The sequence below is a fragment of the Nostoc sp. UHCC 0302 genome, assembly GCF_038096175.1.
Lineage (GTDB): Bacteria > Cyanobacteriota > Cyanobacteriia > Cyanobacteriales > Nostocaceae > UHCC-0302.
Genome location: NZ_CP151099.1, coordinates 6,636,205 through 6,693,875, shown reverse-complemented (window position 1 = coordinate 6,693,875; position 57,671 = coordinate 6,636,205). Strand labels below are relative to the sequence as shown.

General features: G+C 41.9%; 46 protein-coding genes, 2 tRNA genes, 1 pseudogene and 1 other annotated feature (1 of these 50 running past the window's edge). Of the genes and pseudogenes, 30 read left to right on the top strand and 19 right to left on the bottom strand.

Annotated features, from left to right (window positions below; genetic code table 11):
- Positions 1-349 precede the first annotated feature (349 nt).
- Positions 350-1,885, top strand: a complete 1,536-nt coding sequence (locus WKK05_RS28890) for an efflux RND transporter periplasmic adaptor subunit (RefSeq protein ID WP_341526454.1) — start codon at positions 350-352, stop codon at positions 1,883-1,885.
- 31 nt (positions 1,886-1,916) lie between these two features.
- Positions 1,917-5,300, top strand: coding sequence for an efflux RND transporter permease subunit (locus WKK05_RS28885; RefSeq protein WP_341526453.1), 3,384 nt, complete (start codon positions 1,917-1,919; stop codon positions 5,298-5,300).
- 64 nt (positions 5,301-5,364) lie between these two features.
- Here WKK05_RS28885 and WKK05_RS28880 read toward each other — a convergent pair whose 3' ends face one another.
- Together WKK05_RS28880 and WKK05_RS28875 are read right to left on the bottom strand one after the other, a co-directional pair.
- The gene (locus WKK05_RS28880; RefSeq protein WP_341526452.1) at positions 5,365-6,420 is read right to left on the bottom strand and encodes a glycosyltransferase family 4 protein; all 1,056 of its coding nucleotides are present in this window, start codon (positions 6,418-6,420) and stop codon (positions 5,365-5,367) included.
- Between the two features lie 522 nt (positions 6,421-6,942).
- The gene (locus WKK05_RS28875; protein WP_341526451.1) at positions 6,943-7,887 is read right to left on the bottom strand and encodes a glycosyltransferase family 2 protein; all 945 of its coding nucleotides are present in this window, start codon (positions 7,885-7,887) and stop codon (positions 6,943-6,945) included.
- Positions 7,888-8,271: 384 nt separating this feature from the next.
- Between WKK05_RS28875 and rplS the strand changes: the two genes are divergently transcribed.
- The 9 genes from rplS (at position 8,272) to WKK05_RS28830 (ending at position 13,594) form a co-directional block, all read left to right on the top strand.
- Complete coding sequence (gene rplS / locus WKK05_RS28870) at positions 8,272-8,634, top strand: 50S ribosomal protein L19 (RefSeq protein WP_341526450.1); 363 nt, start codon at positions 8,272-8,274, stop codon at positions 8,632-8,634.
- Between the two features lie 149 nt (positions 8,635-8,783).
- Positions 8,784-8,856: transfer RNA gene (locus tag WKK05_RS28865), tRNA-Trp, on the top strand.
- A gap of 191 nt (positions 8,857-9,047) precedes the next feature.
- Positions 9,048-9,269 carry a preprotein translocase subunit SecE gene (gene secE, locus WKK05_RS28860; RefSeq protein ID WP_341526449.1) on the top strand — a complete coding sequence of 74 codons (222 nt, stop codon included), beginning with the start codon at positions 9,048-9,050 and terminating at the stop codon, positions 9,267-9,269.
- A complete protein-coding gene (gene nusG / locus WKK05_RS28855) occupies positions 9,269-9,910 on the top strand; it encodes a transcription termination/antitermination protein NusG (protein ID WP_341526448.1) in 642 nt (213 codons plus the stop codon). The genes secE and nusG overlap by 1 nt, the downstream gene beginning before the upstream one ends.
- A gap of 6 nt (positions 9,911-9,916) precedes the next feature.
- Positions 9,917-10,342, top strand: a complete 426-nt coding sequence (gene rplK, locus WKK05_RS28850; protein ID WP_341526447.1) for a 50S ribosomal protein L11 — start codon at positions 9,917-9,919, stop codon at positions 10,340-10,342.
- A gap of 111 nt (positions 10,343-10,453) precedes the next feature.
- The gene (gene rplA, locus WKK05_RS28845; protein WP_341526446.1) at positions 10,454-11,170 is read left to right on the top strand and encodes a 50S ribosomal protein L1; all 717 of its coding nucleotides are present in this window, start codon (positions 10,454-10,456) and stop codon (positions 11,168-11,170) included.
- 67 nt (positions 11,171-11,237) lie between these two features.
- Positions 11,238-11,402, top strand: a sequence feature (ribosomal protein L10 leader region).
- 55 nt (positions 11,403-11,457) lie between these two features.
- On the top strand, positions 11,458-12,015 hold the full coding sequence (gene rplJ, locus WKK05_RS28840; RefSeq protein ID WP_341526445.1) for a 50S ribosomal protein L10: 558 nt from the start codon (positions 11,458-11,460) through the stop codon (positions 12,013-12,015).
- A 67-nt stretch (positions 12,016-12,082) separates the two neighbouring features.
- Positions 12,083-12,472 carry a 50S ribosomal protein L7/L12 gene (gene rplL, locus WKK05_RS28835; protein WP_341526444.1) on the top strand — a complete coding sequence of 130 codons (390 nt, stop codon included), beginning with the start codon at positions 12,083-12,085 and terminating at the stop codon, positions 12,470-12,472.
- Positions 12,473-12,976: 504 nt separating this feature from the next.
- On the top strand, positions 12,977-13,594 hold the full coding sequence (locus WKK05_RS28830; RefSeq protein ID WP_341526443.1) for a TMEM165/GDT1 family protein: 618 nt from the start codon (positions 12,977-12,979) through the stop codon (positions 13,592-13,594).
- A gap of 122 nt (positions 13,595-13,716) precedes the next feature.
- Here the strand turns inward: WKK05_RS28830 and WKK05_RS28825 are convergent, their stop codons facing one another.
- Positions 13,717-14,607 (bottom strand): tetratricopeptide repeat protein, encoded by an 891-nt coding sequence (locus WKK05_RS28825; RefSeq protein ID WP_341526442.1) that lies wholly within the window; start codon positions 14,605-14,607, stop codon positions 13,717-13,719.
- Between the two features lie 386 nt (positions 14,608-14,993).
- Between WKK05_RS28825 and WKK05_RS28820 the strand changes: the two genes are divergently transcribed.
- Complete coding sequence (locus WKK05_RS28820; RefSeq protein WP_341526441.1) at positions 14,994-16,022, top strand: hypothetical protein; 1,029 nt, start codon at positions 14,994-14,996, stop codon at positions 16,020-16,022.
- A gap of 104 nt (positions 16,023-16,126) precedes the next feature.
- Here WKK05_RS28820 and WKK05_RS28815 read toward each other — a convergent pair whose 3' ends face one another.
- Positions 16,127-17,296: a homocysteine biosynthesis protein gene (locus WKK05_RS28815; RefSeq protein ID WP_341526440.1), complete on the bottom strand. Its 1,170-nt coding sequence runs from the start codon at positions 17,294-17,296 to the stop codon at positions 16,127-16,129.
- Between the two features lie 351 nt (positions 17,297-17,647).
- Complete coding sequence (locus WKK05_RS28810; RefSeq protein ID WP_341526439.1) at positions 17,648-17,932, bottom strand: DUF427 domain-containing protein; 285 nt, start codon at positions 17,930-17,932, stop codon at positions 17,648-17,650.
- A 229-nt stretch (positions 17,933-18,161) separates the two neighbouring features.
- Here WKK05_RS28810 and WKK05_RS28805 point away from each other — a divergent pair, with 229 nt between their 5' ends.
- Complete coding sequence (locus tag WKK05_RS28805; RefSeq protein ID WP_341526438.1) at positions 18,162-18,602, top strand: hypothetical protein; 441 nt, start codon at positions 18,162-18,164, stop codon at positions 18,600-18,602.
- A 72-nt stretch (positions 18,603-18,674) separates the two neighbouring features.
- Positions 18,675-19,856, top strand: coding sequence for an NACHT domain-containing protein (locus tag WKK05_RS28800; RefSeq protein ID WP_341526437.1), 1,182 nt, complete (start codon positions 18,675-18,677; stop codon positions 19,854-19,856).
- Between the two features lie 35 nt (positions 19,857-19,891).
- On the opposite strand, the gene WKK05_RS28795 is transcribed toward WKK05_RS28800, so the two are convergent.
- Positions 19,892-20,946, bottom strand: a protein-coding gene (locus WKK05_RS28795; protein ID WP_341525019.1) for an IS630 family transposase whose coding sequence is annotated in 2 segments (ribosomal slippage) — positions 19,892-20,551 and positions 20,554-20,946 — 1,053 coding nt in all. Because the reading frame shifts where the segments join, the coding sequence is not laid out codon by codon here.
- Between WKK05_RS28795 and WKK05_RS28790 the strand changes: the two genes are divergently transcribed.
- Positions 20,868-23,264 carry a HEAT repeat domain-containing protein gene (locus WKK05_RS28790; protein WP_341526436.1) on the top strand — a complete coding sequence of 799 codons (2,397 nt, stop codon included), beginning with the start codon at positions 20,868-20,870 and terminating at the stop codon, positions 23,262-23,264. The two genes, WKK05_RS28795 and WKK05_RS28790, sit on opposite strands and share 79 nt — an antisense overlap.
- A 643-nt stretch (positions 23,265-23,907) precedes the next feature.
- Here the strand turns inward: WKK05_RS28790 and WKK05_RS28785 are convergent.
- Together WKK05_RS28785 and WKK05_RS28780 are read right to left on the bottom strand one after the other, a co-directional pair.
- Positions 23,908-24,549 carry a Uma2 family endonuclease gene (locus tag WKK05_RS28785; RefSeq protein WP_341526435.1) on the bottom strand — a complete coding sequence of 214 codons (642 nt, stop codon included), beginning with the start codon at positions 24,547-24,549 and terminating at the stop codon, positions 23,908-23,910.
- 201 nt (positions 24,550-24,750) lie between these two features.
- A complete protein-coding gene (locus WKK05_RS28780) occupies positions 24,751-24,981 on the bottom strand; it encodes a DUF433 domain-containing protein (protein ID WP_341526434.1) in 231 nt (76 codons plus the stop codon).
- Between the two features lie 279 nt (positions 24,982-25,260).
- On the opposite strand from WKK05_RS28780, the gene WKK05_RS28775 reads away from it, so the two are divergent.
- The 5 genes from WKK05_RS28775 (at position 25,261) to recQ (ending at position 28,985) form a co-directional block, all read left to right on the top strand.
- On the top strand, positions 25,261-25,728 hold the full coding sequence (locus tag WKK05_RS28775) for a DUF29 domain-containing protein (protein ID WP_341526433.1): 468 nt from the start codon (positions 25,261-25,263) through the stop codon (positions 25,726-25,728).
- A gap of 400 nt (positions 25,729-26,128) precedes the next feature.
- The gene (locus WKK05_RS28770; protein WP_341526432.1) at positions 26,129-26,374 is read left to right on the top strand and encodes a hypothetical protein; all 246 of its coding nucleotides are present in this window, start codon (positions 26,129-26,131) and stop codon (positions 26,372-26,374) included.
- The gene (locus WKK05_RS28765; RefSeq protein WP_341526431.1) at positions 26,367-26,606 is read left to right on the top strand and encodes a type II toxin-antitoxin system mRNA interferase toxin, RelE/StbE family; all 240 of its coding nucleotides are present in this window, start codon (positions 26,367-26,369) and stop codon (positions 26,604-26,606) included. Before WKK05_RS28770 ends, WKK05_RS28765 begins: the two co-directional genes overlap by 8 nt.
- A gap of 34 nt (positions 26,607-26,640) precedes the next feature.
- Positions 26,641-26,775 carry a hypothetical protein gene (locus tag WKK05_RS28760; RefSeq protein ID WP_341526430.1) on the top strand — a complete coding sequence of 45 codons (135 nt, stop codon included), beginning with the start codon at positions 26,641-26,643 and terminating at the stop codon, positions 26,773-26,775.
- 56 nt (positions 26,776-26,831) lie between these two features.
- Positions 26,832-28,985, top strand: a complete 2,154-nt coding sequence (recQ, locus tag WKK05_RS28755; protein ID WP_341526429.1) for a DNA helicase RecQ — start codon at positions 26,832-26,834, stop codon at positions 28,983-28,985.
- Between the two features lie 580 nt (positions 28,986-29,565).
- Here the strand turns inward: recQ and WKK05_RS28750 are convergent.
- A complete protein-coding gene (locus WKK05_RS28750) occupies positions 29,566-29,745 on the bottom strand; it encodes a hypothetical protein (protein WP_341526428.1) in 180 nt (59 codons plus the stop codon).
- A 1,119-nt stretch (positions 29,746-30,864) separates the two neighbouring features.
- Between WKK05_RS28750 and WKK05_RS28745 the strand changes: the two genes are divergently transcribed.
- On the top strand, positions 30,865-32,883 hold the full coding sequence (locus WKK05_RS28745) for a long-chain fatty acid--CoA ligase (RefSeq protein ID WP_341526427.1): 2,019 nt from the start codon (positions 30,865-30,867) through the stop codon (positions 32,881-32,883).
- A gap of 38 nt (positions 32,884-32,921) precedes the next feature.
- The gene (locus tag WKK05_RS28740) at positions 32,922-33,371 is read left to right on the top strand and encodes a YlqD family protein (protein WP_341526426.1); all 450 of its coding nucleotides are present in this window, start codon (positions 32,922-32,924) and stop codon (positions 33,369-33,371) included.
- A 35-nt stretch (positions 33,372-33,406) separates the two neighbouring features.
- Here the strand turns inward: WKK05_RS28740 and WKK05_RS28735 are convergent, their stop codons facing one another.
- Positions 33,407-33,991: a hypothetical protein gene (locus WKK05_RS28735; protein WP_341526425.1), complete on the bottom strand. Its 585-nt coding sequence runs from the start codon at positions 33,989-33,991 to the stop codon at positions 33,407-33,409.
- A gap of 531 nt (positions 33,992-34,522) precedes the next feature.
- Here WKK05_RS28735 and WKK05_RS28730 point away from each other — a divergent pair.
- Positions 34,523-35,824, top strand: a complete 1,302-nt coding sequence (locus WKK05_RS28730) for a dihydrolipoamide acetyltransferase family protein (protein ID WP_341526424.1) — start codon at positions 34,523-34,525, stop codon at positions 35,822-35,824.
- A 459-nt stretch (positions 35,825-36,283) separates the two neighbouring features.
- Here WKK05_RS28730 and WKK05_RS28725 read toward each other — a convergent pair whose 3' ends face one another.
- From WKK05_RS28725 to WKK05_RS28715, 3 genes are all read right to left on the bottom strand, one after another.
- Positions 36,284-37,096 carry a class I SAM-dependent methyltransferase gene (locus WKK05_RS28725; protein ID WP_341526423.1) on the bottom strand — a complete coding sequence of 271 codons (813 nt, stop codon included), beginning with the start codon at positions 37,094-37,096 and terminating at the stop codon, positions 36,284-36,286.
- Positions 37,097-37,118: 22 nt separating this feature from the next.
- Positions 37,119-37,382, bottom strand: coding sequence for an ATP-grasp domain-containing protein (locus WKK05_RS28720; protein ID WP_341531218.1), 264 nt, complete (start codon positions 37,380-37,382; stop codon positions 37,119-37,121).
- 98 nt (positions 37,383-37,480) lie between these two features.
- A complete protein-coding gene (locus tag WKK05_RS28715; RefSeq protein WP_341526422.1) occupies positions 37,481-38,662 on the bottom strand; it encodes an RtcB family protein in 1,182 nt (393 codons plus the stop codon).
- A 347-nt stretch (positions 38,663-39,009) separates the two neighbouring features.
- Between WKK05_RS28715 and WKK05_RS28710 the strand changes: the two genes are divergently transcribed.
- The 3 genes from WKK05_RS28710 to WKK05_RS28700 all read left to right on the top strand — a co-directional run bounded on the left by WKK05_RS28710 (position 39,010) and on the right by WKK05_RS28700 (position 40,831).
- Positions 39,010-39,948, top strand: a complete 939-nt coding sequence (locus WKK05_RS28710) for a class I SAM-dependent methyltransferase (RefSeq protein ID WP_341526421.1) — start codon at positions 39,010-39,012, stop codon at positions 39,946-39,948.
- Positions 39,945-40,697: an HAD family phosphatase gene (locus WKK05_RS28705; protein ID WP_341526420.1), complete on the top strand. Its 753-nt coding sequence runs from the start codon at positions 39,945-39,947 to the stop codon at positions 40,695-40,697. Before WKK05_RS28710 ends, WKK05_RS28705 begins: the two co-directional genes overlap by 4 nt.
- Positions 40,698-40,758: 61 nt before the next feature.
- A tRNA-Ala gene (locus WKK05_RS28700) sits at positions 40,759-40,831 on the top strand.
- 137 nt (positions 40,832-40,968) lie between these two features.
- Here WKK05_RS28700 and WKK05_RS28695 read toward each other — a convergent pair.
- Entirely contained in the window at positions 40,969-45,192 is a 4,224-nt protein-coding gene (locus WKK05_RS28695) for a chemotaxis protein CheB (protein WP_341526419.1), read from the bottom strand.
- Positions 45,193-45,721: 529 nt separating this feature from the next.
- Entirely contained in the window at positions 45,722-46,660 is a 939-nt protein-coding gene (locus WKK05_RS28690) for a hypothetical protein (RefSeq protein ID WP_341526418.1), read from the bottom strand.
- 101 nt (positions 46,661-46,761) lie between these two features.
- Between WKK05_RS28690 and WKK05_RS28685 the strand changes: the two genes are divergently transcribed.
- The 3 genes and pseudogenes from WKK05_RS28685 (at position 46,762) to WKK05_RS28675 (ending at position 49,571) form a co-directional block, all read left to right on the top strand.
- A complete protein-coding gene (locus tag WKK05_RS28685; RefSeq protein WP_341526417.1) occupies positions 46,762-47,682 on the top strand; it encodes a metallophosphoesterase in 921 nt (306 codons plus the stop codon).
- A gap of 160 nt (positions 47,683-47,842) precedes the next feature.
- The gene (locus tag WKK05_RS28680; RefSeq protein ID WP_341526416.1) at positions 47,843-49,195 is read left to right on the top strand and encodes an MATE family efflux transporter; all 1,353 of its coding nucleotides are present in this window, start codon (positions 47,843-47,845) and stop codon (positions 49,193-49,195) included.
- Positions 49,196-49,276: 81 nt separating this feature from the next.
- Positions 49,277-49,571 (top strand): annotated as a pseudogene (locus WKK05_RS28675) (antibiotic biosynthesis monooxygenase).
- A gap of 62 nt (positions 49,572-49,633) precedes the next feature.
- On the opposite strand, the gene pcrA reads toward WKK05_RS28675, so the two are convergent.
- The 3 genes from pcrA to WKK05_RS28660 form a co-directional block, all read right to left on the bottom strand.
- Complete coding sequence (gene pcrA, locus WKK05_RS28670) at positions 49,634-51,955, bottom strand: DNA helicase PcrA (RefSeq protein ID WP_341526415.1); 2,322 nt, start codon at positions 51,953-51,955, stop codon at positions 49,634-49,636.
- A 196-nt stretch (positions 51,956-52,151) separates the two neighbouring features.
- A complete protein-coding gene (locus tag WKK05_RS28665) occupies positions 52,152-53,012 on the bottom strand; it encodes a hypothetical protein (protein WP_341526414.1) in 861 nt (286 codons plus the stop codon).
- 101 nt (positions 53,013-53,113) lie between these two features.
- On the bottom strand, positions 53,114-54,787 hold the full coding sequence (locus WKK05_RS28660; protein ID WP_341526413.1) for an ATP-binding protein: 1,674 nt from the start codon (positions 54,785-54,787) through the stop codon (positions 53,114-53,116).
- Positions 54,788-55,791: 1,004 nt separating this feature from the next.
- Here WKK05_RS28660 and WKK05_RS28655 point away from each other — a divergent pair.
- Positions 55,792-56,229 (top strand): CAAD domain-containing protein, encoded by a 438-nt coding sequence (locus WKK05_RS28655; RefSeq protein ID WP_341531217.1) that lies wholly within the window; start codon positions 55,792-55,794, stop codon positions 56,227-56,229.
- A 590-nt stretch (positions 56,230-56,819) separates the two neighbouring features.
- Here WKK05_RS28655 and WKK05_RS28650 read toward each other — a convergent pair.
- On the bottom strand, positions 56,820-57,671 hold the 3' portion of the coding sequence (locus WKK05_RS28650) for an S-layer homology domain-containing protein (protein WP_341526412.1). Its footprint extends 291 nt past the window's final position; the window shows 852 of its 1,143 coding nt (coding positions 292-1,143); its start codon lies beyond the right edge, outside the window; its stop codon occupies positions 56,820-56,822.

The following is a 57,671-nucleotide window of genomic DNA, read 5'->3' as shown; positions in this document are numbered from 1 at the left end:
ATCAAGTTAACTATTTGATACTGGCTTAAGTAAAATCTAAGACAGAAAAAACCCATATCTTTAAGAAATACAAGTTTTCTCCTATGGGTAGATGGTTGAAAATTCAAAAATATTTATACTAAAATTTATTAATTTGTAATTACATCTGCAAGAAGGCGCTTACTTTTGCGTAAGCAGTAGCGCGGTGAAAATTGTTTGTTTTTGTAGGAAAAATAGTAATTTTCAATACAGAAAATTATAGAGAGATAGGTTATTGTCTCTCGCCACCGCCTATTAGTCATATCTTTTAGGATTACTTGGTAATGCACGGCTTTTGAAACCCAAAACCTCCCAAATACCAAAAAAGCAAATGATTTTGGACGAAAATAAGCCGCATAAGCGGGCGAAAATCTTAACTTCCGCAGCCGCTAATCAGGTAATTAATACCCAGTTAGATACAGTTGTAAAAACTGACACGGCTGTTGCAGATGTAAGAAGTAATGTATCAACATTAACCAGGTTCCGGGGTTTTCGGACTCCAGTATCCTCTTTTGCATCCATCTTATTAATTCCCTGTTTGCTGCTATCAGTAAGTTGCGGCTCATTGCCGAAGGAAGCAGCTGATGCACAATCTCAGCGTCCTGGTAGTGGTGAAGGGCGTAGTCGTGTAACGCCTGTAGATGTAGCGATCGCCCGCACAGGCTTGCTAGAGACACAACCAGAATATACAGGTAATACAGTACCATTCCGGGTTGTATCGCTGCGATCGCAAGTTGAAGGACGGCTGTTGGCTTTAAATGTAGATGTAGGTGACACAGTAAAGCAAGGGCAGAACATCGGGCAGTTAGATGATGCCATTTTGTCTACAGAGTTAAAGCAAGCCGAAGCCGAACTAGCAGCCTTAAAATCAGAAGTAGCTAGGATCAGAAATCAGGTAAGTAATGCTCGTGCTGAAGTAGAACGGGTGCGGTTACAACTAGTGCAAGCGCAGTCAGACTCACAACGACAACAGAAACTGTTTCAATCGGGAGCGATCGCTGAACAAACAGCCCAACAAGCACGGACTCAAGCGCAAACAGCTGCCCAAGCACTGCGAGCAGCTCAAGAGCAAGTGCGTACAGAACAGCAAGCAGTCGCCGCCGCCCAAGGCAGAGTAGTAGCTCAACAAGCGGTAGTAGCCCAAGCCAAAGAGCGCAGATCCTACACTCGCCTCACATCCCCAATTAATGGGGTAGTCACAGGGAAGGTAACAGAACCTGGCAATTTACTGCAAGCAGGTGGCGAAGTCTTAAGTATCGGTGACTTTAACCGCGTCAAAGTCGCCCTTGCAGTTTCTGAATTAGAACTGGCACAAATTCAGCTTGGGCAAGCTGTACAAGTTCGGTTAGATGCCTTCCCAAATCAAACATTAGTCGGCAGAGTTATCCGCATTTCTCCAGCTGCGGATGCCACAGCTCGCTTGATACCAGTAGAAGTAGTAATTCCCAACAATGACGGCAAGATTGGTAGTGGGCTGCTGGCGCGAGTCAAGTTTGAAAATCAGACATCGCAACGAGTATTAGTACCGCAAGCAGCTATTCAGAAACAAGCCAGAGGCAATAAATCCAATGGCACAGGGGAAACGCAAACAAATGTCAAGCAGTCTTCTTCACCAGATATAGCCAGAACAAACTCCCAAGACCGAACTGGAACTATATTTGTCGTCACAGACGCAGAAGGCAAAGCCAAGGTAACTTCACGACCAGTCAACTTAGGGAAAACGGCTGATGGCAGAGTAGAAGTTTTATCTGGTTTACAACCGGGAGAGCGCTACGTTGTTAGAAGTGGTAAGCCGTTAAAAGATGGGGAAACTGTAAATCTTTCGGTTCTTTCGGAAACAGCAGACTCAGCCCCAAGAAGCAATTAAAAATTGTTGTTTTGAAATTTGAATTGAAAAGATGCAGCAGGCAAATAATAATGGCGGATTTAGCATCAGCGCGATCGCAATCCGTCAGCACATTGGCACACTCATGCTTACCGTGGCGGTAATTGTTGTAGGAATATTTTTTCTTACAACCATCCAAGTAGATTTACTACCAGCCATTACCTATCCCCGAATTGGCGTCCGGTTAGAAGCACCCGGTATTTCCCCAGAAGTAGCAGTAGATGAAATCACTAGACCCCTAGAAGAAGCTTTATCAGCAACCGAAAATGTAGTGCAGGTATTCTCACGTACCCGTGAAGGACAAGTTAGTCTCGATTTATACTTCCAACCTGGTGGCGACATTGATCAAGCGCTCAACGATGCGACAGCAGCCTTTAACCGAGGGCGAGGACAACTGCCAGAGACCATAGAGGAGCCGCGCTTATTTAAAGTCGATCCTTCGCAATTACCAGTTTATGAATTGGCACTGACATCTTCTTCCCTCCCAGGTAAAGATTTACGTGTATTTGCTGATGAAGAATTAACCCGTGAACTCAGCGTCGTGCCAGGAGTCGCCGCAGTTGATGTATCTGGTGGTGCTGAGGAAGAAGTACGAGTGCTTGTTGACTTAAACCGTTTGCAAGCTTTGGGTGTGGGGTTAAATAATGTACTCAATGAACTAACATCTCGTAACCAAGATACTTCTGGTGGTCGGATATTGGGGCAAAATTCCGAGCCATTAACTCGGACTGTAGGACGCTTCCGAGAAGCGAGGGAAATTGAAAACCTCTCCCTAGAAGTTTCCTCCCCTGCCTCCCCTGCTTCCCCCTCATCCCTTACCCGCCGCGTCTATATGCGAGACTTTGCTGAGGTAATCGACGATACAGAAGAACAACGAGTATTTGTCTACCTCAACCGTCAGCCTGCTGTGAAAGTGTCAATTCAAAAGCAACCAGAAGCCAACACAATTACAGTTGTAGATTTGGTGAAAAAGCGAATTGAGCAATTACAGCAATCAGGTTTGATTCCAGCGGACATGACTTTAAGTCCCACCACAGATGAATCAGTCTTCATCCGCAATTCTTTAAATGATGTCATCTTCTCTGGGATTTCTGGGGCATTGTTAGCAGCAGCAGCAGTATTGTTATTTCTGGGATCAATCAGGCAAACATTGATTATCAGTATCACAATACCGCTGTGTACGCTGGCAGCGATCGCTCTGATGAAAATCTTTGGCTTGACTTTGAACGTATTCAGTTTGGCAGGTCTGACATTGGGAGTTGGTCAAGCAATTGATACATCTGTTGTGATTTTGGAGAACATTTCCGAAAAAACAGGCATGACTCCCAATCAGAGAGAGATAGATAAAGGGAGAAGGGAAGAGGGGGAAAAAGTGAGAACCCCCAATAAAAAATTCTTTATTGACAGTGCGATTACTGCTTCGCAAGAAGTTGAATCTGCCTTAGTTGCTGCTACAGGAGCCAATTTAGTTTCTGTAGTACCATTCCTGTTAATTGGCGGCTTTATCGCACTGCTATTTAATGAACTGATTCTGACAATTAGCTTTGCAGTAGCAGCTTCCCTTGTCGTCGCAATTACAGTAGTACCGATGCTGAGTTCTCGGCTTTTGGGAATTAGCTGGTCTAGTCGAATCAGCGAATTTTGGTTACTTAAACAGTTTAATCACCGCTTTGAAGATGTGACGCGGGGATACGGCTACGTTTTAACCAAGATTTTACGCTATCGGCTTTTCGTAGTTACTGCTGCTTTGCTAATTCTCGGCGGCGGCAGCGTGTTTATGTTTGGTCAAATTCCCCAAGAAATTTTACCCCGGATTAGTACTGGCCAAGCCAACTTAAGAGCGCAATTTCCTCCTGGTACACCTTTGGCAACTTCTGAGAAAGTTATGCAAATTGTCGATGACATTTTGCTCAAACAACCAGAAACTGCCTCTACTTTCACAACTGTCGGGGGTAATCTGTTTGGCAACAATACTACAGAGAATCCTTTACGTGCCAGCAGCACCATCAATCTCAAACCAGGGACAGATGTCGAAGCTTTCGTTAAAAAAGTAACTCAGCAATTTAACAAACTCAACTTGGCAGGGATTCTACTACGCCTCAATCCTGGACAAGTGCGGGGTTTAATCTTGAGTAATTCCCCAGTGCAAGGGTCAGAAGTTGATGTCATCCTCCAAGGTGAGAATGAAGAAAACTTAACCCAAGCAGGGGCGCAAGTGCTGCAAGCTTTACAGGAAAGGGCAACACTAGCGACATTCCGACCAGACGCCGACCCCAGGCAACCGGAAATCCAAATTCGCCCAGACTGGGAACGGGTTTCGGCTTTAGGGCTGACTGCTCAGCAAATTGGTGCAACCATTCAAACAGCAATTGAAGGTTCAGTTCCCACGCAAATACAACGCGGTAACCGATTGGTTGATGTGCGGGTACAGCTAAATAAAGAAGCGATTCAGCGACCTTCTCAGTTAGAGCAATTACCCCTATTTACACAAAACAATCAACTGATTCGCCTTTCAGATGTTGCCCGCATTGAAGAAGGTCAAGCCCCTGGGGAGGTGCAGCGGATTAATCAGCGCCAAGCTTTTGTTGTAGCAGGCAACCTCAACGAGGGAGTTAGTCTGAGTGAAGCCATAGCAGAAGTCAATGAGGTACTCAAAAGCGTAGACTTACCTGATGGCGTTTCAATTGTGCCTAGTTCTGCCCAGGAAACTAATAATCAGCTTCAGGATGCTTTAAAAACTTTGGGAGCGTTAGCAACGTTTTTAATCTTCGTCGTGATGGCGGTACAATACAATTCGCTGATTGACCCGTTGGTAATTATGTTTACTGTGCCGCTAGCTTTAGCTGGAGGACTTTTTGGACTTTACATTACCCAAACGGCGATTGGTGCAACTGTAATTGTTGGCGTAGTGCTGCTAGTGGGAATTGTGGTGAACGCAGGGATTTTGATGGTGGAATTAGCGAACCAAATTCGCGAAGAAGAAGATTGTACTCGCCAAATTGCCATCATGAAAGCTGCTCCGCAACGCTTACGCCCGATTATCATGACTACAGTCACGACTATCTTGGGGCTGTTTCCTTTAGCGTTGGGGATTGGGGAAGGTTCAGAGTTTTTGCAGCCTTTGGGGATTGTCGTTTTCTTTGGAATGGCGATCGCTACATTCCTAACACTGTTTATCATCCCCTGTTTTTATATTCTGCTGCACGATGTTCTAGGTGGTAATTGGGGAAAACCAGTGGCAGCTGGGCTACGTGGATTGCAGAAAAGGTTTTATTACACCTTTGCTGGTATAAGAAAATCTAAGTTTTTGAAACGTAGACGCACAAGCGGCTTGCCGCAGGCTACCGCAAAGGACACAAAGGAAGAGAAAAGACAGGAAACAGGAGATAGGAGGTAAGAGGCAGAAAGCAGGAGTCAAGAGTTAATATCTATTCTTACCCTGCTCCCTATGCCCTATGCCCTCATCCTGCAATTAACTCACGATAAACTGCCAGCGTTTGCTGATGAACGCGGGCAACATTCAACCACTCTAAATTTTGATGCGATCGCTGTTTCCACTCGTGCAGCATCTCAGAATTACTCAGTAATTCCACTAAGACCTTGGCCAAACTATTACTATCTTTTGCTGGTACTAATAGTCCTGCTTGCCCATATTCCAAAGCTTCAGGAATGCCGTCTACTTGAGTACCAATGATTGCAGCTCCGGCTTCTCTAGCTTCGGAAAGTACCAATGGGCAAGGGTCACGGTGAGAAGCTAGCACAAATATGTCACAAGATTTTAAATAGCGTTGCGGTTCTGGTTGGAAGCCCTCGAAATGAATACGTTCTGCTACAGAAGTTGCTTGTGCTTGCGCTTCAAATAGCTCTCTGTCAGGCCCATTTCCTACCAAATAAAGATGCGCTTGGGGAAAATCTGGGGCTATTTGCTCAAAAGCGGCGATTAATTCAGCAATTCCCTTGCGTTTATACATTCCGGCTACAGTAGCGATCGCCGGACGCTGTAATGGTAAAGGTTGATAATCTTGTATTTGCCGAGTTCGTGGACTACCTAAAGTCCCATTGCAGACTACCCGTAACTTGCTTTCTGGGATACCCCGCTGTGCCATTGATGATTGCACAGCCTTGCTGACAGCAATTACTCTATCAGCTAAACCCATCAGCAGGCTAGCACGCTGAAATTCATTATGTACTGTGGAAACTAAAGCATAGTTAGATTTGAGAATACGTGCTAGTACTATTCCCGTCATCATATGAGCATGAACAATATCCGGCTGAAATTCTGCTGCGATCGCTCGATAACGAACGCCCGCTTTCATAATACTTATCGGTTGCCGGCTTTGGTCTAGTTGGTAGTGTTTGACGCCACAATCGGCTAGTAATGCTTCGTATTCTCCACCAGCAGATACTACCGCGACCTCATGACCCGTTTTTTCCTGTAGACAAGCCAGATCCACTGCGACATTTACAATACCATTACCTATCTCTTGAACATGGTTCAAAATATGTATTATTCGCATAATTTCTGAAAGGTATGTAAAAAAATAAGATAATTAATACCATTTTGATTTTGGAATTTACGGAAAGTTTGAGCCAAGCCTTTTCCGCTTAGGACATAGGAAGCTCAGAACTTTCCAAAACTCATTGTGAAAGAGTTATTGATAATCGCTGTGAGCGCTCCATCTATCGGAATCACTAATCAAATTGGTATAACTAGGTGTTAATAATCATAATCATCAGGGATATTTGTGAATACTCAAAAATAGCTAACAAGAAATGTACAACTGACCACTTACAGTTGTAACCAGCTACTTCGCTTTCTTCACTCCTTCATGATATACAGTCTTATTAATTTATTTTCTAATTACTAAATAATGTATTTCAATACATTTAATCCTGGCATATTTTACCAAAAATCCTCTGTTTCATTACTTTTCAGGTCATTACTGAAAACTATTTATCACTAACAAAATAAATATTACACAGGCATGGTGAAGATACTGTATCTGTGATAGCAAAAACTATTGCAAATCCTTAAATAATTAGGAATCAATTAACACAAATTTGCGAATCAGAGCATTTTCTCCTTGGGAGCGACGCGATAAGACAGCAGTTAACAAAAACTTCCAAGGTTGAGGAGAAAATACAGACGGATCTATAATTGACACAAAGCTCTTAATATTCTTTTGTTTCAGTGCTACTAGAAGCCAATGTAGTTTCAGATAATTTTTTATATCTTGAAGCAGAGGAATTTCTGAGCGGTGTTCTTTGTCCACCAAAGCGTAAATCTTCTCTTTCATCAAGATATTTGTAGTCAACCGTCGAGACAAAGAAAATTTTTGATTATACGCGCCGGGCCAGATAGTGCGATAAGCAAGACACTGATTCAGGAAAATGGCATGGCCAAACTGAGCAATGCGAATCCAAGAATCAATATCATCACAGTTAGCATCAAGTGTAGAATCCCAACCACCAGTTTGCAGAAAAGCTTCGCGGCTGCAAGCTACTTGTGCAGGCGTGCCAAAAGGTACAAGCTCTAAGAGCATACCGTAGTGAATATCGGCTTGAGGAATATAAAAAGCTAATCCAGGGCCAAGCTGCGGCGTGCGACTGAGTTCAACTTCATTACCATCGACTTGAGCCGCAACACAAGAGCAAATGACAGCATCAGGACAAAGTGCGATCGCTTTTACCATCTCTTCCAAACAATTGAGAGCTAAGTAGTCGTCATCATCCAAAAATTTAATCCAGTCGCCGCTAGCTTTTGCAACTCCAGCATTTACCGTTGCTGCATGACCTTGATTGACCTCATTTCGATAATAAACAACGCTATTACCTAAGCTTTTTACATAAGTTTCTGTGTCATCAGACGAACAATCGTCGGCAACTACTACCTCACACTTAATCGTTTGGTTAAGAGCAGAATTAATAGCTCTTTGTAATAGATTGAGGCGATTGTAAGTACTGATAACGACGCTAAATTTCATAAACTTTATACTGGTGGTCTAGTCTTTTGTAGCACTCTTTATTATTACAAGGCACTCATACCAGAAAAGTTTGGGGACTGGGAACTGGGTAATGGTTACTGAGTATTCGTGAAAGGGAAGAACCATCCCCTTGAATTTTTAACTTTTCTCCCTTCTCCCCCAGTCCCTAATACCTAATTCCCCAACGATGCACTGAGTTTCGACTACGCTCAACTACCGCCTGTCGTAAAGCCTGCGGCATAGCTGCGCTTAGAGCGCAGCCTCTCGTAGAGAAGTGTCCCCAATCCCCAGTCCCCAGTCACTTTGAATCTCAATGGTTAACTGGACTGCTAAGCGGTTAAGATTTATGATTGATGATCGTGAGTTTTTTTTAGTAAATAGACAATGAACGCTCAAGAGATTATCCGCTCTATCGAAGCGGAACAACTAAAAACTAATCTGCCCGAAATTTACGTCGGCGATACGGTTAAAGTCGGAGTAAAAATCAAGGAAGGCGAAAAATTCCGTGTCCAGCCCTATGAAGGGGTGGTGATCGCGAAACGCAATGGCGGTATTAACGAGACTATTACAGTCCGCAAGGTTTTTCAAGGTGTTGGCGTTGAGCGGGTATTTTTGTTGCATTCTCCCCGGATTGATAGCATCAAAGTATTGCGTCGCGGTAAGGTACGGCGTGCTAAACTGTATTATCTTCGCGGTCGCGTTGGCAAAGCAACCCGGATCAAACAACGCTTTGACCGTCCTTTGTAATTTGCCATTCTCGACTATGGGAGAAATACCTAACATGAGGCGGCTCCTGCCGCTGATTTGTTCCCTCGACAAAATTAAGATATAATAGTCAAATATTGCGTTAAACTGAAATTTAGTTCAGCGCAATGACTAAATCAAAAACAGCTTGTGCGCTCTTAGTTCAGTTGGTAGAACGCAGGTCTCCAAAACCTGATGTCGGGGGTTCAAGTCCTCCAGGGCGCGCTCAAGAACAAAAGATAAAGCCCGAAAAAATTACGCAACTGCTAACATAGCAGTTAGCGCTAATGATTTCGGGTATAACTTTTGTATTTACAGCTTTATTTTCCTCCAATGAATGGGATGAGATAAAAGCTGTGAGCCTGATTGAAAATTAGCAGGGTATAGCTGTATCAAAAACGGGGGGATAAACGGCCGTGGCCAAAAAAAATGAAGCAGAATTGCCAGAAACTACAAATGGGTTCAGCTTTGGCAACTTCGTACAAGGAACCAGAGAAGAACTTGAGAAAGTAGTTTGGCCCAGTCGCAAGCAGGTGGTAAGCGAATCAGCTGCCGTATTGTTAATGGTTATACTCTCCGCATCTTTGATATATTTGGTCGATGGATTGTTTGCTTGGGCAGCGAAACAGGTGTTCTGATGACTTCTGCAACAGACGAACCATATAACTCCACGTTGCAGTCGGAGGAAACAGGAGAAACCGCAGAAACAGCTTCAAACGAAGCACGCTGGTATGCGGTGCAAGTAGCCTCAGGCTGTGAAAAGCGTGTTAAAACTAACTTGGAGCAACGCATCCAAACTTTTGATGTGGCCGAAAAAATTGTCCAGGTAGAAATTCCACACACGCCAGCGGTGAAAATCCGTAAAGATGGCAGTCGCCAGCATACGGCAGAAAAAGTTTTTCCTGGCTATGTGCTGGTGCGGATGATGATGGATGATGATACTTGGCAGGTAGTGCGGAACACTTCCCACGTAATTAATTTTGTGGGTTCGGAGCAAAAACGTGGTAGCGGCAGGGGTCGCGGTCATGTCAACCCGATACCCCTGAGTAATTCAGAAGTAGAACGCATATTCAAACAAACTGCCGAACAGGAGCCAGTTGTCAAAATTGATATGGCTGCTGGTGATAAGATAATCGTACTTTCTGGCCCCTTTAAAGACTTTGAAGGCGAGGTAATTGAAGTATCTCCAGAACGGAGTAAACTCAAAGCCTTGCTCTCGATTTTTGGTAGGGATACACCAGTAGAATTGGAATTTAATCAGGTAGAGAAACAGAGCTAAATACAAATGGCGAAAAAAGTAGTAGCGGTCATTAAGTTGGCCCTGAATGCTGGAAAAGCCAATCCAGCACCGCCGGTAGGCCCTGCACTGGGTCAACATGGTGTTAATATTATGATGTTCTGCAAGGAATATAACGCTAAAACAGCAGATCAAGTGGGGATGGTGATACCTGTAGAAATTTCGGTTTTTGAAGACCGGAGTTTTACATTTGTCCTCAAAACACCACCAGCATCAGTGCTAATTCGCAAGGCAGCGAAAATTGAAAAAGGTTCTAATGAACCCAACAAAAAGAAAGTTGGGTCAATTAGCAAAGCGCAATTGCAAGAAATAGCCCAAACCAAACTGCCCGATCTCAATGCCAATGACATAGATGCGGCAATGAAGATTGTGGCAGGAACTGCCAAGAATATGGGCGTAACAGTCACAGACTAAAAAAGTGATGAGTTCTTGAGTTAAAAATTCAACTCAATCCAAAATCCCAATCTAAAATCCCAAATTGAATTGGGGGAGAGGCAAAGCTTCGGAATTACCCCAGGAGAAAAAATGGTAAAAAAATTATCACGCCGCTTGCAGGCTTTGCAAGAAAAAGTAGAAGACAGGGATTATCAACCCTTAGAAGCGTTATCCTTGCTCAAAGACACAGCAACAGCTAAATTCTCTGAAGCCGCTGAAGCGCACATTCGGCTGGGAATTGACCCGAAGTATACAGATCAACAGTTGCGAACAACCGTGGCATTGCCCAAAGGCACAGGACAAATCGTTCGGGTGGCGGTAATTGCTAGAGGTGAAAAGGTAAACGAAGCAACTCTTGCTGGTGCTGATATAGCGGGTTCAGAAGAGCTGATTGACGAAATTCAAAAAGGCAGGATGGACTTTGACAAGCTGATTGCCACACCAGATGTGATGCCACAGGTGGCGAAGCTGGGTAAGTTACTTGGGCCTCGTGGTTTGATGCCATCTCCCAAGGGTGGAACAGTGACATTTGACATAGCAAGTGCGATCGCTGAATTCAAAGCTGGTAAATTAGAGTTCCGAGCTGATCGAACGGGTATTGTCCATGTTATGTTTGGTAAGGCATCCTTCTCGCCTGAAGATTTGTTAGTAAACCTGAAGGCATTGCAAGAGACGATTGACCGTAACCGTCCTTCAGGAGCCAAAGGTCGTTATTGGCGGACATTTTATGTAGCTGCCACAATGGGGCCAGCGATTAAAATCGATATTAGCGCCCTGCGGGATTTGAAACTGACCGAAGCAGCATAAAAGGGAATAGGGAGTGTGGAGTAGTGAATTTTCCTACTCACTGCTACTGCTCCACACTCCCTGCTCAGAAATTAAATAACCAAAGCCGGAGACAGCAGGTGCTAATAGCTTAATATCCTGCCGAGGTTAAAGTTGTAATTGCTTGAAGTGCCACTATCAAAGGTGTGACTGCGGCATGAAGACTATTACTGTTAAACCCCGGCTAAGATAGCTGGGGTTTGTTGTTTTAGGTTGGTTAGAAGAAGACTCACAAGTATGGAGGATGATTTTGAGGAGGTGAAACAAACATGGGTAGAACAATAGCAGATAAAAAAGAGATAGTAGCTGATCTCAAAGAAACTTTGAGTGAGTCAAGCCTGGCGCTCGTAATTGACTACCAGGGGCTAACTGTTTCTGAAATCACTGATTTACGGCGACGGCTACGTCCAAGTGGGACTGTTTGCAAGGTGACTAAGAACACCTTGATGGGCATTGCCATTCAAGATCAAGAAAAATGGCAGCCATTATCAGAACTGCTTACAGGTGCTTCTGCATTTTTGCTGGTCAAAGAGGATTTCTCCTCTGCAATTAAGGCATACCAAGAATTCCAGAAAGTTAGCAAGAAGACAGAACTTCGTGGCGGCGTCATGGAAGGTCGGCTGCTCAAAGAACCAGATGTCAAGGCTCTTGGAGACTTGCCATCTAAGGAACAGCTCATCGGACAAATTGCTGGAGCTATCAACGCTGTCGCAACCAAGCTGGCCTTCGGTATCAACGAAGTTCCCAGTTCGTTGGCTCGCGCTTTGCAGGCTGTTGCCGACGCAGAAAAAGGCGGTAGCCCAGAAGCGGAAAGTGCTAGCGAATAAAATTCGCAGTTTATCAGTCCATAGTCTAAATGACTAATAACTAATTAAAATTACAGGAGTTATATCAATGTCTGCTGCAACCGATCAAATTTTGGATCAACTTAAAACCCTGAGTTTGCTAGAAGCTGCTGAGTTAGTCAAGCAAATTGAAGAAGCATTTGGTGTCAGTGCTGCTGCACCTGTTGGTGTTGCGTTTGCGGCTCCAGCCGGTGGCGCCGCTCCTGTTGAAGAAGCTGTTGAGCAAACCGAGTTTGACGTAATTCTAGAATCCGTCCCAGCTGATAAGAAGATTGCCGTGCTGAAGATTGTACGGGAATTAACTGGCCTAGGTCTCAAAGAAGCGAAAGATTTGGTGGAAGCTGCACCCAAGCCAGTCAAAGAAGCTATTGCTAAAGATGCTGCTGAAGATGCTAAAAAGCGGATCGAAGAAGCTGGCGGTAAGGTGACTGTGAAGTAGTCGCAGTTATACTAGCGATTTTTGATCAAGGAGTCTAATTTAGGCTCCTTTTTTATTCATCAGATTGTGAATTGGTATTATACCAATTCAATTAATGATTGCAACACATCCTTGGGTGAAGACGCGATGAATCGCGTCTCTACAAATGGACTATTTGTTGCATTCTTTTTTCTAATTGGTATTACTTACGCAACACATAATAACGATATTTCTTATAATAGTTATTTTTTAATTTGTATAGTAAAACTTCCCTTTTCATTGACTACTGTCTGTAACAGAGGTACAATAGCGATCGCATAGAAGGGGAGTAGCTGCTGGCAACAAAAGTTAGAAGCCAGTGCATCTGAATCAACATACTGGCGCTTAGCCTGGTTCAGATGGCAAATAATAAATATTTGAAAGCGAGACCTTCACTGAGTTCACACCATCAAATGTGAGCTTGGTGAGGTCTTTTGGTTCTCATCAAGCTTCGCATCAGTAAACGATTCTTAGGAGCTTGAGAGAGTGATAACAGCTTTTACCGCAGGTTTACTACTAATTACAGTTTCAGAACTAGGCGATAAAACATTTTTTATCGCTGTAATTTTAGCAATGCACCACTCGCGGCGGCTGGTATTTACAGGTGTAATAGCTGCTTTAGCGGCGATGACAATACTTTCGGTGCTATTAGGACAAACGGTGTCTTTGTTGCCCAAAGCTTATATTCATTACGCCGAAATAGTCTTATTTATTGCCTTTGGTTTGAAATTATTGTACGACGCCAAGAAGATGCCTGCTGCCTGTGATACAGAAGTTGTAGAGGAAGCAGAAGCAGCAGTGAAACAAGCAGATTTACAATTACCAAAGCGAAAAAGTGCTTGGGCAATTATAGTAGAAGCCTTTATCTTGACATTTATGGCAGAGTGGGGCGATCGCACACAAATAGCTACAATTGCCCTAGCAGCCGCCAATAATCCGTTTGGGGTGACAATAGGTGCAATATTAGGACACGCCATTTGTGCAGCGATCGCAGTTATCGGTGGCAAAATGATAGCTGGTCGAATTTCTGAGCGTCAACTAACTTTTATCGGCGGCTGCTTGTTTCTAGTTTTTGGTGTAGTTGCTGCCATTGAAGGGAGATGAGGAAGTAGCGGAGCAGGGGGCAGGGAGCAGGGGAGAAATAAATTAATAACTCTTGTACAGACGCGATTAATCGCGTCTCTACTCTTGACTCTTGTACAGTATAATCGCGTCTCTACGACTCCCTACTTAGGCGTTTCAGCCGCAGGTGCAGTCGGTACAGCAGGAGTACCAGGGAGGGGTGCAGTTGCTGTTTTGTTGATTTCGTCTTTGTACTGAGCAGGTGCTAAGGCTGAGGCTTTATCAAACACAGGTTTTGCTTCTGTGTCTTTGCCCTGTTGCTTTAAAAGCATTGCCTTTGCAAAAACCGGGCGAAAATCCTTTGGATCTTTTTCAATTGCCTGATCGTAGACAGAAGTGGCTTGTGCGTAGCGCTTCTGAGAGGCGTGAACAGATCCTAACAGGACTTGCACTGCGATCGCATCTACACTTCCAGGTTGGATTTTATTTGCCTGGGCAGCATTAGTGAGGGTATCTTGCAGTAAGCCAATGGCTGCTTCTGGGCGCTGCTGACTTAGCAACAGACCTACCATCCCCTGTAAAGCATTCAAATCACCTGGTTTCGTTGCCAAAATCGAGCGATAAGCTTGTGCAGCTCCTTCCTTATCACCAATTTGCTGTTTTGCTTGAGCTAACAGCACTCCATATTCTGAATTTTCTGGATTCAGTTTAGCTAACTTTTCTAAAGGTTCAATTACAGCTTGAATATCAGCTGGTTGAACCTCACCTTTTCCTTTTTGACTCAGCAGTTGTAGCCGTGCTTGTAACACTCCTTTGAGTGCAGTTTGATTTTCTGGTTCCCTTTGCAAAACCAGTTCATAACCGCGAACCGCATCTTCCAGTTTTGATTTTTGCTCAGAGGAAGTTAAGCTGCCTCTGCTACTAGCAACATTTTGATTTGAGGGTGGTGTATTATTAAAAGCCCCGATTATGGGAATCACTGAAACACCCACAAAAGCGAGAACTGCTAGAGCCAAAACGACTTTAACTATCCAGCGATTGCTCGTTTGAGACACAATTTTTTCCTTGTCCTGAACTTTAATGACATTATCATTTCCACATTTACACAAATCGGAAAGTTAAAAATTTCCAAAACTTTGCGGAATACCGCCAATTGCTTGTGAATTTTATAACAAATAACTTATTTACACTGCTAAAGTAAGTGATGACTTTAGGAGGAGCCGCCAAAATTGTACCTATGATATGCTTCCGAAACTAGTGTAAAGGCGCTAAACGAAACATTTGTGTACAAATGACAAATTTAGCGTCTTTAGAATTGTATAGGGCGATCTGATGTGATTTTGTTGAAAGTAAATATACTTTCACCAGCCGCATAAACGCTCTTTTCAGCTGCCTTAGTAAAATCCCACAATGGGATGTGTCTCCGCCGCAAGGAGTTTTTATGAATTCCGACCTGATGCCGTTGCCTGAATCTTCCAATTCTTCTGCCTCTAACGAGGGTCAAACTCAAATAGAAACTGTCGCTCATATTCACCCAGCCAAAGAAGTCCAGTCTTCTAAGCCTGAGAATTCGCCTGTTAACAATGATGAAGCTGCTTCAAATGACAACTTAGCCAATCGGCAGCAACCAATTCCACCTCCCAGCGAACCGATGCAGTACCGTGCGATCGGGCTTGTTCGTGGTCGCTACCATGCTAGCAGCGAACAGTTTACTCAAGGAACGCTGGTAACCACAGATGCTGTAGAACTTAACGCCGTCCTTTTAGGTCGGATTATGAGCTTAGTCAAGAATCATCTAGACTTAGAAAAAGAACATCTGTGGGTAGTTTATCCGCGCACAAGACAAGAAAATGATACCTTGCACATCCAAATTGTCGGAGTTTGGGAGCCAGAAAATCTGGCAAAACAGCTCACAGATGAGGATGAGCAAGACCAAGAGCCACAAGAGTTAGAGATACCCGATAATGGTTCATCTGATAACTCTCAAGAAAATGGGCAGATACCCTCATCAGAAATTAGAGATGGTGGTTTTTCTGTTCGTGGTGAGGTAGTTTACCAGTCTTATGATGCTAAGAGCTTGGTGGTAAAAATTAAGCAAGCTCCACGCAAAACAACTGATAAACCCAAGTATTTTAAGTTGAAACTTAGAGGTGTACTTGGTACTAAAGCCGTAGGGAAGTTTTGGGACTTCCAAGTAAAGAGAGAAGCTGACGTATTAATAGTAGAAAAAGCTGAAGCGATCGCTGACTTGCCCAAAAAACGCCGACCACCATTCAGAAGTGGCCCAGGGCCTCGTGCTGGTGGCGGTGGTGCTGGCGGCGGAAGGAGACCATTCCCACCCAGACGCAGCGGGGAAACTCCACCACGTCCTATCAAGAAGGCAGGCGGCGACCCCTCTGCGGTGTCAAAACCTATACCCAAAACGCCTGCTCCTAAGCCAATCAAGCGACCGAAACCAACGCAAGAGTAGAAGAGTGGGGGAGGGGGAGATAGGGAGAAGGGGGGACAAGAATAGTTGATTGTATTTACCTCCCCACTCCCCCACTCCTTCACTCCCCCACTCTCCCCCGCTTCTTAAAAGTCTGTCCAACGGTCTTGGGGTAAAAAGGAGCGTTCCATCGGAATCGGGGAAACTGGTTCTGTAAGCGTAAAAATACCTGCTTCGATCCACTGTTTCAACTCTAGGGCAACTTGCCTAGAAAGAAACAAACTCGCTAAGGGGGCAACACGTACTGTTTTGCCCTCGATGGTGACTCGTCCAGATTTGAGTTGAGCGTAACTTACCAAACCAAACGTAGGACGGACGCGCCGGGGAATGGAAAAATCTACTATTGGCGCTACTAAGTCTTTGTCTTGTACGGCACAGTGTTCAACTACTTCTTCTCGCAACACAGGAAGTGGTACACCAACTCCCAACATCAATGAAGGGCCGTAACTTTTGAAGTAACAACCCCGCACCCAACGAGCATTCATCTGTTTGGCATCACCAATTAAAGCTAAAGTTGCAGCCGGGCCAATAGGAGTACGATTGGCTAATCGCTTTTGTAAAGGAAAGTGCTGAGTACCTTCCCAAGCAACGTAACCAATACCGCCACCTAAAAAAATCCGCGAACCGATGCCAACTAGCTGCAAATCTGGGTCGTTGAATAAGGGGGAAATAGCACCGGGGTTAGAATAAACGGCATTCCCTAGACGCGGTTGTAAAGGGCCGAGATATGTGAAAAGTGGGCGATCGCCTCCATTCACTCCCACGATAAAATTTTGGTAGAGATTGCGCGGATTGAATAAATAAAACTGGTTTATTGTTTCGTTGGTAACTGTAGTTTCAAATGTTGCTCTAGGATAACAATCTGTAACTTGTCCTTGCGCTTTAATGTGTACAGGTTTACCAGCTATCAAATCTTCTATAACATGACCGCCGCCACGTTCCCGTGCTTCTTCGCCGTCCTTCGTTTCCACGGCGCAACTTGCACCCAAATATAAATCGACTGCCCCAAAACCAGAATATGCTGGAACGCCATCTATCCAACAACGGCGAATCTTTATTGGCGGATCAGTGTGTCCCAGATTAATAACTGCACCACTTGATTCCATTGGCTCAAAAGTGCCAGTGGTAATGACATCAACTTCTTTAGCAGCTTTACTAACGCCAACTTCTGCAACTCGTGCTTTTAATTCTTCACTTGTCCACACCACCGCACGTTGTTGGCTGATTTTCTCATTAATTTCCGCAATTGTTCGCATTTTATATGTAGCGGAGTAAAAGGGACTGGAGATTAGAGGCTGGGTAACAAGCGGAAAAATTCTATAATTTACTCTAACCCCTCCTAATAGTACGGGACTCCGACGCTCGAATACTCGCTAACACCCGCGCTATTGCTACGGCAGCTTATTAAAAACTAGCAGAAAAGTTTAATTTCTGTGGTCTTGACGATCGCTAATACCAGTTTGCAAAAAGAATGCCACAAATAGACCATGTAGAGACGCGATTAATCGCATCTCTACCAAAGTAATTAATTGAACCGATACAACCTAGCCCTAGTGATTGTAAATCGCGGCTATAGAAACAAAGTCTATACAGGCAGACTGGCGATATTAAGCCTCAACTTTTACACCTTTCCAGAATGCTACATGACCTTCAATATTCTTAGCCTTTTCCTTAGCACTGGGATAGTACCAAGCAGCGTCTTTATTGACTTGACCGTCAACTTCAACACTGTAGTAGCTGGCGACACCTTTCCAAGGACAAGTAGTGTGGGTGTTACTTTCTTTGAAGTACTCTTTGTTAATGGCATCAACAGGAAAATAATGATTGCCTTCCACAACTACGGTGTTATCGCTTTCGGCTAAAACAGTTCCATTCCAAATTGCTTTCGGCATAAGTGAGTTTGTGAATAAACTTTACATTTAATATTTTGACATTTACATGGCTGTAAGCGTTGGGATTCTCTGACATTAAAAAATACAGGTATTCTTCTGTCTCTGTTTTAGAATGAGTTGAGCGTAGGCGGAGCATCATCGTAGACATCGCAACCTCAAGCCTTTGCGAAATGAGATGTGTGAAAATGGAAGTAATTTTTACATCTAGTTATTTATAGATAGTGAATTTATGGTAACTGTAACACTGACGGCTGTTGCTAATGCGATCATCTCCATACTTTGGACTAAAGCACAGGAGAAAATCGGCGAAAACATTGGTGATGCTGTATGGACGCAAAGTGGCAAGTTAATAGAAAAGCTCCGCCAGAAGAATAAGTCGCCATTACTCACCAATGCTGTAGAAGCAAATGAACCGCAGCGTTTAGATTATGGTCAAGCAGTGCTAGAACTCAAAGCAGCAGCAGACGCAGATCCAGAAATTGCTCAAGCTGTTGTGGAGGTGGAAGCAGCTGCAAAAGCAGAACCAAAACTCACTCAAAAAATTCAAGAAATAGAAAATACCCTCAAGTCTCAACAGCCAACCATTCAAAATCTGACGCAGCTAGCAGAAAAAATTGGGGTTGTAAACCAAGGTACAGTCAATAATCAGACTATTAACCAGACGTTTTGACTACAATCGTCCCAAGGGGAGGATGGGACAAAGTTAACTCCCAATGACTGGCGTAAAATCTGCTGTGAATTGTTGGCAGAACGGCGAAAGCTGACTACAAATCCTCTGACATCAACTGAAGGGGTAGCCCTGCAAGTTGATGATGTTTATGTACCACTGGGATTAGTTGAACGTAAAAAACCATCCAAGCTTAAAAATAATGTTTCTTTAGAACAGGGTTCAGACAAGGTTCAAAGCGATATTTCTCCAGAACAGGGGTCAGAACTGTATAAGGAGACAGAAATCACCAAAACATTTGAGCATGATGCTTTTCTTGAAGAAGTTCTCAAACAGAAGAACACACCTAAAAGTCAAGGTAAGCGAATTGCAATTATTGGCGAACCGGGAGCAGGAAAGACAACACTGTTACAGCAGATTGCTGATTGGGTATCTCATGAGATTCACCAGTCTATTGTCATTTGGGTATCTCTAGCAGATTTGCGAGAGAAAGAACTAAAATCTTATCTTTTCGAGAGTTGGTTGACTCAGGTGGCTGAGAAAACAGGTAAAGCTGAAGCCACTAAGCAACTAAAAAATGATTTTGTTGCTCTATTTAATCAAAATAATGTGTGGCTGCTGCTAGATGGATTAGATGAAATGTCCGCATCTTCAGGTAATCCTTTGACAGAAATTGCCCGACAATTCCGTGAAGGAGGGTCAATTGCTCAAGCGCGAATTGTGTTGACCTGTCGGGTTAATCTGTGGGATGGCAGTATTAATGCACTTGATGATTTTGATATCTATCGCAGTTTAGATTTTTCTTATCCACAACAGGTAGAGAGATTTATTCACAAATGGTTTGCTACTAATCCAGAAAAGGGGGAGCAGTTATGCACTGCTTTGAAAGAATCAGTTAAGGAACGGATTCGGGATTTAGTGAAAAATCCTCTACGGTTGACGCTGCTGTGCTTGAATTGGCAATCAGGAGATGGCAAATTACCCGATACCCAAGCGGGACTCTATCAGCAATTTGTTGATGACTTCTACAAGTGGAAAAAAGAGGAATTTGCTACAAATTATCACCAGCGTCAGCAACTCAATATCAAATTGGGGGAATTAGCTAAAGCAGCAATAGATAAAGAAGCAACCCGTTTTCGCTTGCGGCAGGATTTTGTTAGTCAGTTCTTAGGTGATGCTGATGATGAAAATTCGCTGTTGAAATTGGCACTAAATCACGGCTGGCTGAACTATGTAGGGATAGATACAAATAAGTAGGTAGGCACCGAAATTTTCTACTATGTAACAAAATCTTAAGTTGATAATCTAGAGCTAAATTTTACACGATGTGTGTTGTGATTGTTTTTTTTTCCTCTAGCTTGAACACCATTGATGACGGCGTAAGCGAGATCTAGCTCATCATCAAATGCTTGCCCGGATAACTCATCTTTCTTGAGATGTTGCCATTCCAATTCAATTGGATTCATTTCTGAGCAATATTTCGGGAGAAAAAAGATGTACAAACCCTGACTTTCCCATTTTTTCCACAATTGTTGAACTTCTTGGCAGCGATGTATTGGCCCGTTATCTTGCACAATCACGCTGATACGTCCAGTTTCTTGGGCTTGTTTGGCTTCTTTCTCCATCATTTCTATATAAGATTTACGGTCAACACCACCGATAACTAAACCGTAAACAAAACTGATTAAAGGTTGGAGAAGCCCGATAATACTTAATCTGCGACCACGGCGTTTAGTCTGTTCTAACCGTTTTTGCTCACCTCTAAAGTAATATGTATAACTAGGTTCGCTCCACATACAGAACCCTGACTCGTCTAGGTATTTCAGGTCTATTTCACCAGTGGCAGCAGCTAATTCCAACATGTCTAGGTCTGCTTGCTTGTTTGCTCGTGCTACTGGGTCTTGTTTTCCTTTATGGCTTTTCCTTGTCCGTTTCCAATCGACCCCCTTTTTTTGAGTACCCGTCTTAATCTGTCGGCACTCATCTCAACGTTGCGTTCTGTTTTCAACTTCAAAGCTAACTGAGAACTATTGTATGTGCGTGGCTCGTTTCTGAGGCATTCTTCTAAAAATATCATGTCATCCTCAAGCCACTTTGGTTTCCCCCCTCGCCCAGGAGATTCCCAAAGCCCTTCTGTGCCCAGTTTTTGCCATTGATGCAAAACTTTTGTGACTGTTTTTTTGTGACAATCAAAGTGATCTGCTATCTTCTCTACATACCAACCATGTGCATTTAGCCTGATTATTTCCGCCCTGTCTTTGACTTTCTGTGGTACATCCTGTTTTCTCAGATTTAGTAAAGTTTGGTCTTGCTCAGGAGTCAGAAATACCCTTAAACGCGCACCCATACACCAACTACCTTGTAGATGCATTATCAGTCTTTACATATCTTAACATAGCTGACTTTTTTGGCACCTACCTACTTAGAAAACCTGTTTACGCTTTCTTTCATGCCTCATTTCAAGAGTACTTTGCTGCTAAAGCAATTGATGACTGGCATTTCTTTCTCAATCACGTTTCCAAAAATCCCAGTCAAGGAAATTATCGCATCTTTGAACCGCAATGGAAGCAAACAATATTACTTTGGTTGGGACGAGAAGAAGAAAACCTCAAAGATAAAAAGCAACAGTTTATCGATGCTTTAATAAACTTTAGAGACGGATGTTGTAAGTGGAATAGAAAAGATGTAGATAAAGGATTTTATGAATATCGCACCTATTTTTTAGCTGCCGCAGGAATTGCAGAGTTTAGGAATTATTATAAAGCTGATGAAATAATAGGGCAAATTGTCAAGTGGGGCTTTGGTTATTTCAACAGTAAAAAACAGGAGTGGATAAAATTTCTTGATCTAATTGAACAAGAAGCTAGGTCAGCACTGCAACAAACAGAGCGGACAAAAGCGATCACAGCCTTGGTGCAACTGCTGCAATCCCAAGATATTGATGACGACATCCGTTGGCAGGCTATAGAAAGCTTAGGGCTAATCGGTACTGGCAATAAACAAGCGATCGCAGCCTTAGTGAACTTGCTAGACTCAACAGAAGTAGATTTTATCAGTCGTCAGCAAGCTTTTTTCAGCTTAGAGCAAATTGGCATCGGCAATGAACAAGCAATTACTGCCTTGGTGCAACTATTGCAACATGATGTGGACTTCTACACTCGCAGGCAGGCGGTATCTAGTTTAGGTCAAATCGGCATCGATAATGAACAAGCGATTACTGCCCTAGTAGAACTGCTGAACTCAGAAAATGTTAATGACTACATTCGCACTCAAGCTGTAGAAAGTTTAGGGGTAATTGGTGTTGGGAATAAACAGGCGATTACTACCTTAGTACAACTGCTGACTTCAGAAGGTGTGGATGACAATACCCGTAAACAGGCGGCTAAAAGCTTAGGGCAAATTTGTATCAGCAATGAACAAGCGATTACTGCATTGCGACAACTGCTAAACTCAGAAAATGTTAATTACTACATTCGCACTCAAGCAGCAGAAAGCTTAGGGCAAATCTATCCAGGTAATGAACAACCAATTACTACCTTGATACAACTGCTGACTTCACCTGAAGTGAACATGGACACCCGTAGGCAGGCTTTTGACAGCTTAAAGCAAATTGGCATTGGCAATGAACAAGCGATCGCTGCATTAGCACAACTGCTAAACTCAGAAAATGTTAATTACTACATTCGTACTCAAGCAGCAGAAAGCTTAGGGCAAATTGGTATCAGTAATCAAACAGCGATTACTGCTTTAGTGAAACTGCTAGCTTTAGAGGGTGTGGATAATGACACCCGTAGGCAGGCTGCACATAGCTTAGGGCTAATTAATCCAGGCAATCCAACAGCAATTGATGCCTTAGTGAAACTGCTATCTTTGAAAGGTGTGAATGACGACACTCGTAAGGAAGCTTTTGATAGCTTAAAAGAAATTGGTATCGGTTATGAACAAGCGATCGCTGCCCTTATACAACTACTGAAATCGGAAGACGTACATCACTACATCCGCACTCAAGCAGCAGAAAGCTTAGAAAAAATTGGTATTGGCAATGAACAAGCGATCGCTGCTTTAATAAAACTGCTAAATTCGACACAGATAAGTAACTATACCCGAAAGTTAGCAGCACATAGCTTAGGGGGAATTGGTATTGGCAATGAAAAAGCGATCGCTGTCTTAGTGCAACTGCTGCAATCAAAAGATGTGGATTATCACACTCATAAACGAATAGTATATAACTTAGGGGAAATCGGCATTGGCAATAAAGAAGCAATCGCTGTCTTAGTGCAACTGCTGCAATCAAAAGATGTGGATAACTCTACCCATAGACAAGTGGTAGAAAGCTTAGGAAAAGTTGGCACTGGTAATGAAAAAGCGATCACTGCTTTAGTGCAATTGCTGCAATCCCAAGATGTGGATGACTACACTCGTTGGCAAGCGGCAGATAGTTTAGAGAAAATCGGTACTGGTAATGAAAAAGTGATCGCAGCTTTTATACAACTGCTACAATCCCAAGATGTGGATGACCAAGACTATTGGAATTTCTCTAATCTTATCTGGAGATGCGCCCATAATACGCCTTACCCCAATTTCTATCAAGCTTGGCATCAGTATAATGTTGCTACTCGTGCGATGCAAAGCTTAAAGAGAATCCTCTTCACAAGAATAATTTAAGTACTTTTGCAGCAGCGACCTTACAAATCAAGCTCCCGTAATAGCTAGAGCTTGTGTATTTGTTACCAACACAAAAGCTGTCGTTAAGAATAAAGTTGTTGTCTTTACCACAGCTTGTGCGTTCGTTAACAAGACAATTTATTTCGTTCAGAATGCTTATACGTTGTGAACAAAAACTTGTCTGTTCTCTTACAACACAAGTTGTTTGGTTCAGAATGCTTATCCGTTATGAACGAAAACTTGTCTGTTCTCTTACAACACAAGTTGTTTGGTTCAGAATGCTTATCTATTTGTGGCAAATGCTTATGTTATTGTTACCACAGCTTAAGTAAAACTTATAGGTGATGCTTAACAAAACTTGGAACGCTGTAAAGATAATACTAATTAGTGAAGGCGATCGCATTCAAAAGCATGAAAAATTGAAGTTAAAGCAACTGTCGATGAACTCGGTCAACTTTCTTTAGAGGAACCGTTGACTTTAGCAAAACACAACTGTGTCCGGGTAATTGTACTCGTAGCAGAAGAGAATGAGGAAGTTTCCGAATCTGCTAAGCGAAAGTTTTCGTCAGGCTTGGCACGATGCTATGAAAGGAAATACCATACCTGTCTCTCAACTGTGGGAAGGGGATGATAACAAATGAAGTTAAGAATCATTTGTACCTTGTTCAAATTGGTCAATAGCTTTGATGTCGTCTGAAATCTGCACACATTGTTCTAATAAAGCAATATTTAGTCCCGGCAAGAATTCACTTGATATAATCTCTTCATAGCCGTAAGTATCTAAAAACTTAGATGATGTTTCTTCGCGTAAACGGTAAATTCTAAGTCGATTGAATTGCCAAATCCAAACTTCAGCAACTCCCAAACGGCGGTAAATTTCTAATTTGTCAATACTCCCACTGGTGATATTCACCTCTATAGCTAAGTCTGGGATATTTTTCTTCTCGCCAATACAGTAGCATTCATCTGGTTCAACCCCAGCTTGCTTGAGTTGTTTTTTAATAGTAGAACTCCCCATTGGGCTGAATCGAATTCGCTTTGAGTAGAGATAGCGTTCTACCAGAATAGCCAAACGTTTTTTAATATTTTCATGTCTTATAGACGGTGACACAATTTCTAAGATTCCATCCAAATAAGTAACATGGTAATGAGAATTATCTTCTAGTTTGGCTAATAGCGTTTCATACATTTGCCAATTTACGCCACTAGTGATGAATTTTTCCTCTGGGTCATCAATATGTGCAAGTTCTGAATCATTTAAGAATTCTTTCAGGCTGCTGACCATTGTTTTTTGTCTCCTAGTAAAGTTTCACTGGCTTTCTTTAGGCCATGCCTTTTGCTGATTAGCTTTAATTATAAAGTTAAATCAATGGTAGTAAATTGCACGTCTTGCGATCACTATAGTATCCCAATCTCGAACAAGCGATATTGTACCTCTGAAAAACCGCAACCCAATCAGGGGAAAGGTTCATATCAATCAAAATTTTCATGCACTTTTGAGAGGAACTTCAATTTCTTCAACTCGCCATGCAGCATAGGCTAGTGCCTCATAAATATCAGCTTCTTCGAGGTAGGGATATGCTTTGAGAATATCGTTATTGCTGTGTTCAGATGCCATTAACCCAATGATAGTACCAACAGTGACACGCATTCCTCGAATGCAGGGTTTACCACCCATCACTTCTGGATTGCGGGTAATTCTGCTGAGATTTTGCATGATTTTTGCCTCGCTATGTGGGGTTATTAGATTGAGAAATTTAAAATAACTACGTCCATTTTTTCTATTATCTGACCTTTCATATACTACTATTTAGCCTGGAAATCCGCCGAGAATATGCCTTACCACAAATTCTATCAAGCTTGGCATCAGCATAATGTTGCTACTCGTGCGATGCGAAGCCTAAAGAAAATTCTCTTCACAAGAATAATTTAAGTGCTTTTGTAGCTCCTAATGATGTAGAAAAATTATTGAAACAAAACAGAGTTAATCTGAAGAATGTCTAATAACCTATACGATCGCGATTTGCAATATTGGATCGAGCAAACGATTCAACAGTTACGGAATCGTGAATTTGAGTCGCTCGACATCGAGCATTTGATTGAGGAACTAGTTGATTTGGGTAAGGCGGAGAAAAATGCTTTAAAGAGCAATTTGACTATTTTGTTGGCGTATCTACTAAAGTTAATGGTTCAACACGATGTACCCGATATGATGAAAGGAAGTTGGTATAGTTCGGTACTTGAACATCGTCAACGAGTTCTTAATAATTTGTCAGATACTCCTTCTCTCAAAAATTTTTTGGTAGAGGCAATAGAAAAAGCTTATTCAGATGGTCGAAAGCTGGCGATAAAAGAAAGTAAGCTGGCTAAATTTGGGGTTCGTCTCCCGGAGGAAAGTGAGTATCCAATGGTTTGTCCTTTTTCGGTTGAGCAGATTCTAGATGAGGATTTCTACGGGCTGTAATCGCTTTAGCAAACAAATTACAGCAGATTTCATTAAAAAACAGACCGTATAAAAGCGATCGGCTACACCACAGCTTGTCTGTTTATTAACAACACAAGTTGTTTGGTTCAGAATGCTTATCCGTTGTGAACGAAAACTTGTCTGTTCTCTCACAAAACAAGTTGTTTGGTTCAGAATGCTTATGTTATTGTTACCACAGTTTAAGTAAAACTTATAGATAATGCTTAACAAAACTTGGAACGCTGTAAAGATCATACTAATTAGTGAAGGCGATCGCTACATCACTTCACTAACAAAATTTAGGATAATTCGCAATCAATCTTGTTGATATTTAATTTTTCACTGTCCAAAGTTAAGTTATATGTTATGAGTTCTGTTATTAATACAAACAATTAAAAGGATGAAGCAATTGAGTAACCTAGATAGAGTTTTAGATGCGGCAATGGAGCTGCCTTTAGAGCAGCAAGAAATGCTGGTACAAATTCTCAAAAACCGAATTATTGAAAGTCGGCGAGATGAAATTGCGTCAGATGCAGCAGTTTCCATTGCTGAATTCCAAGCAGGTAGGCTCAAAGTTCAAACTGCTAGTGAAGCAATTCAAGAATTACGAGAATATCTCAATAACCCAAGTCCAGCCGATGTATAGGTTGGTTATCAATAGTAAATTTAAAAGAGCTTTCCGAAAATTTGCTCGTCGTAATGCTGACTTACGAGCCAAAATAGAAGAAACTATTGCTGCTATGGAGAATGATATATTTGCAGCTAACTTAGGTACTCACAAGCTAGAGGGAAAGCTCTCAGGATTGCTTTCATGCTCTTGTGGATATGATTGTCGCATTGTTTTCTCACTGAAAACCTATGAGGAGAGTGGGGAATAAGTTGTTCTTTTGCTAGACATTGGTACTCATGACGATGTTTATTAGCTCAGTACAAGTGCGATCGCCTATTTTATACAATAAAAGTGATCGCTCATGTATGAAGGTTGATGAGCCTGCGATTGCCAACAGAAATACAGGTCTTGCGAAAGCCGCCGATGATGTGAGTTAAAATCCTGATATCTTCAATCACTACCCACGCAGACGCGCCGGAAAAAAGCGATCGCTATGCTTCAGTATCCCAATCTCGAACAAGCGCTAAAATATCACTTCGGTTATGACCAATTCCGCCCAGGACAGCGGCAAATTATCGAAGATGCGCTGCAAAATCGAGATTTGATGGTGGTCATGCCTACGGGTGGGGGAAAATCTCTGTGCTTTCAACTACCAGCTTTGATGAAAAAAGGTTTAACGGTAGTGGTGTCGCCGTTAATCGCTTTGATGCAAGATCAAGTGGAAGGACTGCGAAATAATAATATTAGTGCGACATTTCTCAATAGCAGTCTGAATGCATATAAAGTGCGATCGCGTGAAGATGCCATACTCAATGGTAAAGTTAGACTCCTTTACGTTGCGCCAGAACGTCTTTTGAGTGAAAGATTTCTGCCCTTTCTAGATTTAGTACATCACCAAATCGGCGTTTCTACCTTTGCTATTGATGAAGCGCATTGCGTCTCAGAGTGGGGACACGACTTTCGCCCAGAATACCGCCAGTTGAAATCTCTGCGTCAGCGTTACCCAGATATACCTACTATTGCCCTCACCGCCACAGCAACTGATCGCGTCCGTTCTGATATCATTCAACAACTAGGGCTAAAGCAACCCAGCATCCACATTGCTAGCTTTAACCGCCAAAACCTTTACTACGAAGTCCGTTCTAAAAGTAAGTCTGCTTACGCTGAACTCTTAGAACTTGTCCGGGAAAACGAAGGTTCAGCAATTATTTATTGTTTGACGCGTAAAAAAGTTGATGAACTGACTTTTAAATTACAAAATGATAAAATTGCCGCTTTGTCTTATCATGCCGGATTAAGCGATGAAGAACGCGAGAAAAATCAAACTCGATTTATTCGGGATGATGTACGCGTTATGGTGGCAACCATTGCTTTTGGGATGGGAATTAATAAACCAGATGTGCGGTTGGTAGTTCACTTCGATTTACCGCGGAATTTGGAAAGTTATTATCAAGAATCAGGTAGGGCGGGCAGAGACAGCGAACCCTCTCGTTGTACACTTTTTTTTAGTTTTAGTGATATTAAAACTATTGAATGGAGCATTAATCAAAAAACTGATCCTCAAGAACAGTTGATTGCTAAACAACAATTACGGCAAGTTATTGACTATGCTGAAGGTACAGTTTGCCGCCGCACAATTCAACTAGGTTATTTTGGGGAACGTTTTGACGGGAATTGTGGTAACTGTGATAATTGCCGTAACCCTAAACCATTACAAGATTGGACAATTGAAGCGATGAAGTTCTTATCTTGTGTGGCGCGTTGTAAAGAAAGATTTGGGATGTTGCATATTATTGATGTTTTGCGAGGAGCGAAAAATCAGAAAATTACTCAAAACGAACATGATAAACTTTCTACATACGGTATTGGCAAAGATAAGACTGTAGATGAATGGCGAATGTTAGGGCGATCGCTTTTACATCAAGGATTATTAGAACAAACTAGCGATGGTTATTCTGTTTTAAAACTTAACGCCCTGAGTTGGGAAGTAATGCGACGACAGCGCACAGTTTCCCTAGCAGTTCCGGTGGCGCAAAAGATTACTTGGGAAGAAGGAAGCGAAAAAGCTATCGAGGCAGAAGTATTATTGCAGAGGTTGCGATCGCTCCGCAAACAACTTGCTGATGAACAATCTGTCCCACCTTATGTTGTGTTCCCAGATTCTACCTTAAAATTGATGGTGCAGGTACAACCGAAAACCATCACCGAATTTGGTAAACTTTCTGGCGTAGGTAGTCACAAACTCGCCCAATATGGTGATAAGTTTCTCGCAGAAATAAAAGCTTATCGTCAAGAAAAAGGTTCGGTAGAACAACAAGATAATTCTAACTTTGTGAATTTACCTTCTGACACTGAACTATTGACATTAAAGTTCCACCAAGCAGGTTTGAGTATTCCCGAAATCGCTCAAAAACGTAACCTTAGCCCCTCGACAATCTTCAATCACCTTTCAAAGTTAATTGAGAAAAATCAGCCTGTAGATTTAAATCAGTTAGTACCTCACGAACATCAGCAAAAAATTTGGCAAATTTTAGAAGTTCTTGGCGATATCTCTTTAACTCCAATTAAAGAACAACTAGGCGATAGTTACACTTTTGATGAAATTCGTCTAATACGCGAAAAGTGGCGGCGTGAAAATCGCAAGTAATACCAATTTTAAAAAAGAATGTGACAAATAGACCATTTGTAGAGACGCGATTCATCGCGTCTTCATCGAAGGATGTGTTGCAATCATTAATTGAATTGGTATAAGTAATTAAAGCAGAATTCAGGAGCAGAGGCGGAGCATCTCCGCCTCTGCTCATAAGTAAAAAAGTCTTTGTATCTAGGTTTTAACTTCAGATACTGTACTTCATTGACTTGCAAACTTCTGTAATATTAATAGTGTCGCTAAAAAAGTCAACTTTTTTGCATTTGATTACGATTAATTGTCATGTCAAACAACGAAGACTATAACTTTATTCATGACAGATGCATAAAAGATTATGAAATTGCTGATGAGCGATCGCGTATACTAAAAAATCTATCCACAGGAACAAAATTAACTTAAGTTTATGTAAACCCTATGTCTGGGCTTAGTTGCGTCGTCAAGTATTTTTTATGCTTGGATATTTGTTAAAAATATGCTTAGTTACTCTCTTCTGAACCATCGCCTTGCACCACATGACTTAACTTTCTCCTCATCAAGGCGATGTTTCAAGACAAACTGCTAAACTTTTCTTCCACAATCAGCTTGCTCTAAGAATAACTGGGATTTCCGAGTTAGATTCTTGTGGCTCTATAGCAGCTTGTGATTTTATAGCAGCACTGTGTTTTTTGCCAGACAGAATTACGGACAGCAACTTAGGTAATGCAAGACAGGCAACAGTGTTGAGCAGTGTCAGTAGTAAACCATCTATCAAACTCATATGTAAATCTCCCTAGTGAAAAGAAAGTATTCACTATTTAGTAGTTTGAACCATATTTACTAAATGTGTTGAAAATCACTATTTAATATTTCTTGTAGGCAGTATAAGCTAATTAAATATACTTTTTTACTTATACTTATCATCAGTTTATTAATATATTTATAGGTAAAATAAATGCTGTGTAATTCAGACTTCGCCTTTTTAAATATTTAGTAATATTTTATACTTCTTTTCTCCTCGTGCCAAGCGGTTTGAAATTCTTACAATTCTGTAGGTTGCTACAGTTATATAACGATTTTAATTGGAATAAGGGTAGCATGAGTGTGCTACCCTCATCGTATTCAGAACTTTGGTCTGTAGTTAATTATTTCTTGCCATACCTTACCCCAGTGGAAACCGCTATGTTGTATATCAATCCGAGTATTGGTAAAGATTTTAAACTTCTAAGCAACTCATTACTGACTTGAATACTTTAAAATGAGTTTTTTAGAACTAAAGCTAATAAAAAACATTTAGCTTTGTAATCCATTGGTTTTAAGGAATTTTCTTAAACTTTGTTGAAGAAATAATTGCAAGTTAGTCTACAAGTGCCGAGACATTTAACTTGCAAATCATCCCTCAATTTGGAGAACATTTTGCACAGAAGTGAGGCCTGAATTTACAGTATTGGCTGCCACTCAATGCATAAACTGTACAATAAGGAAAGCTGGTAAGTTGTACCTTGGCTGCTTGGAATTTTAAAGCCTTGGCTGAAGTTTCAGTAGATTTGGCTTTAAGACCTAGAAGGATAGCTAAAAGCTTAGGAAAGGCTAGACAAGCAACAGTACTGATTAGGGTCAGCAATATAGCATCTATCAAGTTTATAGGTAATCACCCCCTGTCAAACATAGGTGGTCGCTGCTATTAACTGCAAGTACAAGGTATATGAAGGATTTCTAGGACATACATTGCTTGCACTCTATATAAATGAATATTAACATAAGTTTTTGTAAATATGACCGTTAAATTCCTGTAATTCTTAAGCACACAAGGGAATGTGGATAATAAGGAAGGCTATTGTAGCGTAATAACAAAATAAGCTAAAAAAACAAGTAATTTACTAAATTTAGGTACAGTGTTATGTCAAAAAATCGACCAGCATCTTCTTTCTTAGCTAACATCACTGAGCGAGAAAGTCAGGCATTAAAGCATTTGGCAGATTATACAAATGTTGAGTCATTGCCAGAAGTTTGGCCTTTAGCAGCAAAGCAATTTGGTGATGTTGTAGCTCTTCACAACCCTCACGCTAAACCAGAAGTAGTTATTACTTTTCGCCAACTTGCAGAACAAATTCAACTATTTGCTGCTGGGTTGCAGGCATTAGGAGTAAAAGTTGGCGATCGCATTTCTCTTATAGCTGACAACAGTCCCCGTTGGTTTATCACAGATCAAGGTATAATGACCGCTGGGGCAGTTGATGCAGTGCGTGGTTCTCAAGCAGAAAAAGAAGAACTGCTGTTTATCATCGCTAATAGTGGTAGCACAGCGGTGGTAGTCGAAGATTTAAAGACACTGAATAAATTACAAGATCGTCTCGACGATTTGCCAATTCAATTCGTCATCTTACTTTCCGACGAAGCACCACCCACAGAACAAACTTTCAAAGTTCTGAACTTTGTTCAACTAATCGAACTTGGGTCAAAACATCCGTTTGTGCCAGTCGAGCAAAACTATAACACCCTGGCAACCCTTATCTATACTTCTGGGACTACCGGTAAACCCAAAGGTGTAATGCTTTCTCATGGCAACTTGATGCACCAAGTAATCACGATGGGGACAGTAGTACAACCGCAGGTAGGAAACACTGTTCTTAGTATCCTTCCTAGCTGGCACAGCTACGAGCGGACAGTTGAATATTACCTATTATCTCAAGGTTGTACACAAATTTATACTAACTTGCGTTCTGTTAAAGGAGATTTGAGAAAATTTCAGCCTCACTATATGGTAGGTGTACCTCGTCTGTGGGAATCAATTTATGAAGGGGTACAAAAGCAATTCCGTGAACAACCAGAGAACAAGCAACGCCTGATTAACTTTTTCTTGGGTATTAGTGAGAAATACATCAAAGCGCAGCGGATTTCTCAGGGATTAAGTTTAGATAATCTAAATTCTTCAGCAAGTCAGCGACTAGCAGCTACTATCCAAGCCTCTGCTTTGCGCCCTCTTCATGCCTTGGGAACTCGATTGGTTTATAACAAGGTACGGGAAGCAACAGGAGGACGAGTCAAGCAGATGATTAGTGGTGGTGGTGCATTGCCTCGGCACATAGATAACTTTTTTGAAATTATTGGTGTGCAGATTTTGCAGGGGTATGGCTTGACAGAAACTTCTCCTGTGACTCATGTGCGTCGTCCTTGGCGGAATTTAATTGGTGCATCAGGGCAGCCGATGCCGGCAACAGAAGCTAAAATCGTAGATCCTGAGACTCGTAAACCCTTGCCAATTGGTGAACGAGGTTTGGTGTTGTTAAAGGGGCCGCAAATTATGCAAGGCTATTACCAAAACCCGGAAGCGACGGCGAAAGCAATTGATGCCGAAGGTTGGTTTGATAGCGGCGATTTGGGTTGGCTGACACCACAGAATGATTTAATACTAACTGGTAGGTCAAAGGATACGATTGTATTAACCAATGGGGAAAACATTGAGCCACAACCGATTGAGGATGCTTGTTTGCGATCGCCATACATCGACCAAATCATGCTCCTTGGGCAAGACCAGCGTAGTCTGGGAGCATTAATTGTTCCGAATGTTGAAGCCTTGGAAAAATGGGCCGAAAATCAAAATCTGCAACTGCGTCTACCAAAAGAAACCTCATCAGAACTCGAAACTCAAAATTCAGGACAGGCTAAAGATCCCGCTTCCGCTAACAGCACTACCATTGACCTAGAGAGTAAAATAATCCAGGATTTGTTTCGCCGAGAATTGACTCGCGAAGTGCAAAACCGTCCAGGTTATCGTCCAGATGACCGTATCGGGCCGTTTAAGCTGATTATAGAGCCGTTTTCCATCGAAAATGGCTTGATGACACAAACGCTGAAAATCCGGCGGCACGTCGTCACGGAACGCTATCGCGATATTATTGACGGCTTATTTGCTTAATAATTCCACCTGCCAACTCATAGAGTGAACGTGAAACTATGGATGTCTCCAAATCTCAATTGCTTTTGAAACGCGTCGTTAATGTCAAAGTCATTGTCACTCCTCTGTGGAAAGACGAAGTGCAACAGCAGCTGCAAACGCAGATCAATCAGCTAGATCAGCAATTGCAACAGCTAGAAGTCGAAGGACAAAGAGCGATCGCGGCAATTCAAAAGCAAAGTCTGCAACCACCAGGGCCTCAAACCCTCCAGCAAATTGACAATATCCAACTTCAGGTTAATCAAAAGAAAAGTGAATTTCTAGAGCAGAAAAATCAATTGCTGCAAAACCTTCAGCAAGTGCAGTTTCTCCAACAGGATCAAGAAGTCAACCAATTCCAAATGGAAGGCTTTTTCAACGTAGAAACGGGTGATAATCTAATTAGCAAAATGCAAGTTGAAATCGTTCTACGTGACGGGGTTGTAGAAGAGATTCGCGGCGACATTTAAATTTGTTATTTGTCTTGGAAGTTCAGAGCGCCGGCTTACGGCTCTCCGACTTCTCTATTTGTCCTTTGCTCAAGGACGAATGACTGATGACAGTTTTGATTTAACTTTTTGTCAGGGCGACTTCCGGGCCAACATCGTACCTGGGAGCCAGCCCAGACAATTTGCCACACTAGTGGTGAGCTAACGAAAAACGATCGCCCAAATGTTGTCATCTCAACTCGATATTTAATTGCACTAACTGAATCACCAGTCCGTTTGATTTGTGTAATTGTCACAAAGGCTTGATTACGTTGCGGATAGGCTACCTCTACCTTTCGCGTTCCCCCAGGCGTTGCTATCTCTTCAAAAGCATTCAGGGCTATGGTAGCTGGGTCACTACCTTGAAGACCTGAGCTGATAGTTTCTAAAGGTATACTTTTGTAAGTGGAACGCTCTGAGTAGGTCACAACTTGCTGAGACTGCTGTGTTGCTCCTACCTGTTGAGCTTGCTTATTACTAGTCTCAGAATTAGTCTCAGCAATTGGCGCAGATAGCTGTTGCTGGCTGAGATAAACTCCAGCAGCAGCAGTGGCAAAAACACTTAATATCAAAATCAAAAACAGCTTCAATTTTCCCGACATAAAATTTAAACAGGAATTTAAAACAGCCTAATTACCATTTTTGAATTCTAGATTGAACATTTAGCTTATTTCGTCTGCCTGTGAGATGCTCATATATTTTAAGCAGAGGTTATGAGGAATATAAATATATAGCAATTCCATTCGAGTGATAAAAAACTCGTGGTGGTTTTCGAAGTCAAATTTTAACAACCAGAACGAGATATTGCTCAACCATTTAGGATAGCTTCATATATAGACCTCTAAGTCATTTTTAGGTTCCTGATTTGTCATAGGGCACTTGTACTGAGCTTTGTCGAAGTATGGTGCATGGCACATTTGTTATTTCTCATTCATTCTCCCCACTCCCTGCACAGACGCGTAGACGCTCGAAGAGCGGCTTCTCGTAAGAGTATAATCGCGTCTCTACTTTTCCACTCCCCACTCTCCCAAATTAAAATATAAAATCTCCCGTCCAAAATTCTCTTGTCAAGATACAATTCGATCTGATGAAAGCTGTTAAAGTCCAAAAATTATTGATTCTGAAACCACCCTATGAGCATTCACGAAGTATTTATGCCGGCGCTGAGTTCCACCATGACCGAAGGCAAAATTGTCTCCTGGGTGAAATCGCCAGGCGATAAAGTGGAAAAAGGCGAAACAGTGGTGGTTGTCGAGTCTGATAAGGCAGATATGGATGTGGAATCCTTTTATGAAGGATATATGGCTCACATCATAGTCGAAGCTGGCGAAACTGCTGCTGTCGGATCTGCGATCGCTTTTATCGCTGAAACTGAAGCTGAAATTGAAACCGCTAAATCTCTTGCTAACTCAGGCGGCGCTGCTGCTACTACCTCCTCTCCTGAACCAGTTCCAGTCACAGCCTCCGTCGGCACATCTGCTGTGGCGTCTCAAAATGGCTCTAACCACAAGGAAGGCAGGCTTGTAGCTTCACCTCGCGCCCGTAAGCTAGCCAAAGAACTTAAAATTGATTTAACTGCACTCAAAGGCAGTGGCCCCTATGGCCGTATTGTTGCTGAGGATGTGGAAGCATTGGCTAATAAAGGCAAGCAACCTGCTACTACCCCAGTCGCCCCAGCAACTCCTGCAATAACCAGCACTCCACCAGTAGCGCCACCACCACGTCCGGCCGCCGCACCAGCGTCAGTAGTAGCTGCTGTTCCTGGTCAAATCGCACCTCTAACTACCTTCCAAAATGCCGTGGTACGGAATATGGTAGCTACCCTATCCGTACCTGTCTTCCGTGTTGGTTACACTATTACCACCGATGGGTTAGACAAACTTTACAAACAAATTAAATCCAAAGGGGTGACGATGACAGCGCTACTGGCAAAAGCAGTAGCGGTGACATTGCAAAAACACCCATTGCTGAATGCTAGCTACTCAGACCAAGGAATTGTCTATCATTCTGATATCAACATTTCCGTAGCCGTAGCGATGGATGATGGTGGATTGATTACACCCGTGTTGCAGAATGCAGATATAGTAGATATTTATTCTCTGTCTCGCACTTGGAAGTCTTTAGTAGACCGCGCTAGGGCAAAACAGCTACAGCCCGACGAATACAACAGTGGTACATTTACCCTGTCGAATTTAGGGATGTTTGGCGTAGATACATTTGATGCCATTTTACCACCTGGACAAGGTTCGATTTTAGCGATCGGCGCATCTCGTCCGCAAGTGGTAGCAACACCTGATGGATTATTTGCAGTTCGCCAACAAATGCAGGTGAATATTACTTGTGACCACCGCATTATTTACGGCGCTCATGCTGCGGCGTTTTTACAAGATTTGGCGAAGTTCATTGAGACAGATGCTCAATCTTTAACACTCTAATACCGATTCTCCGTAAACTTGCACTTGAGGATATTCCCTCTTGGCGTGCTTAGCGGTTCGTTTAACAAATAGTGCATTTTCATAGAGGATTGTATAACTAAGAATACTGTTTTTAGAAAAGTTTAATTTTAGGCTTGGAGTAATATAACTCCAAGCCTTTTTATTAGCAAATTACTTTATACCGTTTCTCTAAAAATATGACAACAGATTAAATTAACGTGAGTTCGACAAGTGCTATGTTGACCTCTCCCCCAGCCCCTCTCCTACGAGGAGAGGGGAGTAAAACCATGATTTTTTAGTTGCTCTTCCCTTTCCGCTTCGGAGAGGGAGGTTGGGAGGGAGAGGTTCATCGAACTCACGTTAAATTAGGCAAGGAATTGCGCTTAAGCGCTACTACGTTAGCGCAGCGTCCTGCAGGGAAGTGGTACGATGTATTGCTTTCCTCCAAGAGAATTTGTATTAGAGCTTTCGACCAGTTACAAAAAAAGTCATATTTTCATACCAGACACCTTGCTCAGTTACTTGTGCTTCAACTTCTTTACTGTACTGTGTATTCAATTCTGCCATCTGCTCAAACGAAACCTCTAATAAGGGATTTTCTTGGGGATGAAACCAGCCTCCATTCCATTCTCTAGATTGCTCTAAACTGCGGTAGAAACCTAATTGTTGAATCTTCACTCGAATATCTTGAAAACCTGCTGCTTCTAGCAGATTTTTACATTTTTCTGTAGTTCCTGTTCGTTCGTTGATATTTGTTAGTGAAATACCATATTTGGCACAAGCAGCAATCATCAGTGGTGCGCCACAAGATACCTCAGAGCAACAAGAAAAACCCACCATTCCCCCTGGCTTAAGAAAGCGATACCATTTACTTAAAGCAGCAGGAATATCTTTAAAATAAACTATTGCTGTAGAACAAAGAATTGCATCAAAACTCTCATTATCAAAGTTTATATACTCAGCGTCTGCTTCGATTAATTCAATATTCTGCAAGCCTAATTCTATAATTTTCTGTTGGGCTTGAGCGAGCATACCTGAAGAAAAATCCACGCCAATTACTTTTCCTTCAGAGCCGACTATTTGTGCAGCAGCAATGGCAATGATTCCTGTACCAGTTGCCATATCTAATACTTTTTGCCCCTTTTGTAATGTAACTAGCTTTAGTAGAGGCAGGGCGCGATGAATCGTGTAGTCGTTATCGTAGGTGGTTCTGCTATCAAAAAAATCAATTACTTGTTTTTTGTATTGTTCTTCGTATTGACTATTTTGCATAACACTTTAATTCTTGACTATGCTAGTAAATATCTTTCAATTTATTCCATAATTCAAGTGCAGAAATTTGACAAATACCAGCAAATTGAGCATCTGCTGTTTCTATCACAATCCACTCTCCACTTTCTAGTTGTCCAATATCAATAGCTATATACGGAACTCTAAGATGTTCAGAGGCTAAAACTGCTAACCTTAACACTTGCTTTTCCTCTTGCTTGGTTAACTTGCTCAAATCATCTTCAGCTTCCCAATAATATCCGTATTTTAGAATATGCTGATTATAGATGCTTCTAATTGTTCTGTCGATTCGCTTAAAACAATCATTTCTTAATTCACAGTACCTCTATCTTGAAAAAAAAAGTGGGCATTGCCCACTCTACAAATTTATCCTTTCACGCAAACAACTTGCTTGAGCGTTGCTACAACTTCAACCAAATCTGCTTGATTCTCCATTACTTGCTCTATCGGCTTATAAGCCCCAGGAATTTCATCTAAAACACTAGTATCTTTACGGCATTCTACGCCTTGAGTTTGCTGAATTAAATCATCAAGTGTGTAGACGTTTTTCGCCTTATTTCTAGACATTAAACGCCCTGCACCGTGAGAGCAAGAACAGAAGCTGTGAGCATTACCTTTACCTTTAACAATGAAAGATTTTGCTCCCATCGAACCAGGAATAATGCCATAGTCTTCGGTTTGTGCGCGGACTGCACCCTTACGAGTAACGTAGACATCCTCGCCAAAATGTACTTCTTTTTCGGCGTAGTTGTGATGACAATTTACTTGTAATAAGGGTTTTGTTGCCTTCCCTCCCCCCAGATGTTTCTCAACAATATGTTTGAAACGTGCCATCATCACATCGCGGTTGACACGCGCATAATCTTGCGCCCATTGCAAATCGTTCCAGTATGCTTTAAATTCTGGTGTACCAGCTACAAAGTAAGATAAATCTGGATCAGGTAAGTTATTGCCTGCCATTCTGGTTAATTCTTTGGCTGTATGAATGTGGCACTCAGCTAATTTATTGCCGATGTTGCGCGAACCAGAATGTAGCATTAACCAAACTTGATTGTCTGCATCAAGGCAGACTTCAATAAAGTGGTTACCCCCACCAAGAGAACCCATTTGTTTCATCGCTTTACCTTGCAAGTCTTGCACGCCGCGATGTAAATCTTTAAAATTACTCCAACGTTGCCAGTTGGTGACAGATTTTTCAACGTCTTTGTTTTCGTTGAAACCTGTAGGAATTGCCGCTTCAAGATCCAAACGAATTTTTTTTAGTTTGCCTTCTAGCTGTGCAGCAGTAAATTGTGTTTTGATAGCGCTCATCCCGCAACCAATATCCACACCCACAGCAGCTGGTATAATCGCTTCTTTTGTTGCAATTACAGAACCAACTAAAGCACCTTTTCCTAGATGCACATCTGGCATTAAAGCTACGTGTTTAAACACAAATGGTAGCGAAGCCACATTCTTTGCCATCTGGGTTTCTGCGGAGCCTAACGCATGATTTGCCCAAGATAAAACAGGGGCTGGTGTAGTAATTTCTAACTTTTCGTATGGCATAAATTTTTCTATTTTGAATTATTATTTAAAGTTTGAGATTAAATACAAAATTTTCTATTTTTCTACTAGTGATAGTGTTCTTCAAATTAAATACTGTATGACATTGTTAGTCCGCTAAATTTTAGTGAATTTTAAAACTACTTTGAGGGTATATCTACTTATACTACAATTGTAGTATAATGAAGTTCGAGTGTCAACGCGATCGCTCTTAAGCGTGTACTTCGGTAAAGCTCAGTGACCACCGCAGGTATCGCCCAGCCAGAAAGCCAAGATTTCTTAAATGAATTAAAATTTGTAAATAAAATGACTCTGGTCTCACTAGCCCTTTAAGTTCTGACACAATACCTATGGCAGTGCGTCAAGATCCAATCTGGGAACGTTTTTTATCGCCCGTAGTACGTCTGTTGATTGATGAAGAGGGATTGCAACGTTACGCTGATAGTATTGACTGGGACAAAGAGAGCGTAGGCGTAGCCCGTCGTAGACATCGCTTCCGACGGTCTGATGTTACAGTCCCCTATTACTACAGTAGCCAAAACTTTCACGGCATTAAGGGCGGATATCTCAACCCTGGCGCGGCGGTTTCCTATGATCCAATTACTCAATACGTTCTCGCGCCCAACGAAATTATTGTACGTCAAGCTTTAATTGATGCCATCAAAGTAAAACCGCGACGCATACTTGACTTAGGCTGTGGTACAGGTTCTACAACCTTGATGTTAAAGCAAGCTTTTCCCCAAGCAGAAGTCATTGGCTTGGATTTATCACCTTATATGTTAGTCAGGGCAGAAGACAAAGCTAGAACTGCTGGTTTAGAAATAATCTGGAGACATGGAAATGCTGAGAAAACCAGTTTCAGGGATGCTTCGTTTGACTTAGTAACAGCTTCTTTGCTATTTCACGAAACACCAAATGCAGTGTCCCTAGCAATTCTGCGGGAAAGCTTCCGTTTGCTGGTAGCTGGTGGACAAGTACTGATTTTAGATGGTAATCAGAAAACCCTGCGTCAGTTAGATTGGCTCAATGATATTTTTGAGGAGCCGTATATTCGTGAGTATGCTGCTGATAGCGTGGATGCAAATATGGGTAAAGCGGGGTTTGAAGCAGTACAAACCCAAGATGTATGGTGGATACATCAGTTAAATAGCGGCGTTAAACCAATTCCAAGTAAAGATGCAACTGTTCAACAAAATTTTCAACTCAATACTCCGACATCAAGAGACACCACAATAGATAATAATGATTTGGAGGGACTTGGATCTCCAGCGTTTGGCGTAACGGCATGAGTTTAAAGGCAGTACTTTTTGATTTTAATGGTGTCATCATTAACGATGAGCCAATTCACCTGCAACTGATAGATGAGATTTTGATTGAAGAAAATCTCCAACCGCAACGCGTAGATGAGCGTCAAGCTTGTTTAGGACGCAGCGATCGCGCTTGTTTTCAGCAACTACTCGCTAACCGTGGTAGAGTAGCTAGCGAAAACTATTTAACTCATTTGCTGAATCGCAAGGCACAAGCCTATGCCTTAGAACTAGAGAAAATAGAAAAACTGCCTTTATATCCTGGTGTCGAAGACTTGATATTTAAAGTGCGTTCGGTAAGCATCTCCAACGGAGAATCGCGCAATTTAAAACTAGGTTTAGTTAGTGGTGCTATTCACAAAGAAATCCAACTGGTGCTTACTCGCGCTAAACTAGCTGAGCACTTCAAAATCATTGTAGCGGGTGATGATATCACTACCAGTAAGCCAGAACCCGATGGTTATCTTCTAGCAGTTGAACGGCTAAACCAGGAATATCCTGAATTGAATCTTCAACCACAAGAGTGTTTGGCAATTGAAGATACCCCTGCTGGTGTCCAAGCGGCAAAACGAGCGCAGATGCAGGTAGTTGGTGTAGCTAATACTTATCCATTCCATATGCTCCAGCGCTGCTGTAATTGGACTGTTGATTATTTAAGTGAGTTGGAATTGGAACGGGTACAAGAAGTCTTTTCCCGACAAGACCTTCAGCCCACGGTAACTGAGTGTTAAAATATTTTATGGTAGTCAAAGGTTGAGTTTTAAGCATATAGCTCAACTCAACACTGATTAAGGGGAATTAGCTCAGTTGGTAGAGCGCTGCGATCGCACCGCAGAGGTCATCGGTTCAAATCCGTTATTCTCCATTTGTTACCAATTCAATTAATGATTGCAACACATCCTTGGGTGAAGACGCGATGAATCGCGTCTCTACAAATAGACTATTTGTTGCATTCTTTTTTCTAATTGGTATCAACTGTCAACTGTCCACTGCCCCCTGCCCTTAAACTAAAAATCTTTTAGTTCGTTTAGCTAGAGAAGCAACTACGAATATTAGTTGTTCTGGATCGACGGGTTTAGCAAGATGCATTTGGAATCCGGCTGAGAGGGCTTGTATTCGCTCTTCTTGAGAGGCAAACGCTGTGATAACTGCGGCGGGAATCTGTCCACCTGCTTCTGGAATTAGCGCTCTGACTTGACGAATTAGCGTATAACCGTCTTCGTCTGGCATCCCCATATCAGACAAGAGTACATCATACCCACCAGGGTTTGCCAGCAGAGTTGAGATTGCCTCCTTTGCTGATGCAACTGTCGTCGCTTCAATTCCGTGCTGCTCAAACACTGTTGCAAATAAGTCCCGGATATCTGCTTCATCATCGACGACAAGTACCCGCAAATCTTCCAGTGATGGGATGTTATCAACTGGTACTTCTGTCTCGTCTACTGCAATGAGTGGCTCGACAGCACCCGGCAAATAACTCTCGTTTAAGTCAGCTTGTAGGGGTAGGCTGACTGTAAATGTAGCGCCTTGTCCTACACCGTCACTCTCGGCATAAACTGTACCGCCGTGGAGTTCTATTAAATGACGCACAATCGAAAGCCCTAGCCCTAGCCCAGGATTAGAGCGGGTTCTGGAGCCATCAGATTGACGGAAACGCTCGAAAATAAAGGGGAGAAAGTCTTGGCTGATACCTTGACCCGTATCGCTAATTTGAATCTGAGCGTGGAATTGGGTGTACTCTAGTGTGACTTCAATTTTTCCCCCTTCAGGGGTGAATTTAATGGCGTTAGAGAGTAAATTCCACATTACCTGCTGCAATCGGGATGGATCAACTAATACGGTTCTAGTGGAAGGATTTAGTCTAGTTTCTAATTGAATGTTTTTGGCTTGTGCTGCTAGCCACACAATGTCAATTGCAGCTTCAATTATTGGGGGAAGCTTAACTGGGCGAGCGCTTAAAGGCAGTCTGCCTGTGGTGATACGTGAGACGTCTAATAAATCTTCAATGAGCTGGGCTTGAGCTTTGGCGCTGCGCTCGATGGATTCTATGGCTTGATTAGTCCTAGCTTCATCAAGCCGCCGCGTACGCAACAACTGCGCCCAGCCAAGCATAGAATTGAGAGGATTGCGAAGTTCGTGAGAGAGAACCGATAAAAATTCATCTTTGGCGCGGTTGGCTGTTTCGGCAGCAGTGCGGGCTGACTGCTCTTGAGCTAAAAAATGATTTCGTTCTGTCTCTAACTGCTTGCGCTGTGTGATGTCCTCAATTAACAGGAGAATCATCGGCGTATCCTCTATTTGCGGCAATCTTCGGGCATTGAACCGCACGATTTTTTGCCCATGCTCGAAGTTATGTTCTACCTCAACTTCTTGAAATGGAGTTTCGCTAGGGAGAAGGTTTTCTAAAAGCGATCGCAATTGCGGAATATCCCACTGCCCATTGCCGATTTCAAAGACTTGGCGTTGTTCGATTTCTGCTGGTAAAAGCCGGAAGGTTTCGTAAAAGGAACGATTGGCTCTAATCACTCGTAAGTCTAAGTTCAGTACCAATAAAGATTCCCGCATGGTATCTATAATTGCTTCAGCGTAATCGCGAGAGGCTCTAAGCTGCTCAACACCGCGTTTGAGACCATCAATATCAACTAACACAACCACAACACCGTCAATTTTGTTGTCTATTGTCCGATAAGGTCGGATTCGCAGGTCATACCAATGACCATCCTGGTCTTGAACCTCCTGAGCTTTGTGGTTAAGGGTGCTAATCACCTCTACAATCTGTTCTTCTAAGTCGGGAAAATTCAGGTTGTGGTTGATATCACTCAGTGGCCGCCCGATGTCTGTGGGAATCAAGTTGAAGATTACCTCGGCGATGGGAGTAAAGCGCCGAATCCGTAAATCCCCGCCCAGCATCAGAATGGGAATGTTAATACTGCTCAGCAGATTTTGCAAATCATTGCTGACTTGAGTTGATTCGGTATTCCGCCGCTGTAGTTCGTCATTAATTGTATTGAGTTCTTCATTGGTTGCCTGAATTTCTTCTTTGGCGGTTTCTAATTCCTCATTAGTACTCTGCAATTCTTCGTTGCTGGAGAGAATCTCTTCATTGGCAGCTCTTAGGTCTTGATTGGTGGCTTGCTGCTCCTCAATAATCGATTGGAGATATTCTTTGGTGGTTCGTAGCTCCTGTCTGAGTTGGCTATTTTCTTGCTCTTGACTCGTTTTCCGCCGTCTGGAAGTGATGCTCCCAGAGCTAGCTGTTGCTGATACAGAACTGCCTAACTCCGGTATGTCGTTAAACAAAACTAAAAAGTAGCGTTCTCCCACTGCATGAGATTTGAACGGAATCACATCAAGCCTAATCTGCTTGAGTTGATTGTCATCGGTGAACTCTAAACCGTCCTTTGTCACCACCTCATCCCGCTTTTTTGCTTGGTGGATTGCTGTACGTAGCTCTAGCCGCAACCCCTCTTTGGCCATTTTGAGCAGGTTCAGGCTAGCTCTGCCAGGTGCGGGTTGAAGATAGGGACTGGTCTGTCCCCGGAATTGCAAAATTTCTAGCTCGTTATTGACAATCACACCGACTGGGGCGTAGCGATTTAAGATGATCTGGTCAGCCTCTTTATGGATTTCTAGGTCATTCCAGCTGTCTTCGCTTACCCTTGGTTGAGAGTTGAGTGTTTCTTGAGGATACTTGCTGGCGATTAAATCCACGCCCAGCCGAGTGGATGCCACTTTCCTAGCATAAATCTTGTACTTTCTGTCTACTAAAGAAAACAAATCGGAAAATTCACCGACTGTCTCTGAGGTTCCTAACATCAAATAGCCCGTTGTTTTGAGACCATAGTGAAAGACTGGCAGGAGCTTTTTCTGCACAGCAGATCCCAAATAAATCAGTACATTTCGACAAGTAATCAGATCCAATTTGGAAAATGGCGGATCGCTAATTAGATTTTGTTTGGCGAAGACACACAGTTCGCGCACCGACTTACTGATTTGGTAACCTTCTTCTACCTGGACAAAGAAGCGCTGTAGACGTTCTGGAGAGACTTCTGCTATCTGGCTAAGTTGGTAGATGCCGAGCCTAGCTTTATCGATCACTACTTCATTAACGTCGGTGGCAAAAATTTGGATGGGCGGATTGATTCCTTGTTCTGTCAAATACTCCACTAAGCAAATGGCAATAGAGTAGGCTTCTTCGCCTGTTGAACATCCTGTTACCCAAATGCGGATAGGCGCCTCCGGCGTTCGACCTTTGGCAATCACCGGAAATACTTTGTTTTTTAAAGCTTCAAAGGCTCCAGAATCGCGGAAAAAACTGGTGATATTGATCAGCACATCCTGATACAAAGCGGTGATTTCCTCTGGGTTTTCCTGGAGATAGCGGACGTAATCCTCCAGCCTTTCGAGCTTGTACAAAATCATCCGCCGCAAAATCCGCCGTTTTAAAGTAGTTTGCTTGTAGTGGTGAAAGTCAACTCCTGTGGCGATGCGTAGCAGACTAAAGATTGTTGAGAGAGCATCTTCGCCTTCCGGCAGTATTTCTGTTGGTTTTTCTGAGGTTGGGTGGCTGATGTAGGGATGATGGCTAATATTTCCTAGTTCTTCGGCGATCGCTTGCGGGGGCAGAATAAAGTCTACATGACCCGTGGCAACTGCGGTGTTCGGCATACTATTAACTTTTGCTGTATCCTCACACTGGGCAAAAGTAATACCGCCAGCTCCCTTAATTTCTTCCAGCCCCCGTGCGCCATCTCCATCGCCTCCTGACAAGACAACTGCGATCGCTTTACTTCCCCGATCTTCTGCTAAGGAAACAAAGAAAGCATCAACTGTCTTAGCTACGCCCCGCACCTTTTGACGCGGTGTCAGTTTCAGCACTCCTTGAGAAATGGTCATTGTTTTATTGGGCGGAATCACGTAGACATGATTCGGTTCTACAATCATGCCCTCCTGTGCTTCTGTTACAGGCATCTGAGTTGATCTGGAAAGAATCTCGCTCAACAAGCTTTTTTGATTGGGGCTTAAGTGCTGAATTAGCACAAATCCCATACCAGTATCAGTTGGTAAATGTCTCAGTAATTCTGTGAATGCTTCTAATCCCCCAGCAGAGGCTCCCATGCCGACAATTGGAAATAATTCGTTCTCATTATTCTGCTGTTGTGCTTCAGATGCACTACCAGCAGTGGAATTGGATTGAGATTTCTGAGAAGGCCGCTTGGATGTCATGGTGTGCAGGGAACAGGGGGCAGGGAGCAAGGGACAGGGGGATTTAGCTTGGCTTTGAGAACTAGGTTGTGTAGTTAATTGAAATCTGCTGTATTAAGAGAAATTAGGCATTTCTAGTTGTGTTTTAAGAAAATATCAATTTAATAGAGTAGATTTAACGCCTTACTCATCACCAGGAGAGATTAACTACTTTCTTTCTTAATGTAGCTGACATTATTGATTCTGTGACTCTTCTATACTTAAGTCCAAAGGAGATTTTATCTATAAGAAAAATACTGGACATCTATCTTGATAAATAATTTATTGACCAGTTCATTTCTCGAAAGATTTCAAATTATTGATGATTTTTTAGTCAATTACTGCCATTTAAACAAGACGCTACTCTCAGTTTCCTAGTTCAAACTTTGCTTGATTGGTTAAGTTGATCTGCTATGTAAATATCTCTCCAATAGATAAAAAGATTCAGAGAATAAAATGAAATTAATGTTTGTTTACACAGTTATTTTTCTGCAAAATTTTTTAGTATTCATTACTCCACGCGAGAATTGATTGCTTCTGTGCGTTTAAAAATTACCATGTCAGTGCCGACAACAGGGTTACGAGCAATTAGTCTGTCTTGAGAATCTATGACTTCTAAATGGGTAAAGTCGAGTTCTTGAGAGCGTTGTAATATGTCGGCTGCTAGTTTGTCCTGTTGGGATTCTTTGAGCGTGTACCAGTCGTCACTAATTTTGACAATTAGATTACTAGTACGGAAGTTAGCCTGAATTGACTTTATCAGACCAGCGGCAATGCGATCGCTAATTTCTGCGACTTGATTTTCGATTGCTGCAATCAAGGTTTGTTCTGGTGTCAATACTAAGGTTGGTGTAGGTGTAGGTGTTGATTTGACTGGCGGTTCTGGTATTGGCGTTGCTTCCGCTTCTGGTGTAGGTACAGGTGAGGGAGTTTGCGCTTCTGGTGTCGGCGTAATTTCTTCTGACGGTTGTGGTGCTGGTGACTCAGGCGGAGTAGTTGTAGGCGTTGGTGCAGGTACTTCCTCAACTGGGGGAAGTGTTGCTACTTCAGCAGGTTTACCACTAAAAACAGTTGTAGTTGTCCAAATTATTATCACAGCGATCGCAGCAACTATTGCTGTCAAACCTGTATCTGATAATTTTGTTGATAAATTTGATGGTAAAAATAAGCGAATAGTTCTTAACAGTCCACCCCACTTCAATGGAATCTGCTGGATAAAACCGGGGGTTTCCTGAGTTCCGGGTGGTGATTCTGTCTCTAGTTTCTCTACCGTTGTTTCTAAAACCCCAATTGTCCCCCTGAGAATTTGGATAATTTTAGTCTTCCAAATTGGCTGGACTCTCTGGTAAGGTTTTTGACGAGGTTGTACTGGTTCAACTTCCGGTTGCGGTTGATTCCCTTGCGATTCGGGAGAAGAAGGTGGTTGTGAATTCTGATTGTCTTGTGACATGGAACTTTCACCAAAAGCAGCTAATCACAGACAAATATATAAGAATTCAGGAGTCAGAAGTCAGAATAAATGAGACAGCCAGCAAAAACATTTGGTAAATTATGAAGCTAAAACGCCGTCAATTTTTATTTTTAAGTAGCCTCAGCGCTATTAGTGCAGGATTTTTAATTAGAACGTTATCCCGTGTAAATAGCCAAAGTTCTAATATTACTGATTCCACAACAGTAATAGCGGCTAACCCACCTAAAAAAGATTTGTTGTTACGTTTTGTGTCCGTTGCAGATACAGGGACTGGGGCTAAAGGCCAATATGCTGTGGCTGGGGCGATGAATAATTATCACAAGCAAAATCCTTATGATTTGGTAGTTTTAGCGGGAGATAATATTTATAACAATGGCGAAATTGAAAAAATAGGAGAAGTTTTTGAGCGTCCCTATAAAAATCTGCTTAAACAAGGAGTGAAATTTCAAGCTTGTTTAGGTAATCATGATATTCGTACAGCTAACGGTGATCCACAAGTACAATATCCCGGGTTTAATATGAACGGACGCCGCTACTATACATTTAAACGCCAAGGCGTGCAATTTTTTGCTTTAGATACTAATAGTAATGCTAATTGGCAAAACCAACTACTTTGGTTAGAGCAAGAATTAAGCCGCAGTAATGCACCTTGGAAAGTGGTATTTGGTCATCATCCAATTTATGCATCTGGTATTTATGGGAGTAATCCAGAGTTTATTAAAACTTTTACTCCTTTATTTCAAAAATACGGCGTTCAAGTTTATATCAATGGTCACGAACATCACTATGAACGCACTCGTTCTATTAATGGCACAACTTATTTAATTACTGGTGGTGGTGCTGGTACTCGTCCAGTAAATCATTCAGAGTGGACAGCATATTCTGCCCAAAAGTTGAGTTTTGCTGGCTATGAAGTCTATCCAGATAGAATCGAAGTTACTGCTATAGGTACTGATAATCGCATTTTTGATCGGGGTATTATTCAATTGAAATCAGCTTAGTTAGATGACTTAGCAAGACCTTCCTCCTGCACTTAAAAATACTGTAACGGGAGTTCTCTTACTCCACTAAGACAGATCAAAGTTCCCAGGAGCAACATTTCCTGAACATGGGTTTAGATTTTGGAAAAACCCTTTGTTTTTCAGATCGGGTTACAAGTATATGTTTTCTGAAGTTAAAAAATGTCTTTGGTTAGCCGTACCTTTGGCAGCATCACAATTAGCTCAATCTGCAACTGGTTTTGTGGATACGGTAATGATGGGCTGGTTGGGAAGCCAGACTATTGCATCTGGAGCATTGGGAGTTACTATTTTTAGTTTTTGTCTGTTAATTGTTACTGGTATCGTTTCTGCTGTCAGTCCCTTAGCTGCCCAAGCATACGGAGCCGGAAATAGAAAAAAAGTTGGTACAATTGTCCGGCTTGGATTAGGGATATCTCTGGTACTAGGAATACCAATTACATTGCTGCTTTACAATAGTGGTGCTTTACTACTTCTACTAGGGCAAGATGCTAACGCAGTAGCACTAGCAGAGATTTATTTAAGGGCGATCGCACTGGGTTTTTTTCCTGCTTTAGGTTTTGGAGTACTTAAAAGTTTTCTTTCTGCTCTATTGCAACCGCAATTAGTGATGGTGACTGTGGTTTTGGGTACTCTGCTTAACATCACAGCTAACTATGTGCTGATGTTTGGCAAACTGGGATTTCCGGCGCTGGGTTTAGCTGGTATCGGTTGGGCAAGCACACTCTCACTTTGGAGTATGTTTATTGCTTTGACAGTTTATATATGTAATCAGCCTAGCTTTGCAGCTTATAATATTTTTCGGCCTTTATCTAAAAAAGCTTTTCCCCTAGAGCATCGCCGGATTATTGGCGAGATTTTTCAGGTTGGATTGCCCATTGGGGGACTGATTGCAGTCGAAGGGGGACTGTTCACCGTTGTTACTTTTATAATAGGACAATTAGGAACAAACGCTCTTGCTGCCCATCAAATTGCTTTACAAACAATTTCGATATCATTCCAGATGGCACTAGGTATTTCTCTAGCGACAACAGTACGTGTTGGGCAGTTAGTTGGACAGAATGACCTGCTTGCTACTCGTCTGGCTGGATATGTAGGCATTGCCATTGCAGCTCTATCTATGGGTATAGTAGGCCTTACATTGTGGTTAATGCCAAAGTCGATTATTTCTCTTTATATTGACATTAACGATCCCAACAATGCAGATGTGGTTGTCCTCGCAGTGAAATTGCTGGGAGTGGCGGCGATTTTTCAAATAGTTGACGGTGTACAAGTTACCGCGGGGGCAGCATTACGCGGACTAAAAGACACTCGAATTCCTATGTTAATTGGTATTTTTGCTTATTGGTGTGTTGGTTTATTCACTGGTTATACTTTCGGAATCTCGTCGGGGTATGGAGCTATTGGTCTTTGGTGGGGACTGGCTGTTGGTTTAGCGATCGCTGCAATAATCATGACTTTGCGGTTTAGCAAGAAAACAACTAATCACGGGTAATGGATAGCCTAAAAGGAGAGAGGTGAGAATATTAAGTTGCACATTACGTTAACATCAGCTTAATTATCACCGCAAAATTTTATGATTATTGAGGCAGTGATACTTCCTGTTAAACCTGGTCTAGAAGCCGATTTTGAAGCTGATTTCAAAAAGAGCTTCTAAAATTATTTCCTCAATAGACGGATATTTATCCCATGAATTGCATAGATGTATAGAAGTCGAAGGGAAATATTTATTGCTTGTGAGATGGGAAAGTTTAGAATTTCATACTGTCGGATTTAGAAGTTCTGCTGATTATCAAGAGTGGAAAAAACTTTTGCATCATTTTTACGAGCCATTTCCCACTGTTGAACACTTTGAAGAAATTAAAATGTGAAAAACAAGAACCCCGATTTGTCCGACCGAGAAGTTGGGGTTCTATGGCTTGTGGCTTTTTTTTCAAACTTTTTGCAACTGTGCTACTCTGGGGTCAATAATTTTTTGCCCCAGGCTAGCAAATTTAATCGCCACAGATACTTTATTGCCTGTACCGAAAACATGAGTTATTTCACCAATACCAAAAGTTTTATGTAATACTTTATCGCCTACTTGCCAATTATGTGTTGTGTTTTGTTTACCGTTAGGTGCAGAGGCACTTTTGGTATAAGTTTGACGAATCATGCTTTGAGTAGTTAATAATTCTTCGGGCAGTTCATCGAGAAATTGCGATCGCATCGCCGGTTCACGAGAACCATACAAACGGCGTTCACGGGCGTGTGATAAATATAACCTTTCTTGGGCGCGAGTAATGCCTACATAACATAAGCGGCGTTCTTCTTCCAAAGACGCTGGATCACCCAACGAACGGTAGCCAGGAAATAGTCCCTGTTCTAATCCCACCAAAAAGACTACGGGAAATTCCAGCCCTTTGGAAGCGTGTAAAGTCATCAAAGAAACGGCTGTTTGTCCTTCTTTTAAGTTATCCAAATCGGAACTGAGGGCGGCACTACTCAGAAAGTCTCGCAGTGAAACCTCTTCGTTTTCCTCCTGAAATTGCAGCGCTGCGTTATAAAGTTCCTGGACGTTTTGCACCCTATCTGTGGCTTCATCTGTGCCTTGACTCATCAAATCTTGGACGTAACCAGAATCTTCTAATATTCCTTGCAAAACCTCAGTTACGGGAAGCGTAGCCACTTGCCCTTGCCAACGGCTAATCATTTCGGCAAAGCTATTCACAGCTTTTGTCGCCCGTCCAGCTAATGTATTAACTGATGTTTCGTCACTAAGTATTTCCCACAAAGTTGTTCCTAATTGTTGAGAAGCGTTTACCAAGGCGTCAATAGTGGTTTTGCCAATTCCCCGCCGGGGAGTATTGATGACTCGCAATAAACTGACTGTATCAGCTGGGTTAGCGATCGCTCTTAAATAAGCGATGACATCTTTAATTTCTTTGCGATCGTAAAACTTCATTCCTCCCACAACTGTGTAAGGAATTTGATATTTCACTAACAATTCTTCAAAGGGCCGAGATTGGGCGTTTGTCCGATAAAGTATGGCAAAACTACCCCAATTTAATTCAGGATTTTGGTGTTCTAAAGTGCGAATTTGACGAATTACAAAGTCTGCTTCTTCTAGTTCATTATCTGCTTTGTGAGAATAAATTTCCTCACCTGGCCCCCGCGTCGGTTTGAGAACTTTATCAATGCGTTGGGTGTTATTTTCAATTAGTTCATTAGCCGCTTGTAAAATGTTTTCACAAGAGCGATAGTTTTCCTCCAGTTTGACCATAGTGCGGGTATCATCATCTTCCAAACCGTCGCCAAAGTCGTTTTGAAATTCCAGCAAAATGGTGAAATCTGCCATTCTAAAACTGTAAATAGACTGATCCGCATCACCTACGACAAAAACTGAGCGATTTTGCCATTTCCATTCGCTTTTTTTGTCTTCGCCATTTGTGACCAATAAGCGGATCAGGTCATACTGAGTACGATTAGTATCTTGATATTCATCTACAAGAATATGGCAAAACTTGCGATGCCAGTAACCCAATACCTGTTCATTTTGCTGAAACAGTCTAGTCGGTACGAGAATTAGATCATCAAAGTCAAGGGCGTTATTTTCTGCTAGTTTATCTTGATAGCGATTATAAACATCAGCAATTACCCTTCCACGATAATTAGGTTGATCTTGCTCGAATTGTTGAGGTGATAAACCTTGGTTTTTAGCATTACTAATTTCGTAGCGGACAGAGCGAGCATCAAATTTCTTTTCGTCTAAATTTAACTGTTTATTGACAATATCTTTAATCAAAGTTTGAACATCTGATTCGTCAAAGATAGAAAAATTACGATTCCATTTGCGGCCTTTTTCGTCTTCGTATTTTTCGATATCAAAACGGAGGATGCGAGAAAATAGACTATGGAAAGTGCCACACCATAAGTTTTTGATGGTAGTGCGATAGACTTGCGATCGCAACTGCATCTGTTGGTATTCTGTCAACAAATCAAAACGTTGACCATGTTCTTTCATTGCCAATTGTTCGGCAAACAGCTTTTGAATCCGCTCTTTCATCTCCCGTGCAGCTTTGTTGGTGAAAGTCACCGCCAAAATATTTTCTGGGTCGACACGGTGCTTGAGAATCAGGTTAGCAATGCGGTAAGTCAACGCTCGCGTTTTACCAGAACCTGCGCCAGCAACAACTAATAAAGGGCCGCAATAGTGTTCGACGGCTTGACGTTGGCTGGGGTTAAGGTGGCTGAGAAAGTCTATGGTTGTGGTCATGGGTAGCCAAGGCAACTGGGCAAAGAATCGCTTTTTTAGAAAGAATCGCAATCAACAAATATAATTCTAGGGTAATTAAAGGGGATTAGTGAAATGTCTTTGCAAGTGAGTGACTAAAATACATAGTTCTGCCTTAAGACCTCATCAGCCTCTGGTGTTGACAAAAAACTAATGACAAATGACAAATAACAATCCTCTAATCACACAAATAAAAAAGATTAGATAACCAATCTAGAGCTTGGGGATAATCTTCGCAATCCAGAACAAACTCTTGTCCGCGCCCCACACTGTTTAGCAAAACGCAATTGTCTTTAAGTGTCCAGCGAGTTAAATCTTGATGATAGGTCAATGTAGAATTTTTACCTTGAGGATGAAACCAAATTGGCAGATGCCAAACACTTCTTAACCTATCTTGAGCCGTTAAACATAAAGCCTGGTGAAATTTTTTAAATGTTCCTGCACCTGGTTTATTATTAATACGATTTGACAATTTTAACTGTTCGCTTGCAATATAAATAGAATCTGTTTTTGCATATTTATTTTTTTTACAATGTGGATGATATAATCCCCACAATGGTACTTCCGATAAATTGTCTACTGCAATACGCTGTTCAATTTGCAGCCAACCAAATATTATATGTAAATCAGGCGCGTTTTTAATATATTGATATTTTTTTGCTATTCTTTCAACTTGTTTGAACCAACCAAAGAAAATAAAAATATCTCCTGTATTCACATTATTGTTTTGTAAATGTCTTTCAGCTGCTCCGGCTTGTCCGAAAATTGGCTGCCAGTTTTCTAGTCTGGGTATGCTCTCAAAGTCTAAATCGGGGTCGAGATGTGCTACTGTTTCAGGTGGAATTTTTCCACGAGTCAAGTCATTAACAATTATTCCTAGAGAATTGTTGCCTATCAATATTTCTTGATATTGTTTAGAACAACTTTTAGGCAAAAGTTCAGGTATAGGCAGTGAGCATAATTCGCCAGAAGGTAAAATTGGACTGGGAACTTTGCCAGTTCCAGAATCAAAACCTTTTCTACTAAGAATAATCTTCATTGTCAGAGGGAGCGCTACTAATACTAATTCGGAATTAAGACACACTCAAAAATGCTTATTGTCCCCTCTGCTCCACCTTGTCTACCTCATCCCTAATCCCATCAATCTTGTACAGTCAGCGGCAGACGAACGGTAAAAGTAGAACCAACTCCTGGCTGACTTGTGACAATAATCTCACCGCCCATCATTTGGCAAAAGTGGCGACTAATAGCCAATCCCAGTCCAGTACCGCCATACTTTTTCGTAGTTGAGGTATCTCCTTGAGTAAAGGGTTGAAATAATTGCCGCTGTTGATTAGGAGACATACCTATGCCTGTGTCAGTAACGGTGAAAGTAATGACGCCAAAAGGAGCCTGTGGTGGTATATCTTCCTTTTCGCTTTTAACTGTCAGCGTCACCTTGCCGTTTGTAGTAAACTTAGCCGCGTTGCTCAGTAAGTTTAATAACACCTGTCGCATTCTAGTCTGATCTGCGTACATTGTGCCAAGTTGCGGATCAACATCTACTTCTAGGACATTTGCATTTTTTTCTATAGATGGCTTGACTGTGAGAACGATGTTATGAATTAATGTTGCAATCTCAAATATCTCTGGATAGAGAGCCATTTTCCCCGCTTCGATTTTAGACAAGTCGAGGATGTCGTTAATTAAGTTCAACAGATGCTTACCAGCAGAGTTAATTGTTTCTAAGTCTGTGATAAAGTCTCCTGATAAACCTAAATCAGTAGCGTCATCTTCTAAAAGCTGGCTCAAGCCAATTACCGCATTTAATGGCGTGCGTAATTCGTGGCTGACGTTTGCCAAAAATATACTTTTTGCTTTGCTAGCAGCTTCGGCTAATTCTTTAGCTTGTTCTAATTCTCTAGTTCGCTCAGAAACTCTTTCAATTAAACGATTCAGAGATTTGGCCAACAACCCAATTTCATCTTCTGTGGTGACAGGCGCTCGCAAATCAAAATTAGATTTTCTTGCTACTTGCTCAGCTACTTGAGTGACAGTAATTACTGGTTCAGCGATCGCTCGACTGGTACGCCATGCTACGATAGCTGCGATCGCCACAGACACCAGCATACTCGCCATCACAATTAATCTCTCAACTCCTTTTGCCTGCTCAACGGCTTTTTGCCTGTCTTGCTCTTGCTCTTCAGCTGTTTGCAAAATTCTCGTTAACTGTTCCGAAAGCTGATCTAACCGCATGGCTGTCTCGCCACGCATAATCTTCAGTAACTCCTCTCTAACTGAAGAAAGCTGCTGTGATTTTTCTTGCTGGTTGTCAATTTTTTGTAAGACATCCTCCGTTTGGTCAATGTATGATTTTAAGTTAGTTCCATAATCTTGCAATAAAGTCTGTAAAGTAGAATTTGCTGCTGCTAATCTTCGAGGTTTGCTGTCAATAAATCCGCCAATTTTTTGCTCTAATTTCTTTGCCTTTTCAAAACTCTTGATCACTTGAGCTTTTTTGCTTTGTAGTTGCTTTGAATCTTCTAACACAGCAACTAAGTTAGAGCTTTGCAATTGCGCCCCTACTACTGCGTCTTTATAATTAATCAGTAGTTGTCCTTGCTCATGGGCTTGATTTAATTGTCTAATTTCTCGTCCCCGATAGTAGTTGGCGATTACCAACCCAGTAAGCGAGCCGAAAAAGCCAATTCCAATTGCTACAAAATACCCATAGCCAATTTTTTGATGGATGCGCCAAGAACTGGCTTTAAGTTTCCCTCGTGAGGGAAATTCTATGGTCGGGAGTTCGTCTGTCGATGGCTCTTCCGCTGACACTTTTTTGCTTTCTCAACTGCTGTCAATAGGGGTTGGCTTTTGAGTTAGTATTCCTCAAATCTTCTTGCCTTCCCACAAAAACTACCAAATTAGTCTAGCTTATATAATCACTGCAATTAGTGATTAACGTTTATATAATTTTTTCTTACAGCAAGCGCAAATCGTTGCTCACTTGATACTTAGCATGGATTTATATTATATGAGTACTTTTGATCCAAATGTTGGTAAACAGACTTGCTGATGGCATCCTTGCTTCAGGTAAAGATCCTTTTAAGGACATCTTTTCTTTTATACTTTCCTCATGTGGTTACTTGATAGCAGTGACTAATCACCCTTGAGTTATGTCACTACTCTACCTTACTGCTTCTTCATCAAACTAATACAATCAGGAAAAAAATAAAAGGGTCGAGATTCGTTGGTTTATATATAAATTTACAATTCTTTACTGAAATTGCCCAACTCCAGATAGAAGGAAAACGGCTAGTTATAAGTCAGCCAGACGTCGTTACCACAAAATAATCTTAAAATCTAGTCTAGATCACTACATAAAAACTTTTATTACGTATTAATATCAATAGCAATGCGTGATATTGACAAACGGGGCTTAAGATAGCTTTAATATTCAGACAAAAACGGCGTCTAAGCTTGTATAAATGAGAGGTAGACTGATTTTTGCATGATTTTTACTGCGATGAGTACGATTATGAACAACTGACACAGCAGATGATAATCACAACCAGAGGATTACAGTTGATGCAAAAAACCGGAACTTAGAAAGCTGATTTGAATACATCCTATCGCTTTCTGACTTCTATCCTCCTACTGGCTTTCTACCTTGTAGTTGATGCGGTGGAGGTTACGGGGTAATTATTGTTATAGGACACATAAACCCTTTTGTACCCCAATTAACTTGTACTAATGCACGAGTGCATCCTAATAAACAGCCTTTTGGTTGTAATTATCTAGATTAGAGAAACTCAACTGTTTAAATTATGGAAGTGAAAATGCAAGAACCAGAATTTACCGAAACCAAGTCAAAAGAGACAACAGTGACAGAGATCAACAGCCAAACAGGAACCATAACTAAACTCCAGCCTCCAGCGCAGTCTCAAGACCAATGGCTAAAATACGGAGAGCAAATTTCTAGCTTTTTAGCCACATTGCCCGAATACTTGGGAAGCTTTTTTAATGAGTACAAGCAACCCTTAGTTAGCGTTGGTCTAATTGTGGGATCAATTGTCGCAGTTAAGGTGCTGTTGGCAGTATTAGATGCTTTGAATGATATTCCTTTAGTAGCTCCTACTTTTGAGTTGATTGGTATTGGATACTCTGCTTGGTTTGTGTATCGCTATTTACTCAAAGCCTCAACCCGCCAAGAGTTAACTAGTGAAATTACAACTCTTAAATCACAAGTTGTTGGCAAAAACGTACCAGAATCTTAATTTCTGAGTGTGGCTATCTTAAAAAAGGCAGTTGTCCATTAGTACTATGACGCGGAATTCAAAATTGAAAAAGCTGATTCACCAAGCTTAAGAGCGATTTTGAAGAGTTTATTTATTTACACCGTGCTGTACTAGTTGTTTACGCTCCTATCAAAAACACTAAAGAAGACTGAACTGAGGAAATCTTAGTTCAGTCTTCTCTTATTTTGAGATGAGGTGTCGACTCCACTCAAAATTAAAAATGTTTTAATACCAATTCAATTAATGATTGCAACACATCCTTGGGTGAAGACGCGATTCATCGCGTCTCTACAGATGGCTTATTTGTCATATTCTTTTTTCAAATTGGTATGAATTCGACAAACCTCTCCCTGCCTTGAACTAAAGTTCAAGTCTGTCCCTCTCCGAGTCGGAGAAGGACGGCTTTGTTTAGTAAAATCTCTTATACCAATTTACGAAAATCTTGATACATATAGATTTCTCGTAGGGACACGGCATTGCCGTGTCCCTACCAAAGTATTTGTATCATTCTTAAAGTGAAATGGTATTAGAGGTATTTTTATTGGATTAATTAAGCGGACATCATAGAGTTATCGAACTAAGTTTCCTGATGAGAAGTTACTGTTCGGATTTTTCTTTGGCGATGTTGGGCGAACAGATACTCTTGGCGATCGCACAATATTTTGAGATGAAATTTCTTCTAATTTACCCAAGTGTACTAAGGCTTGATGGATCATCGCTGCGACCTCAGCACGAGTAGCTTCTTTATTAGGAGCCAAAACTTGTGGATCTGGATAGTTAACTACAAGGCCATTGGCTGTAGCAGCTGCAATTTTGCCAGTAGCATATTGCGGAATATTTTTTGCATCTTTATAGACATTCAATATTTGATTTGGGGAAGCAGGTTCTTTTAAATTCAACCCACTGGCAAGAGCAACTAAAACTTGCGATCGCAAGATTTTTTGTTGGGGTTTGAACGTATTATTCGGGTAGCCTTTTAAAAATCCAGCACTAAGGGCTTGACTAATTGCTGGAGTTGCCCAGAATTTTGCTGGTACATCTTTATATGATGTTGCACTCTTGCCGACTTCTTGGTCAAAAGCTTTTTCGAGTAGGGCAGCAAATTCAGCGCGGTTTACAGCCTGATTTGGTCTAAAAGAATAGTCAGGAAATCCCTTGAGAATACCACGAGAAGAAAGAACGTCTATAAAACGCCGACTCCAAAAGTTATTAGGTACATCGTTAAATGCAATTGGTGGCGGAATGGTTGACTTTTTCGCTGAGGGAGTTACTAAAGGCAACGCCGATGCTGCAATTGGTGGCTCCACATTTCCAGGGGAAGTTACAGGACTCTGTGCTTGTGAGGACTGAGTTGGGGCTACGTTAACAGAAGGCAAGCCCAAAACTGGAGGAGTCGTGCTGTCAAAAGGGGATGAAGTTGT

Excerpts from the sequence above, each read along its gene's own strand:
- WKK05_RS28890 (WP_341526454.1), top strand. The coding sequence starts at position 350 with ATGATTTTGGACGAAAATAAGCCGCATAAGCGGGCGAAAATCTTAACT.
- WKK05_RS28885 (WP_341526453.1), top strand. The coding sequence starts at position 1,917 with ATGCAGCAGGCAAATAATAATGGCGGATTTAGCATCAGCGCGATCGCA.
- WKK05_RS28880 (WP_341526452.1), bottom strand. The coding sequence starts at position 6,420 with ATGCGAATAATACATATTTTGAACCATGTTCAAGAGATAGGTAATGGT.
- WKK05_RS28875 (WP_341526451.1), bottom strand. The coding sequence starts at position 7,887 with ATGAAATTTAGCGTCGTTATCAGTACTTACAATCGCCTCAATCTATTA.
- rplS (WP_341526450.1), top strand. The coding sequence starts at position 8,272 with ATGAACGCTCAAGAGATTATCCGCTCTATCGAAGCGGAACAACTAAAA.
- nusG (WP_341526448.1), top strand. The coding sequence starts at position 9,269 with ATGACTTCTGCAACAGACGAACCATATAACTCCACGTTGCAGTCGGAG.
- rplK (WP_341526447.1), top strand. The coding sequence starts at position 9,917 with ATGGCGAAAAAAGTAGTAGCGGTCATTAAGTTGGCCCTGAATGCTGGA.
- rplA (WP_341526446.1), top strand. The coding sequence starts at position 10,454 with ATGGTAAAAAAATTATCACGCCGCTTGCAGGCTTTGCAAGAAAAAGTA.
- rplJ (WP_341526445.1), top strand. The coding sequence starts at position 11,458 with ATGGGTAGAACAATAGCAGATAAAAAAGAGATAGTAGCTGATCTCAAA.
- rplL (WP_341526444.1), top strand. The coding sequence starts at position 12,083 with ATGTCTGCTGCAACCGATCAAATTTTGGATCAACTTAAAACCCTGAGT.
- WKK05_RS28820 (WP_341526441.1), top strand. The coding sequence starts at position 14,994 with ATGAATTCCGACCTGATGCCGTTGCCTGAATCTTCCAATTCTTCTGCC.
- WKK05_RS28815 (WP_341526440.1), bottom strand. The coding sequence starts at position 17,296 with ATGCGAACAATTGCGGAAATTAATGAGAAAATCAGCCAACAACGTGCG.
- WKK05_RS28810 (WP_341526439.1), bottom strand. The coding sequence starts at position 17,932 with ATGCCGAAAGCAATTTGGAATGGAACTGTTTTAGCCGAAAGCGATAAC.
- WKK05_RS28805 (WP_341526438.1), top strand. The coding sequence starts at position 18,162 with ATGGTAACTGTAACACTGACGGCTGTTGCTAATGCGATCATCTCCATA.
- WKK05_RS28785 (WP_341526435.1), bottom strand. The coding sequence starts at position 24,549 with ATGGTCAGCAGCCTGAAAGAATTCTTAAATGATTCAGAACTTGCACAT.
- WKK05_RS28780 (WP_341526434.1), bottom strand. The coding sequence starts at position 24,981 with ATGCAAAATCTCAGCAGAATTACCCGCAATCCAGAAGTGATGGGTGGT.
- WKK05_RS28775 (WP_341526433.1), top strand. The coding sequence starts at position 25,261 with ATGTCTAATAACCTATACGATCGCGATTTGCAATATTGGATCGAGCAA.
- WKK05_RS28770 (WP_341526432.1), top strand. The coding sequence starts at position 26,129 with ATGAAGCAATTGAGTAACCTAGATAGAGTTTTAGATGCGGCAATGGAG.
- WKK05_RS28765 (WP_341526431.1), top strand. The coding sequence starts at position 26,367 with ATGTATAGGTTGGTTATCAATAGTAAATTTAAAAGAGCTTTCCGAAAA.
- WKK05_RS28760 (WP_341526430.1), top strand. The coding sequence starts at position 26,641 with ATGTTTATTAGCTCAGTACAAGTGCGATCGCCTATTTTATACAATAAA.
- recQ (WP_341526429.1), top strand. The coding sequence starts at position 26,832 with ATGCTTCAGTATCCCAATCTCGAACAAGCGCTAAAATATCACTTCGGT.
- WKK05_RS28750 (WP_341526428.1), bottom strand. The coding sequence starts at position 29,745 with ATGAGTTTGATAGATGGTTTACTACTGACACTGCTCAACACTGTTGCC.
- WKK05_RS28745 (WP_341526427.1), top strand. The coding sequence starts at position 30,865 with ATGTCAAAAAATCGACCAGCATCTTCTTTCTTAGCTAACATCACTGAG.
- WKK05_RS28740 (WP_341526426.1), top strand. The coding sequence starts at position 32,922 with ATGGATGTCTCCAAATCTCAATTGCTTTTGAAACGCGTCGTTAATGTC.
- WKK05_RS28735 (WP_341526425.1), bottom strand. The coding sequence starts at position 33,991 with ATGTCGGGAAAATTGAAGCTGTTTTTGATTTTGATATTAAGTGTTTTT.
- WKK05_RS28730 (WP_341526424.1), top strand. The coding sequence starts at position 34,523 with ATGAGCATTCACGAAGTATTTATGCCGGCGCTGAGTTCCACCATGACC.
- WKK05_RS28725 (WP_341526423.1), bottom strand. The coding sequence starts at position 37,096 with ATGCAAAATAGTCAATACGAAGAACAATACAAAAAACAAGTAATTGAT.
- WKK05_RS28715 (WP_341526422.1), bottom strand. The coding sequence starts at position 38,662 with ATGCCATACGAAAAGTTAGAAATTACTACACCAGCCCCTGTTTTATCT.
- WKK05_RS28710 (WP_341526421.1), top strand. The coding sequence starts at position 39,010 with ATGGCAGTGCGTCAAGATCCAATCTGGGAACGTTTTTTATCGCCCGTA.
- WKK05_RS28705 (WP_341526420.1), top strand. The coding sequence starts at position 39,945 with ATGAGTTTAAAGGCAGTACTTTTTGATTTTAATGGTGTCATCATTAAC.
- WKK05_RS28695 (WP_341526419.1), bottom strand. The coding sequence starts at position 45,192 with ATGACATCCAAGCGGCCTTCTCAGAAATCTCAATCCAATTCCACTGCT.
- WKK05_RS28690 (WP_341526418.1), bottom strand. The coding sequence starts at position 46,660 with ATGTCACAAGACAATCAGAATTCACAACCACCTTCTTCTCCCGAATCG.
- WKK05_RS28685 (WP_341526417.1), top strand. The coding sequence starts at position 46,762 with ATGAAGCTAAAACGCCGTCAATTTTTATTTTTAAGTAGCCTCAGCGCT.
- WKK05_RS28680 (WP_341526416.1), top strand. The coding sequence starts at position 47,843 with ATGTTTTCTGAAGTTAAAAAATGTCTTTGGTTAGCCGTACCTTTGGCA.
- pcrA (WP_341526415.1), bottom strand. The coding sequence starts at position 51,955 with ATGACCACAACCATAGACTTTCTCAGCCACCTTAACCCCAGCCAACGT.
- WKK05_RS28665 (WP_341526414.1), bottom strand. The coding sequence starts at position 53,012 with ATGAAGATTATTCTTAGTAGAAAAGGTTTTGATTCTGGAACTGGCAAA.
- WKK05_RS28655 (WP_341531217.1), top strand. The coding sequence starts at position 55,792 with ATGCAAGAACCAGAATTTACCGAAACCAAGTCAAAAGAGACAACAGTG.